Consider the following 57,671-nt stretch of genomic DNA (forward strand, 5'->3'; position numbering starts at 1 on the left):
AAGCGATTTGTCAAGATGATCAACGTTTTTTTCAGCAGTTTCAAGGCTGATAACAGGTTTATATCCTAAATTGGTTAGAAAATTAGCTAGTTCGCTTAATTTCAGATCTTTGTGATTGAATGAAATCTGTAGGGTCTTTCTTGTGAAGTTAACCTGGGAATATTTGATATAAGGATTCAGGGTATGAAGGCTTTCCAGTAACCAGATGCAAGAAGAACAATGTATTACAGGGATTTTGAAAGTGACAAGACTGGTGTTTCCTTCAGAAAAATCGGTCACTTTCTCGAAAATTTCAGGAGTGTCCAAATAATCGAACTGGGTAGAATTTTCATCGTTTGGACGAATTCCTGCCCCTTTATTAAGTTCATAGAAATTACTTAAATTATTCGTATTCAGAATTTCATAAACAGACTTACAGCCATTGCAGCAGAAAATCTTTTCATCAAACAAAATTCTCTCTTTTTCTATACCTTGACCACAATGAAAACAGTTCTCGCTCACCTCCCTAAAATATTGAACTACAAAATTATAACAATTTTTTTTGTTTATCGAGTTAAAAAGTTCTATTTTTGTGATAAATATCATATAAAATGCCGCAGGAACAACAGATAGCAATTGAAGAGAGGTTCGCCAGAGTTTTTAATGATAAATCTTTTAAGGAAAGACTTTCTAGCGCAGATTTTGAAAAATATATTAACGGTAAAAAAAGATTGAGTTTTCAGAAACACGATACTATTTTCGAAGATGGGGAAACTCCGAGAGGAGTGTTTGTCCTAGAAAAAGGAGCCGCTAAACTTTCAAAATCCGGAGCGTTCGGGAAAGATCAGATTTTAAGATTTATCAAAGAGGGGGATATCATCGGCTATCGTTCTTTGCTTTGCGGGGAAAATTTCCAGGCCAAAGCAGAAGCTATGACAGACATTGAATGTGTTTTCTTACCAGCAGATATCTTTATGTATCTTCTGGAAGTAGATCCGCAATTGTCTTTCGTAATGCTTCAGAAAATTTCTTACGAATTAGGAGAATCTTCCAATACCATTACCTTCCTTGCCCAAAAAACGGTAAGAGAAAGACTGGCGGAAATATTACTGCTTTTGGAGCAGAAATTAGGAGTAGATCCAGAAGGGTTTATCAAAATCTCATTAACAAGAGAAGAAATTGCCAACATTATTGGTACTGCCACAGAAAGTGCCATCCGTCTGATCTCAGAATTCAAACAGGATAGCCTGATAGAAGTGGATGGACGAAACATCAGGATTCTAAATCACGACAAACTCATGAAACTCGGTCACGTAGTTTTATAAAAATCATAAAAACTTAAGTCGGCTCAATGGCCGACTTTTTAACTTTTAAAAAATAGATAAATTATGTCTGTTCACTCTGAAATTAAAAAAGTTACGACTGAAACCTTGCGTAAAATGAAATTCGACAAGGAAAAAATAACAATGCTTACTGCTTATGATTTCACCACGGCAAAAATGGTGGATGCAGGTGGTGTAGACGCTATTTTGATTGGAGACTCTGCAGCCAATGTAATGGCAGGTTTTGAAACTACATTACCTATTACATTAGACCAAATGATTTACCACGCTCAAAGTGTAGTGAGAGGTACGGACAGGGCTTTGGTAGTAGCAGATTTGCCATTCGGAACTTATCAGAGTAATCCTGAGAAAGCATTGGAGTCAGCAGTAAGAATGATGAAAGAAGGAGGTGCTCATGCCGTAAAAATTGAAGGAGGGAAAGAGATCTCAAAATCTATTAAAAAAATTATCAACGCCGGAATTCCGGTAATGGGACACTTGGGGTTGACTCCACAGTCTATTTACAAATTCGGAACATATAAAGTAAGAGCAAAAGAAGAGGCTGAAGCTGAGAAACTGATTGCTGATGCCCAGCTTTTAGAGGAATTAGGATGTTTTTCTGTTGTATTGGAAAAAATTCCTGCAGAACTTGCTAAAAGAGTAACTGAAAGTATTTCTATCCCTACAATTGGAATTGGTGCTGGAGCAGACTGTGACGGTCAGGTCTTAGTATATCATGATATGGTGGGAATGAATAAAGGTTTCAGTCCGAAGTTCTTAAGAAGATATCTTGATCTTTACACAGAAATTACAGGAGCAGTATCTCAATATGTAAAAGATGTAAAAAGTGTAGATTTCCCCAACCAAAACGAAAGTTATTAAAATTAATTCATGCAAAATCAACAACAATCTATTCAGGGAATTTTATCTATTGCAGCATTGGTATGCCTGGCTATTGGCTGGTTTAACTTATTTTCTCCTGAGATCAATCATTTGCTTTCCAGAAAGGTGTTTTATGTTCTGATAGGAGCCAGTTTCTTTATTCAGGCACCTTTACTTACCAATAAAAACTTTATGTATGCCATGTATGCGGCGGCGGGAGTTTGTGTAATTGGAGCGTTTTTACCAGACAGTTCAAACCTGGCAATGCTTAAAACGATTGGTCTTTTGGCAGGAATTGTTCTTTCAATGACAAATAGAAACAGAAACAGATAGGCTGAATGAAGGAACAGATTGTATATGAAGATAACCATCTTCTGGTGATCAATAAAAAAGTCGGTCAGCTTGTACAGGGTGATAAGACTGGTGATGAGTCACTATTAGAATCTATAAAGAATTTTATCAAAGTAAGAGATACTAAGCCGGGAAATGTGTTTCTCGGCTTGGTTCATCGTATAGACCGTCCTACTTCTGGTTTGGTCATTTATGCTAAAACCTCGAAAGCACTTTCCCGTCTTACTCAGATGGTAAAGAATCGTGAGGTTAAAAAGACGTATTGGGCAGTAGTAGCCAAAGAAATGATCCCACAAAGCCAGCGGCTGGTTCATTATTTAAAAAAGAACGAAAAGAATAACAAGGCAATAGTTTTTCCAAAGGTTACGGAAGGAGCCAAGGAAGCTATTTTGACTTATCATGTTATTAAGACATTGGATAATTATCTTCTTCTTGAAATAGATCTTGAAACGGGAAGGCATCATCAGATCAGAGCACAGCTATCGAAAACAGGAGTTCCGATTAAAGGAGATCTAAAATATGGAGCCTCACGCTCCAATCCGGATGGTGGAATTAACCTTCATGCCAGAAAACTGGAGTTTATTCACCCTGTCACCAAAGAAAACATTGAAATTATAGCTTCGGTTCCGCAGAATGATGCTATTTGGAGGGCTTGTGAAGAATAAAAAACAATAATCAATGAAATTTAAATTAATATGTCTGGTAGGAATACTGGCGATTACCTCCTGTTCAAATAATAATGATGAAATCCAAACGGAAACAGAACAGAATTCTAAGCAGGCTATCACCAAAATATCTTGGGCTTTTCCTGAGTTGTTAAAATCAAACAACGAATATGATCCTAATTATTATTTTGAATACGACATATTGGGAAGAGTTACAAAAAAGATTGGAGGCAAATTATACCCGTCGTCATCAATTATATTTCCAGATCAGATTGTAAAATTTATTTATACTAAAGTATCTTATAATCAAAATACTGCCGTTGTAGGTACATATAGTTCTGACCCAATATTGACTGTACTGGCAGATGAGAGGAAATTTGAATTTGATACCAATGGTAGAATTATTAAATCAATTATTCCGGAAAGTAATGTTGTGATGGAAAAACATTTGAGATACAGCTATGATAATTCCGGAAAACTTGTAGAGATTTTGACAGAATTCCCTAACATGCCCTATAACCCTGCAGATCCAGAGGATTATATTTTTAGTTATTTAGAGACTTTTTCCTATGATGTTAATGGAAATTTACAGAAGGCTATAACTATGGAAAGGAGAAATAATATCGATTTTTCAATAAAAAAAGAAATGACATTTAGCAATTTTGATACGACTCAGAATCCTTTTAAAAAACTGAGGATATTTAATGAATATTTCTATCTTTCATTATCAAAAAATAATTATCAAAAAAGTACTACTAGAGAATTTGTTGGAACAAATGAATATTTTCATGAGTTTGAAGGGACTTACCAATATGATGCGGGAGGGAATATAAAACTTTTTTTCTAGCATTAAATTTTCTTAAAATTATTAGGACCACCTCTTAAAAGGTGGTTTTTTATTTCTTTCGTAGTTTTTGATTAATTGATGGTTAATTTGCTTTTTTTAATTGTTTATTGTAGGTATTCTGTATTGTTTTTTTAAATTTTAACAAATTATTATCAGAAAATACTATCTTAGCTAGGAAACAAAATTAACTAGCTATGATGGATTTTTACAAAATTTACAAAAAGTATTTGAAAGCTGTTTTCAGTCTTGCTCTGTTGGTAGGCTCTTCTTCCGCTTTTGCGCAGGTAAGTGCCTATAGTTTTGCACAGGAGACAGGTACTTATACCCCGATAACAGGAACCATCCTGGAGGCAGCTACAGATAATACTTCTACAACTAACCTTAACAGTAATGTATATCCTGTAACATTACCATTTAACTTTATATTTAACGGAACTTCATATAGTTCTCTGAATGTCTCAACGAATGGTTTTATTACATTTGGGACCACAGCTCCTTCTGCAACTAATACTTCACCTTTGTCTACAGCAGCAGCCTATGATGGGGTGATTTCTGTTTTTGGAAGAGACCTGAGCAGTGTGTTTGATGTTAATGGGGTTACCGGAGATATCAGCTGGACAACAACAGGATCAGCTCCCAACAGAGAAGTAGTTATCCAATGGAAGGATTTCAGGCCTAATAGTTCTATTTCTGCTACTGCAGCTTATACTTTTGGATTTCAGGCTCGTTTAAAAGAAACTTCTAATGTAGTTCAGATGGTATACAATAGCGGGTCTTACCTGGCTGGAAGTACAAATGTTACAGGAACAGCTCAGATAGGACTAAGAGGAGCTTCAATTATTGATTTTAATAACCGCCTGAACGCAACAACATTGGAGTTTGTAAATTCTACAGCGGGAACAGCAAACAACAGTTCACAGGCCTTTAATGTTAATAATTCTGTTCCGGGAATGCCGGCTGCCGGGTTAACCTATACCTGGACTCCTCCAATATGTTATATTCCATCAGGGTTAGTCGCAGGAGCCGCTACTCATAATAGTGTAGCACTATCATGGACGGCTTCTCCATCATCTCCTGCAGGATATGATATCTATTATAGTAATTCCAATACTGCTCCAACGGCTTCTACTCCTCCGACTATTTCTAATTTTTCAGGAACTTCCACTATATTGTCATCATTGTCTCCTGGTTCTGTATATTATATATGGATCAGATCAAATTGTGGCAGTGGAAATACCAGTGTATGGTCTTTTCAGCCTGTACGGGCTGCTACTTTATGTTTACCGCCAACAATTCTTACTACCGGTGCTACACTGTGCCCCAATACTACAGCTACATTATCTGCTACCACAGATTCAGGGGCTGTTATTACCTGGTATGATGCAGCTACAGGAGGAAATGTTGTAGGTACAGGAAATACTTTTACAACTCCTGTACTTAGTAATACAACGTCTTATTATGCGACCTCTTCAACAGGAGAAACAGCGGTAACGGGATTTTCTGATGCCACATCTGCCTCAGGATATACTTTAATTGCCGGTTTGTTTTTTGATGTTTATTCTACGATGACCATCAAAGGAGTATATGTGTATCCGATGGGAACAGGAAGTGGAACCGTCGAAATAGCTTTACAGGACGGAAGTGTTTCTCCTGCTGTAACATTGCAGACCATTACCGTTAACCTTACGGGGACTTCTGCACCATTTGTAAAGACCTACGTTCCGCTAAACTTTGTAGTAGGACCGGGGAGTAATTATAAGCTGATGATGCTAACCAGATCAGGGGAGGTTACAGGTTTGGTAAGAGAATCGGGTTCAACCTGGGGAACGTATCCATTTACAGTTCCTGGTATAGTTTCTATTACGGGAGGAAATCTTACGGGAAATTCAACAAGTTCATCCTATTATTATTTTTATGATTGGGAGGTAAGCAATAAATGTGAAAGTGAAAGAACTATGGTTACTGCAACGGTAAATTGCCTGGGAGCATCGGAAGTGGAGCTAAGAGATCAGATGAAGGTTTATCCGAATCCCTTTAAAGAGACCATTATCATTTCCGATATCGAGAAGGCAAAATCGCTTCAGGTGCTGGATGTGTCAGGAAGAATCATAAAAACAATGGATAACTTAACTAAAGAAATCCACTTAGGAGATCTGAAATCAGGGGTATACATTCTTAATCTGAATATGAAAGATGGAATGCAAAAGCAGACTAAAGTCATAAAACAGTAAATTATTTATTTTTCATTTCAAATATCCATGGCTGGAAACCTTAAGGTTTCCAGCCTTTTTTGTTCCTGTAAAATTTGATTTTGCCTATTCTTAAAAAATAACTAACTTCGTCCCATACTTTAGGGGTGTCTGTTTTTACAGACTGAGACTTTACCCTTTGAACCTGATCTGGATCATACCAGCGTAGGGAAAAGTAGGTGACTTTTGCTGTACATTCTATTGTACAATAATGGCCATTCCTAAAGTATATTTAAATAATTAGGAATGGAGCTTATAATCAACCACACCCGAAAAACATTTAATGTACTTCCCGAAAATCTGGAAGCATTACTGGCTATGGAATTACCCGGAAAAAAGAAAGGTATTGCCGTAGCACTCAACAACCGTATTATTCCGCTGTCTGCCTGGGCGGAAACTCTCCTTAACAATCTGGATTCAATTTTAATCATTACTGCCACTCAGGGCGGATAATTCTCATATTTAATACCAATATTTATGGCTCACTCCATTACATGTTCGCCATTTCCGAACTCAAAGAAAATGTATGTTGAAGGAAAAATTCATCCTATCAGCGTAGCAATGCGTGAAATACAGCTTAGCCCTACAAAGCTTAACAACGGAAATTTTGAAGAAAATGCTCCGGTAACCATTTATGATACTTCTGGTCCTTACACGGATGAAAATGCATCCATTGATATTCAGAAAGGACTTCCAAGAATCAGAGAACAATGGATTCTGGATAGAGAAGATGTCAATGTTCTGGAAGGAATTACGTCAGAATATGGGAAAGCCCGTCTGGCAGATCCTAAACTTGATGAATTGCGTTTTTCCTACGATCACAAACCTAAAGTAGCACAGGAAGGAAAGGAACTTACCCAGCTTTATTATGCAAAACAGGGAATCATTACTCCTGAAATGGAATATGTGGCGATCAGAGAAAATCAAAGGATAGAACAGCTTGAAACGGTCCCTAAAGAAATGGCTTGCCAGCATATTGGAAACAGCTTTGGTGCCAATACTCCCAAAAGCAAAATTACCCCGGAGTTTGTAAGAGATGAAATTGCTGCCGGAAGAGCGATTATCCCGAATAATATCAATCACCCGGAAAGTGAGCCCATGATTATAGGGCGAAACTTTTTGGTAAAAATCAATGCCAATATAGGAAACAGTGCAGTTTCATCAAGTATTGATGAAGAAGTGGAGAAAGCTGTTTGGGCTTGTCGATGGGGTGCAGATACCATTATGGATCTTTCTACGGGAAAAAATATTCATGAAACCAGAGAATGGATCATCAGAAATAGCCCGGTTCCTATTGGTACCGTTCCGATTTATCAAGCGCTTGAAAAGGTAAAAGGAGTACCGGAAGATTTAACATGGGAAGTTTTTAAAGATACCTTGATTGAGCAGGCCGAACAAGGAGTCTCTTACTTTACCATTCATGCTGGCGTTTTATTGAGATATATTCACCTTACAGCAAACAGAGTAACAGGAATTGTTTCCAGAGGAGGGTCTATTATGGCTAAATGGTGTCTTTATCATCATAAAGAAAACTTTTTATATACTCATTTTGATGAGATTTGCGAGATCATGAAGAAGTATGATGTGGCTTTCTCTTTAGGAGATGGTTTACGTCCGGGTTCTATTGCTGATGCCAATGATGCGGCTCAGTTTGCAGAACTGGAAACCTTAGGTGAACTGACTAAAATTGCTTGGAGGCACAATGTACAGGTGATGATTGAAGGACCGGGACACGTTCCGATGCATATGATCAAAGAAAATATGGAAAAGCAATTGGAAGTATGTGAAGAAGCACCTTTCTATACCTTAGGGCCCTTAACTACAGATATTGCACCGGGTTATGACCATATTACTTCAGGAATTGGGGCCGCAATGATCGGATGGTTCGGATGTGCAATGCTTTGTTATGTAACACCGAAGGAGCATTTAGGTCTTCCGAATAAAGATGATGTAAAAGTAGGAGTCATAACGTACAAACTGGCAGCCCACGCAGCAGACCTGGCAAAAGGGCATCCCGGAGCACAATACAGAGATAATGCATTAAGTAAAGCGAGATTTGAATTCAGATGGGAAGACCAGTTCAATCTTTCATTAGATCCGGATACCGCCAGAGCTTACCATGACGAAACGCTTCCTGCTGATGGAGCCAAAATTGCCCATTTCTGTTCTATGTGCGGGCCGAAATTCTGCTCTATGAAAATTACTCAGGAAATCCGTGAGTCTGCAGAGAAAGGAATGTTTGACAAATCGCAGGAGTTTATTGAAAACGGAAAGGAAATTTATATATGATTCTCGTCATCACTCCTGAAATAATAGTTCCTAACGAGTTAGAAATCATCAATCAGATGTTTCATGATGGACTGGATTTCCTTCATATCAGAAAACCATGGATCAGCCGGGAAGAAATGACTGAATTTATCAATAGTATTGATGCTTCATTCTATCCTCGGCTGGTACTCCACAGTCATTATGACCTTGGAAAAGATTATGGGATTTCCAGACTTCACTTTAGAGAAGAAGTTCGAAAGGAAGGGAAGTATAAATCTTTGATGAATGGCAATACAATTTCAACCTCTGTTCATGAGATTACCACTTATAATGCTTTAGAAAAAGAATGGGAATATGCTTTCATAAGCCCATTCTTTCCAAGTATTTCCAAAAAAGGGTATGGAGTTGATTCAACAGTAATTGAAAGTTTGATTCAAAGGAATAATCCACATGTAAAACTGATTGCTTTAGGTGGAATTGATTCCAGTCATATTCAGGAAGTTTTTGATCTTGGAGTAGATGGTGTGGCTTTGTTAGGAGCTATTTGGGAGAGTAATGAACCTTTACATGTTTTTAAAAAATGCAGAAAGAACATTCTTTTGTGATTTTATAAAGAGAATTTACAAAAAGAAACAGTCTGTAGAAATGAGAAATTAGATATAGAAATTTTTTTAAAAGTAATCCCTCTTTCTATTGGGAATACATTCCTAGTCAATATGGAAAAATTACAATACATCTCACAAGGAAATACAAAAAATGAACAAGAGCTGAATATCCGTAAAGCCTTGGATAATGGGATAAAATGGGTGCAGATCCGTTGGAAAAATGCCCCTGAAAATGAATTAATAAATCTTTGTGAAACTTCAAAACAGCTTTGCTCAGAATATCAGTCAATGTGTATTATTAATGATCATGTTCAATTGGCAAAAACAATAGATGCTGATGGAGTTCACTTAGGATTAAGTGATGGTTCTATTGAAGAAGCAAGAAGTATTTTAGGTGAAAATAAGATCATCGGTGGAACAGCCAATACGATTTCAGATGTTCTTCAAAGAATGAAGGAATCGTGTGATTATATTGGTTTGGGACCATTAAGATTCACTTTTACAAAAGAAAAACTCAGCCCTGTTCTTGGATTTGAAGGCTATCAGGAAATTATAAATCAGCTTAATGAAAAGTCGGTTGCTATTCCAAAAATATTTGCCATTGGAGGAGTTGGTCCTGAAGATATTCAGTCTTTACAGCAGATCGGAATTTACGGAGTAGCGGTTTCTGGGTGGATTACCAACCAGCCATCCATTATTAATGAGTTAAAAGCCTTGTCAAGGTTTTAAACCTTGACAAGGCTCAGACAATAACTTCGAAAAAAAATAAATAATTACCTATGCATAATCAAAAATTAATAATTGCAGGCAGAACCTTTGAATCCAGATTGTTTTTAGGAACAGGAAAGTTCGGAAGCCTTGAAGATATGGCAGCCTCTGTGGTAGCTTCAGAATCCAATATGGTAACGATGGCTTTAAAGAGAATTGATGCACAGTCGACAGGAGATGACCTATTAGATTCCTTAAAAAGCACAAATGTTCATCTTTTGCCCAATACTTCAGGAGCCAGAACAGCAAAAGAAGCGGTTTTAGCAGCACAGTTAGCCAGAGAAGCTTTAGAAACTAACTGGATAAAGCTTGAAATTCATCCTGATCCGAAATATTTATTGCCAGACCCCATTGAAACACTATATGCAACAGAAGAGCTGGCAAAATTAGGATTTGTCGTGATGCCTTACATCCATGCTGATCCGGTTTTATGCAAACGTCTTGAAGATGCAGGAACAGCAGTTGTAATGCCTTTAGGAGCACCTATTGGAACGAATAAAGGATTGAGAACATTGGATTTCTTAGAAATTATCATCAGCCAAAGCAATGTTCCTGTTGTTGTAGATGCAGGAATTGGAGCACCGTCTGATGCGGCAAAAGCAATGGAGATGGGAGCAGATGCTGTTTTGGTGAATACAGCCATTGCAGTAGCACGAAACCCTTTAAATATGGCTGTGGCCTTTAAAGAAGGAGTCATTGCCGGAAGAAGAGCCTTTGAATCAGGATTGGGAGCTATAGCGAATCATGCTGAAGCATCAAGTCCATTGACTTCATTTTTGTTTGAATAAAAATCAGAATCATGAATAGTTTTAAGGAGGTTTTCGAACTACACCAATGGGATGAGGTAAAAACCAAACTTGAAAAAGTAACCATTTCCGAGGTCCAAAATAGTCTTCAGAAAAGAAACAGGACACTGGATGATTTTTTGAATCTGCTTTCGCCGGCAGCTTCACAGGAGCTTGAACTCATGGCTAATATGACGAGAACGCTTACCCAGAAACGTTTCGGAAAGACCATTCAATTATACGCGCCATTATATCTCAGTAATGAATGCCAGAATATCTGTACTTACTGTGGATTCAGCCTGGATAATAATTTGAGGCGAAAAACACTTTCCGATACAGAATTGATAATAGAAACTTCAGTACTGAAGTCTATGGGGGTTAATCATGTTCTTTTGGTAAGCGGAGAAGCTAATAAAATAGTGGGAGTCCCTTATTTTCAGAATGCAGTTCGTTTACTGAGACCTCATTTTTCCAATATTTCCATTGAAGTACAGCCCTTAGAAGAGGAAGAGTATAAACTTCTTCATGAAGAGGGAGTTCATTCGGTGTTGGTATATCAGGAAACTTATCATCAGGAAGTCTATAAAGAATATCACCCGAAAGGTAAAAAATCCAATTTCCATTTTCGCTTAGATACTCCTGACAGAATTGGCAGGGCTGGAATTCATAAAATGGGACTGGGTGTTTTACTTGGACTGGAAGATTGGCGTGTAGACAGTTTTTTTAATGCTCTTCACATTGATTACCTGCAGAAACAATACTGGAAAAGTAAGTTTTCAGTATCATTTCCAAGGCTTAGACCAGCAGAAGGAATTATTGAACCTAACTTTATTATGGAAGATAAAGACTTGCTGCAGCTGATCTGTGCCTACAGAATATGGAATGAAGATCTTGAAATATCTGTATCTACTAGAGAAAACGAAACCTTTAGAAATCATATTGTTTCACTGGGGGCTACAACTATGAGTGCAGGTTCAAAAACAAATCCTGGGGGATATGCAGTAGATCAGGAATCTTTGGAGCAATTTGAAACCAGCGACGAAAGAAGTATGGAAGAAATTAAAAATATGATTAAAAAATCAGGGTATGATCCGGTGATGAAAGATTGGGATTCTGTTTATAGTGGTACTTAAGTTACAAGAATAAATGTTTACTATGCAAAGCGAAGATATTTTTAAAAGATACAGCCGTCAGATCTTTATTGAAGAAATAGGACTGGAAGGACAAAAGAAAATCATGGCTTCAAAAGTTCTTGTCATAGGTGCCGGAGGATTGGGAAGCCCTGTGATTCAATATCTGGCAGCAGCAGGTGTAGGAACTCTAGGCATCGCCGATTTCGATCATGTGGAACTTCACAATCTGAACCGTCAGGTTATTCATAATGAAGACAGAGTAGGGGAGTTGAAGGTGAAAAGTGCTGAAAAATTTGTAACCCATCTTAATTATCAGGTAAAAGTAGTTCCTATAGAAGAAAAGATTACGGCATCTAATGCTTTAGAAATCCTTTCCCAATACGATATTATGGTAGATGGTTCAGACAATTTCTCAACAAGATATCTGGTGAATGATACCTGTGTAACATTAGGGAAAACGTTGGTGTATGGAAGTATTTTAAGCTTTACTGGTCAGGTAGCCGTATTTAATCATCAGGGAAGTAAAAACTTACGGGATATCTTTCCTGAACCTCCTTTTGATGAAGAGATGCCGGATTGCGACAGCCTAGGTGTTTTAGGCGCTCTACCGGGAATTGTAGGCAGCATGATGGCGCTTCAGACTTTGAAACTCATTACAGATCTTCCTGTAAATCTGAATCAGTTAACATTAATTGATACACTGAACTGGAAGTTTCAGACTTTAGATTTTTAGCCTGCTAAGCGGATGGTTTTTGTTTCTCGCAGATCACACAGATTTCGCAGATCTTATGCAGCAGCTTTATTCTTTAAAAGAAAGAATCTGCGGTATCAGCTAAACCTGCGTGATATATAAATCAATAGAAATAAAAAATGAGGCAGTAATATTATTACGGCCTCATTTTCGGTTATTATATCATTTAAATCTATTGCTGTCCCTGCTGCATAACTCCACCGTTATCGTCTTTCTTGGTTTGGTTCAGGATATTTGGATCCTCTTTTGCCAGTTTATTTCTTGTTGGAATCTTATAATTAATGGAAATTCCAAAGTTTCTTGAATCATATTTCGTTCTAAGCATTACACTTTCTCCTAATGGTGGATTGGAACGTACCTGCATGATCTGGCCATTGAAAATATCATTCGCAAAAACCGACACTGTGAGACGATTGTTCATAAACTTTTTCGTCAGGGTAATATCTAAGTTATTGCTAAATGGTTTTTCCGCAGTGAAGTAAAAATACCCTGCTTTTGGCGTCAGGTAGCTGTAATTTGCTGTAAGCTTAATATCTTTTGGAAGGATCAGCTGAGTCATCAGGTTAAAAATCCAGAATCCTTTATTGTTGAGGTTATCAATCTCATGCTTCTGATATCCTGCATAAATGTACATGAAATTCATTTTGTCAGGATTGAAGTTCGACTTCATAATCTCACCTATGGACTTGGTAAAAATCTGGAACGGCACAGGAAGACCAATATTGAAATTATGAATTTTCATATTAGAGATATTAACCTGCTGATTGTAAAGATTTTTTCCTTCTTTTTTAATGATCTGTGCCACCTGGTTGCTGGCTGAGCTTACGCTATATCCAATGAACGCATAATCAAAAGCAGAAATTTTCAACTCATAGTTGTCAAAAATGGTGGGCTGAAGATTGGCATTACCTGTAATTTGAGTATTCGGGCCTCCAAATGTGGTATTATTGGGGTTTAGGGCAGAAATACTTGGTAAGCTGATCTTTTTGTTGTAATTCGCAGCCACATATACTTGGTTCATCAGGCTATACTGTATGCTGGCATTCGGAAAGAATTTAAACTTATTAAATGGAAGCAAATCATCCTGAACAAGTTTTCCGTCTTTATCAAAATATCTTGTGATTCCTGAAATGTCATAGTTTTCAAAACGTGATCCCAAAGTGAAATCAAACTTTTTCAATTTTGCCTGAAACTCCAGGTAAGTAGAGGCTGTCTGTCTTTGGTATTCTAGGTTGGTAAGCCCAAGGCTTTCTGTGTCATAATTTTGTTTTTCATATAATCCTCCGGCGCTTACTTTTCCTCCATCAAGAAGCTTGATGGGTTGAGAGTAATCAACCTTAAAGTTAGCAATTCTCATATCAGAATTATTACTTAACACATTTCCCAAGTTCGTTGTTGGAAGAGGTTCTATAGGATTTTCATAAGTCTTGTTAAAGAATATATTATCCTGTCCAAATTTAGTGTAGGCCTTTGTATAACCAAATTGGAAATCTAATTTCTGAGATTTATCAGAAAAGCGTTTCTGATAGGTTACTACAGCTTCCTGTCTTACCGTATTGGTTCTGGCTACATCTGAAGATCCGAAAGTATAGTCCCTTATATAAACCTTATTAGGTGAGTTCTCATCCCGGGTTCTGTCACCTATACCATCACTTAAAGTATAATTATCATTGTTATTGTGATAAATATCGTAGTTCAGTAATAATCTGTCCTGTCCAAGGTCAAAAGTTACTCCTGCCTTAGCAAAATAAGTACGGGCAAATCGATCCGTATTACCCTTCAATAAGTCATCCTGCTTTGTATTCATCATACTTTCACGATAATTCTGTCCCACATTAAGCTGCCATCCGAAATATTTATTTCTTGCATTTAAATTCACAGAGTTTGTGGTTCTGCTTCTGTATTTATCGTAATTGGTGAAGGTGTAATTTCCGGAATACGTGGCGCTTAAGTATTTATTGGCGTTTTTATTCGTAATAATATTCATTACAGCCCCTCCTGATGTAGCAGGAAACTCTGCTCCGGGCTGCGTAACAACTTCAATTCTCTCTACAGAATTGGCCGGCATGCTTTCAAGAAAAGAATTCAATTCATTGGACGTGATGTTGAGAGGCCTTCCGTTAAGATATACTTCCAGCATTTTTCCTTGATACATCATTCCTGCAATATCTGTAGCAACAAGACCCGGAAGCTTTTTAATTCCTTCAAGAACATTCCCGTTATTTAGCTGAGGTTGTTCAGAAAAATCAAAAACAGTACGGTCTGCTTTTTGTTCAACGGCTTTTTTAGTTTTAGTGATAACAATGCCGTCAATTTGTTTTTCTTTGTTGCTATTATTGCCTTTTTCCTGGGCAAAAGTAAGTATAGAACTTACCAGCGATATGGCGAATAGAGTTTTTTTCATAATGTTTTTTACTACTATCCGGTTAGACGCCCAAAAAAGAATTTTGTTACAATAGGTCTAATTTATAGTTGATATTTTATTTAAAAAAGAGTCTGCCCATCGACTATTAATGATTGAAAAAATATTTTGTTATTTAAAAAAATAAAAAAGAATAAAGTAAAATTAAATTGATTATCGTCTTGTACCATGTAAGAGGTTTTAGCGCTTAAACAATTGAAAATGAAAAAGTAAATTCGGATTTACTTCATCTTACATCAGAAGAAATTAACATTTAATAAGTAACAAAAATGAACAATAAAATAAAATTTATCCTGCCGAGATTACTAGGAATTACAATAGTAGTAGGTGCAGCAGTGTTAATCTTATCCATAGTTTTTAAACTATTGCTTGCGGGATTGGTATTAACAGGAATCGGAATGTTTGTAGCAAAAATGATGGGAAAAAGACATGAAAAACAAATCGCATATGGAAAAGAGACAATGGAGTTTCTTCCTTATTCAAATACCTTTCAAAAACAGCAAAAAACAGCCTATTCACATATGAGAAAAGAGGATTTAGCTATTATCCCAATTCAATAATTAATCATAACAACACCTAATCAAATAATTAAAATTATGTATACACAACACAACCATACACACAATCCATTTGGAAAACAAGGTCAATGCAATGCATTTGAAAGAAGCGGCTTTGGAAAGAAATTTAAAGAACATTTTATGGGAGGGAATGACCCTTTTAAAGAAATGTTCAATAAAAAGATCAATAACTATAAACCTGTAAATATTACTGAAAATGAAAATAATTTTACAGTACAGCTTTATGCAGCCGGTTTACATAAAGAATCTTTTAAAATAGCCATTAAGAATCAGGTTCTTACAATATCCTATACCCATGAAGAAAAAGATCCAGACTCTAAATTAATTTATCAGGAATTTTATGAAAGTTCTTTTGAGCGTCGCTTCCAATTAACAGATAAAGTTTTTGATGATCAGGTTTCGGCACTTTATGAAAATGGTATTTTAACGGTAACGTTGCCTAAAAATCCGGAAAAGAATAAACCGGAACAAAAAGTAGATATTAAATAATCTTTTTATCAAGTTAATCTCATAGGTTTTTAAAACCTATAAGATTTAGACGAGAGATATCTAAAAAAGCCATTGGGATTGTTATTGATTATGAAAGCGGACCAAAGTCTGCTCCTATTGAATTTTAAGTCTAATATTTCAAGAATAAAAGCCTCACAATCTTTGTGAGGCTTTTATTATATCCTGTATTATTTTTTGATTACTGGGCTCTTTGTTTCTCTTCAAAATTAACAGCTCTGGTATTGGATTTTACTTTCTGATTTCCAAAATTATAAGTCACACTTACATTCAGTCTTCTGGCATCCCAATAATTATTAAATGACTGGGTGTTATCAGCATAATAAGCGTCTCCTATGAATCTGCCCTGTTTAAAAATATCGGTTACAGAAAGATTAACCTGTAAAGCTTTTTCCATAAAGCTCATTTTCACTCCGGCATCCAGGCTACCCATGTTTTTTTGATAGGTATTTCCCTCTCTGGATGGTAATGTTTCCCAATAATTGACGAATAAGAAGAATGTTTTAGCCTTATTAAGCTGAAAAGTATTTTTCAAAGAATAATAAAATGATTGTCCGCTCTTTGGGATAAGGTTGAACTTTGTAATCTGCGTTTCATTATAACTGAAAGAAGTAGAAATATTACTTTCCCAGAATTTAAAAAACGTATCAGTATAGTTGAAGTTAATACCATAAGTATCCTGATTGTAATAATTATAATAGCTGCTGGTTACAGCTTCCTGATCCAGAAATAAAATCTGTCCAAAATTATTGGTTGTTCTTTGATAATATACGTTGGCAGAAAACTTATTTTTAAAAATATAATTAAGCTCAATATTGTCATTGAAAGAAGGCTGTAACTCGGGGTTTCCCGTAGAATAGCTGCGCGGATTGGAATACCATCTGAAAGGATTCAAGGAATGGAAATTCGGACGGTTAATCCTTCTGGAGTAGTTAATACTGAACTGATTGCTGCTATTGGCTTTATAAGACAGATATGCAGAAGGAAAGAACTTTCCATAATTGTTTTCAGTCTGGGATTGTGCAGTAGGAGAGATGCTGCTGGTCTGAACATATTCATAGCGGAGGCCTGCCTTAGCTGACCATTTTTCCCCAAAATCTTTACTGGCACTTATATAGGCAGCATAATTTTTTTCATCATATTCAAACTGATTGGTTTTACCCGGATCAATTTCATAATGATTATTTTTAAGATCAAAATATTGAATGTCTGAATTGTTGGAAAATTGGCTGTATTTTGCTCCGGTTTCCACCTGTGTTTTTTTGAAATTTAAGGTAAGGTCTGCCTGTGCAGATGAAATTTTATAATCTACAGCAGACAGATTTCGAACCGTTTCTTTAGACTGATCAGAAAGATCTGTGGTGATAAAGTTGACCTGAGTATCGGGCACATTTCCATAATAATTATACCCAAGGCTCAATTTATGATCGCCAAATTTATGATCGAAATAAGTATTCAACATTTGTGTGGTAAAAGCAGAACGGTGTTTGGAATCAGTTTCTGTAAATAAAGTTGGAGTATTTCCGCTGAAATAATTTTGTGTTGAATAGATATCCATATCAATATCACCTTTGGTAATATCATAGATGAATCCTATTGTAGATTGATCAGAAAGAGAATAATCAACATTGGCATTAAGCCCAAGACCTTTATACATATCTCTTCTTTCGTCTCTACTGAAAGCTGATTCTTTTCCCACAATCTGATAGTTTTCTACAGAACGTTTTGCAGTATCAAATCCCTGAAGCTTTAGAATGGCTTTTACTTTTTTATTCTGATAATTGATTCCCGTTGCCCCTCCAAAGCTGCCATAGGTTCTTTGGGTATAATAAGTATTTAAGTAACCGCTCCAGCCAAGATCTACATTCTTTTTTAATACAATGTTGATGATTCCGCTATTTCCCTGAGCATCGTATTTTGCCGGTGGAGTAGTGATTACCTCAATCTTCAGGATATTTTCAGAACGGAGATTCTTCAGATAATTAGTAAGTTCTGTTCCTGAAAGATTAAGCATTCTGTCATTTACCATCACTGAAACACCATTTTTTCCGGCAATTGAAATAATTCCTTTGTCTTCATCTATTTTAAGCAAGGGGGTGCTTGCCAATATTTCAGTTCCGCTGCTTCCGTTTGATAGCATAGAGTTTTGAACATTATAAACAAGACGGTCTACTTTACGTTCTACCAAAGTTTTTTTACCGTTTACGGTTACCGTTTCAATCGTTTTTACCTGGTTGGTAGAATCTTTCGTTTGTCCTGCTGCAAAAGAACTTAATAGTGCGGCGATAAGAAGAATATGCTGTTTCATTTGAGGATCAGGTTTTGTTTTTGTTATTTTTCTGAAGCAAAGGTATTAGCAATGTATTTTCTCCGAAACAGGCTTTAGATAAAGGGGAAATATTAACCTGTGAACTTATTTTCATCGATAAAATGACCCGGTTTATCGAAAATTGAACTTTTGATTGGGTGGATCAATTATTTTTGTGCTATGAAAAAAAAACAATTGCTTTTTCTGCATGTCTTTTATTGGGCTATGTTTTTAGTAGGAACAATCATTGTTCCTGCTTTTGTGTATAAGAAAGGATATATTGCATTTAAACTAACTTATCTTCTGACCAGTTTTGTGTGTTTCTATTTCAATTACTTTTTTATTGTTCCTAGGTTTTTTGATATCAAGAAATTGTATAAGGCTATTGTTGGTTTTTCTATTAGTGTAACCTGCTTTGTTGTGATTCGCTATTTTACAGAAGAGGTCTTTCTTCCCCTCTTTTTCGGGATCCGGAACTATCCTGAAGGAACAGAGTTTGGCTATTATTTTTTCGATAATATTTATAATAGTGTGACCTCTATTTTCATCAGTACGGTTTTCTGTTTATTTAAAATATACTCTTCTCTCGATGCAGAAAGGCTTCAGCTGGTAGAAGAAAAGAAAAATGCAGAACTGAAAGCCTTAAAAACCCAGATTAATCCTCATTTTATCTTCAATACATTAAATAATATTTATTCATTGGTATATCAGAAATCAGAAAAGGCATTGCCTGCTATAGAAGAGCTCGGACAGCTATTGAGATACAGTACAAAAGACCTTGAAGAAGATTTCATTTCTCTGGATAAGGAAATTGGATATATAGACAGTTTGATTGAACTGGAAAAGCTGAGACTCAGGAATCCGGAGCTTATTCTTGTAGAAAAAGATCTTCAGTATTCTCATTTGAATATTTCACCCATGTTGCTGGTACCATTCGTTGAAAATGCCTTTAAACATGGTGATCTTCGTGGTAAAGGATTTGAACTGAATATCTCCGATCAGAATAAAGTACTGCATTTTCGTCTTCTAAATTTTAAAAGAGAAAAGATGAAAGACTCCGGTTCAGGAATTGGGATTCAGAATGTGAAAAAAAGACTGGAAATATTATATCCAAAACATGAGCTAAGCATCAAAGATTCGGAAACAGAATTTATTGTAGATTTAAAAATTGATTTACGGGATGAATAAAATAAAATGTATCATCGTTGATGACGAGCCTCTGGCTATTTCACTTCTTGAACAGTATGTACAGAAAATTCCTTTTCTTGAGTTGGTCTTCTCTACAGAAAACCCTATTGAAGCGCTAGAATATATTCAGAATAATGATTCAGATCTTATCTTTCTGGACATTCAGATGCCGGAGCTTACAGGAATCAATTTCATGAAAATTGTAGGTGCCAAACAAAAATATATCTTAACAACGGCCTATTCAGAATATGCACTGGAAGGATATGAGCATAATATTGTTGATTATCTTCTGAAACCTGTCTCCTTTGAACGATTTCTGAAAAGTGCAATGAAGGCTCAGGAACGGTTTTCTTTCCAGGAAGAAGATGCTCATTTCTTCGTTAAATCATCAGGGCAGCAGCATCGCATCAACTTTAATGAAATCCTTTATATTGAAAGCATCAAAGACTATGTGAATATTCGAACCGCCGGAGAAGAATATATTGTGCTGGATACACTTAAATCTATGGAAAATCAGCTTTCTGAAAGCTTTGTAAGAATTCATAAATCCTTTATCGTTAATCTGGACAAGGTCAAAAGTATTGGAGCTAAAAAAGTAATCCTGCCTGAAATGGAGATTCCAATCGGGGACAGCTATAGGGCTAATTTGTTGGATAGGCTGAAATAAATCTGGAGAATTCAAACCTTATAGGGTTTTGAAGCCTATAAGGTTTAATATCTTGGAATAAGTCTATAGTTTCTACTTTTCTTTTGATATTTCTTTTCTGGTCGAAATTTTGTCAACAATGTACCATCTGCCTTCTGTATACATGAGATTAAAGTAATCTATGAAAATATATTTTGCTGTTTTTATCTCACATTTTGCAGCGGCTATATTTCCGGTGACATCAAGGTTCAATATTTTAGACTCTATGTTTTCGACAGTGGCTTTAGGCCTAAATCCACTTAAGTAGGTTTTTCTGTCAAAGACAACTACTTTATCTTCTTTTACATTTTTAAGTTTGCATGTACTGTGCATTGCTTTTCCCACCTTCAGGGTGTCTCCTTTCTTCCAGCCGTCAAAGTACATTTCTATCGTTTCTTTTATTAGGGCTTTAGAATCGTTTTGTGAATAAACATTCATAAAACAAAAAAGAGTTAATACGAAAATCAGGTTTTGTTTTTTCATTTTTATAGTTTGTTTAAATTCTATTCAAATATTGTCACATATATCATTTTCAGCTTCTTTTAATGATATTGAAATTCTGAATTGGGTATGAAATTATACTTTCTTCCCAAAGAAATATCCAGATATTAGGCTTTAGAGAAGAGTTTAAGTGATTGATGAAAATTTAAATTTTGGACAGGCTTACTACCCTCATAAGCTTAAATTTTATGAAGCCAAAAGTATAAGAGAATTATAGAAAAAAGGTTCTGAAATTGAAATTAAGAAGTACAGAATTATAAAATAAAACTTATTGGAAACCGGAATATAGCATTATGATCGTTTACAACGAATCTCCTCATTGTCCTGAAAAGCCTCACGGTAAAGGAGAGGGGTTGTATTTTTTATTTTTTTGAAAGTAGTGAAAAAAGTAGATTTGGAATTGAACCCAACTTCATACCCTATCTCTTCTATTTTAAGATGAGTACCATTTAATATTCTTTCACAAGCTTCATTGATCCTATACTCGTTAATATATATAGAAAAGTTCTTCCCCAGGTTATCGTTTAGCAGCTGTGAAAGTTGGTGGGATGAGATATTCATTTTAACCGCCAGATCACTCAGTTTTAGATCAGGATTCTTATAAAGCTCTTCGGTTTTCATTAAATTCTCCAGTTTTGAAACAGAACTGTCTGCCTGAGCTTCTGGAATTTTTTTATTAGCATATTTATTTACTTTTCCATTTTTCGATATAACTTCATTCTTCCTGTTGAAAAAGAATAAAAAATTGAGATACAATAAAAATGAAAAAGTGATACTTCCTGCAATATATGCACCTTTTACCCAGCCTATTAAAAAAAATAGATAGGCAAGAAAAATAATTACATTACTGAAATATATAGAAGAGACATGTGTTTGAGATGCCCATTGTTTATTTTTAATATATTTTACATACTCATATCCTGCCCATATAATGAATAATGCCCACTCAATATAGATGAGCTGTACTATATAATGGTTCCACAAATAAGGAAATTCAGCATATGAAATAAAATATCCACCTATAAGGATTATTCCTGTAAGGATTCCGAACACATATTTCCAACTCTGTAGATCAGATTTGTCTCGACTTTCCAATGAGCGGATATAATAATATAAGGCCGGACCTATCAGAAGACATGCTGACAAACCTATTTGCAGGTAAATTTTCGGAAGATCACGATCGAAATATATAAAAACAGATTTTCCGATTCTAATACTCAACATAAGCAAAAGTAGCCCTAAAAACAAATGAGACAGATCTTTCTGTTTTTTTACAAACAATAGATAAACCCCCAACAAAAGACCATTGAAAGCTCCTATTGCACTAAAGAAGAATAATAATTGTTGCCCGAAAGTCATTTGTTGTAAATTTATTACTTGGTGTAAAAATACTAATTTCTGGTTTTCATTTTTAGATGTTGATTTTTTTATTAAATCTTTTTTCAATACTTCATTAAATTATCAAAGTTTCAGTATTGTGGATCAGTATTAAAGACTTTATGAATATAACCGTATCAGAGAATATATTGTTCTTAAAATAGTATAGTGCAGAGTATTCAAACCTATAAGGTTTAGATTTGCCTTTCCATCATCAATCTGCGTAATCTGAAAAATCTGCGAGAAATCTTAACAAATTATTCTTATGCAGATTTCGGAGATTAAGCAGCTTTTTAAGTTTTGGCTAAAGCCATTGGAATTGTTATTGGTTTTAAGAGTTGACTAAAAGTCCGCTCCTATTGAATATAATAGTAATAAAAACAAAAAATACGGCTTCTACTGAAGCCGTATTTTTATCATTAATCGATCTAACAATTAATCTTATTTCTCTTGTTGTTTAATCAAGTTAAGGGCAGAACCTGCTTTGAACCAATCAATCTGTTGATCATTGTAAGTGTGGTTTGCGATAACAATGTCTTTAGTTCCGTCTTTGTGAACGAATTCTAAAGTCAATTGTTTTCCTGGAGCAAACTGGTCAAGATCTAAGAAGTTAACTGTATCATCTTCCAGGATTTTATCATAATCAGCCTCATTAGCAAAAGTGATTCCCAACATCCCTTGTTTTTTAAGGTTGGTTTCATGGATTCTCGCGAATGATTTTACCAATACTGCTTTCACACCAAGATGCCTAGGCTCCATAGCAGCATGCTCTCTTGAAGATCCTTCACCGTAGTTTTGGTCTCCTACAACAATGGTAGGAACACCTGCAGCTTTGTAAGCTCTTTGTACAGCAGGAACTTCACCGTATTCACCCGTTAATTCGCTTTTAACATGGTTAGTTTCCATATTGTAAGCATTTACGGCTCCAATCAACATGTTATTGGAAATATTGTCAAGGTGACCTCTGTATTTTAACCATGGTCCAGCCATAGAGATGTGGTCGGTAGTACATTTTCCGAAAGCTTTGATCAATACTTTAGCTCCGGTAATATTTTTACCATCCCAAGCCGGGAATTCTTCTAACAACTGAAGTCTGTCTGAAGTAGGGCTTACATTAACGACAACACTCGATCCGTCTGCAGATGGTGCTTGGTAACCATTGTCATCCACCGCAAAACCTTTTGCAGGAAGTTCAAATCCTTTAGGTTCGTTAAGTTTTACCTGTTCACCTGCTTGGTTCGTTAAAGTATCAGTAATCGGGTTGAAATCTAATCTTCCTGAGATTGCTACAGCAGCTACCATTTCAGGAGAAGCTACAAATGCATGGGTATTTGGGTTACCATCCGCTCTTTTTGCAAAGTTTCTGTTGAAAGAGTGGATAATAGAGTTTTTCTCTCCTTTTTCAGCACCTTCTCTGTCCCACTGTCCAATACATGGTCCACAAGCATTAGTGAAGATTCTTGCATTCTCAAATTTTCTGAAAGAATCTAAGAAACCGTCTCTTTCTGCTGTGAATTTCACTTGTTCAGAACCTGGGTTAATTCCTAGGATTGCTTTAGGTTTTACCCCTTTAGATACTGCATCTTCTACAATAGAAGCGGCTCTTGATAAATCTTCATAAGAAGAGTTAGTACAAGAACCAATAAGTGCCCATTCTACTTCTAATGGCCATCCGTTAGCCTCAGCTTTAGCTCTGAATTCAGCAACAGGAGTCGCTAAGTCCGGAGTGAATGGTCCGTTTAAGTGTGGAGTCAGTTCAGAAAGGTTAATTTCAATTAACTGGTCGAAATATTGTTCAGGGTTGGCATATACTTCAGTATCACCCGTTAAATGTTCAGCAATTGTATCAGCAGCATCCACTACATCCTGTCTTCCGGTAGCTGCAAGATATCTTCTCATGGAATCATCATATCCGAAAGTAGAAGTGGTCGCTCCGATTTCAGCACCCATGTTACAGATTGTTCCTTTACCTGTCGCGGAAAGAGATTCTGCCCCTTCACCGAAATATTCTACGATACATCCTGTACCTCCTTTTACAGTAAGAATTCCTGCTACTTTTAAGATAACATCTTTAGCAGAAGTCCATCCGTTCATTTTACCGGTTAATTTAACCCCGATAAGTTTTGGCATTTTAAGCTCCCAAGCCATTCCTGCCATTACATCTACGGCATCAGCACCCCCTACACCAATAGCAACCATTCCTAGTCCACCGGCGTTTACAGTGTGAGAGTCAGTACCAATCATCATTCCTCCAGGGAATGCATAATTTTCTAATACTACCTGGTGAATGATACCAGCTCCTGGTTTCCAGAATCCGATTCCATATTTATCACATACAGAACTTAAGAAGTTGAACACTTCGGAGTTTTTGTTAATACCTTCCTGTAAATCCTTATCAGCACCTACTTTCGCCTGGATCAGGTGATCTGCATGAGCTGTTGAAGGAACAGCTACTTTGGTTTTTCCAGCTTGCATGAACTGTAAAAGTGCCATTTGTGCTGTGGCATCCTGCATAGCGACTCTGTCCGGTGCAAAATCTACATAAGAGTTTCCTCTTTCATGTGCCTTTGTAGCGTTTCCTTCCCAAAGGTGGGTGTAAAGAATTTTTTCTGAAAGGGTAAGAGGTTTTCCCACGATTTGTCTTGCCGCAGCAATTCTTTCAGGGTAACGCTCATACACTTTTTTGATCATATCAATATCAAAAGTCATATCGTATTTAGTTTTGTTCTTTTTCCATTAATGTTTCCTTTTCTTCTGTCTGAAAAAGAAAAATCATTTTTTTATACATCAAAAAACGTTCCTATAATCTATGAATAGGCTGATTCTGAATGTAAAACCAAGAGATTTTATCACTTTCAATTTAAGAAAAAATAGATTCTATTTTCTCGGTTTTCTCGGAAAAAAAACGTATTTCACTTAAAATAGAATGATTCTAAACAAAAAAATGAAAGATTTTAGATCCCATAAAGGGCTAAAATCTTTCATTTATATAATTTGACTAGTCTTGCGACTAAAGATCAATGCTATTAATGAGCGCTTGTACTTGTTAATTCTTTGATAGAAGGTACAAAAGTTGTAAGGTCAATACCTTCAACTGCCGCTTTATATTCCTCAATGCTTGGAATTCTTCCGATGATCGCAGAAAGAACAACAACCGGAGTTGAAGCTAATAAAGATTCTCCTTTTTTACGTTCAGAATCTTCTACTACTCTTCCTTGGAAAAGACGAGTTGAAGTCGCTAAAACAGTATCTCCTTTAGCTGCTTTTTCCTGGTTACCCATACAAAGGTTACATCCAGGACGCTCAAGGTACATTACATTTTCATATTCTGTACGAGCTTCTCCTTTAGGTGCGTTGTCATTAAATTCGAATCCTGAGTATTTCTCTAATAATTCCCAGTCACCTTCAGCTTTTAACTCATCAATGATGTTGTAAGTAGGTGCAGCTACCACTAGAGGAGCGCTAAATTCTACTTTACCATTTTTCTTTTCAAGGTTTTTCAACATCTGAGAAACGATCTTAAGGTCTCCTTTGTGAACCATACAAGATCCTACGAAACCAAGATCTACTTTTTTCTCACCACCATAGTAAGAAAGATCTCTGATCGTATCGTGAGTATATCTCTTAGAAACATCGTCATTGTTTACATCTGGGTCAGCAATCATAGGTTCTACGATGACATCAAGATCTACAACAACTTCAGCATAATATTTAGCGTTAGCATCAGGAGTAAGAGCTGGTTTTTCACCAGATCTGATCTCTTCAATTCTCTTATTTGCTTTGTCAATTAATCCCTGAAGAACTTTGTTGTGGTTATCCATTCCTTTGTCGATCATGATCTGGATTCTGCCTTTAGCAATTTCCAATGATTCGATTAGGGTGTTGTCTTCAGAAATGTTGATAGACGCTTTAGCTTTCATTTCAGCTGTCCAGTCTGTAAATGTGAATGCCTGGTCAGCAGGAAGAGTTCCGATGTGAACCTCAATGATTCTACCTTGGAATACATTCTCTCCTCCGAATTGCTTCAACATCTGAGCCTGAGTTGCATGAACCACATCACGGAAATCCATGTGAGGTTTCATTTCACCTTTGAATGTTACTTTTACAGATTCAGGAATTGGCATAGAAGCCTCACCCGTAGCTAATGCAAGAGCAACTGTTCCTGAGTCAGCTCCGAAAGCAACACCTTTAGACATTCTTGTGTGAGAGTCACCACCAATGATGATCGCCCACTCGTCTACAGTGATATCGTTAAGAACTTTGTGAATAACGTCAGTCATAGAGTGGTATTCACCTTTCGGGTCACGAGCTGTGATCAATCCGAAATCGTTCATAAATTTCATTAGCTTAGGAATGTTAGCCTGAGCTTTTTTATCCCAAACTGAAGCAGTGTGACAACCTGATTGATAAGCACCGTCAACAACCGGAGAAATTACAGTTGCAGCCATTGATTCAAGCTCCTGAGAAGTCATCAGACCTGTCGTATCCTGTGAACCAACGATATTTACCTGTACACGTACATCAGAACCTGCATGTAATACTTTGCCTGGTGTAGTTCCTACAGCATTTCTGTTGAAGATTTTTTCAACAGCCGTAAGACCTTGCCCTTCGTGAGAGATTTCTTTTGATGGAGCAAAAACAACAGGAGCCTCAACACCTAAAACCTGAGCAGCAAATGTCTGTAGCTTCTTACCAAATACGATCGCATAAGATCCACCAGCCTTGATGAATTCCATCTTTTGTGGTGTGAAAGATTTGGTAAGGTCAATCAGTTCCTGATCTCCGTTATATAATTTCTTTTCTTTTGTATTAATAGTTAACACAGTTCCTGTAGCTACTGAATAAGCTTCTTCAAGAACGATATCACCATTTTCGTTACGAACAGGGTTTCCGTTTTCGTCTACTTTCTTCACCCAGTTCTTAAGGTCAACACCAATACCTCCGGTAACGTCTACTGTAGTAAGGAAGATTGGAGAAATACCGTTTGTCCCTCCAACAATCGGTGCAATATTTACGAATGGTACATAAGGGCTAGCCTGCTTACCTGTCCATAAAGCTACGTTGTTTACGCCTGACATTCTGGATGAACCTACACCCATTGTTCCTTTTTCAGCAATAAGCATAACGCTTGCATCAGGATGTTGTGCCTGTAAAGCTTTGATTTCTTCCTGAGCTGCAGGAGTGATCATACATTTACCGTGAAGTTCACGGTCTGATCTTGAGTGTGCCTGGTTACCCGGAGAAAGTAAATCGGTAGAGATATCTCCTTCACCAGCAATATAAGTAATCACTTTAATTTCTTCAGCCACTTCAGGAAGTTTAGTGAAGAATTCAGCCTGTGCGTAGCTTTCTAAAATTTCTTTAGCGATAGCATTTCCGCTGTTGTAAGCTTCCTTTAAACGCGTTGTATCCGCTTCATAAAGGAAAACCTGAGTTTTAAGAACGTCTGCAGCTTGTTGAGCAATGGCAGTATCGTTACCTAAAGCTAAGTCTAATAATACTTCGATGGATTTACCTCCTTTCATGTGAGATAATAATTCGAAAGCAAAAGCCTGAGAGATTTCTTCTACTATGGATTCACCCAGAATAATCTCCTTTAAAAATTTAGCTTTTACACCTGCTGCACTTGTTGTTCCCGGCAGGGTGTTATAGATGAAAAATTTAAGAGAATCCGTTCGATCTGCATTACCCAAATCCTTGATTTGTGCGATGATTTCGCTTAGTAATTCAGCACCATCAATTGGCTTTGGATGAAGCCCCTGGTCTTTTCTTTCTTCAATCTCTTTGATGTAATCCTTATAAATATTCATAATAGAAGGTCTTTCAATATTAAAGGTAGAGTATTTCGCTGCTTCTTTACTGGTCTGTATAAAATACAATTAATGACATTTTGAGATCTCGCATGTGATGCAACATTAACCAAAGAAGGTCAGCATAATCTACATTTTTTTAAAAGTTTTTTAAATTATTAAACAATTCAAAATGTTCCCCAAAATTACGAAATTTTACGATTTTATAAGAATGAAATTATTTAGATTCTTTATAAATATGAATTTGATAATTTCTATTTTTGGCCGTAATTTTGCAGACAAAAGGTGAATATGAAAAATATCCTGAATATTTTGTGCGTTTTTATTTCGATTTCTGTTTTTTCACAGACTAAATTTGTGAAGAAACCAACAGTGAAAAACGTTACGAAAACTACCATAAAAAAAGAGAAAAATGCTGTAGTCAAGCACAATCCTGACCTGGTAGTTGTTAACAAAGACCTTCCATTGTTGATCCCTAAAAAGAAGGGAGACAGCTTCGGGTACGTTAATCAAAATGGAAAATATATCATTCAGCCGGAATATCATATTGCCGTATTTTTTTATGAAGACTGTAATCTTTTGAATTCTCCTAATGAGAAAGTCAGAAAATTTGGAACCGGAGAGTATGCAACTGTAGAAAAGGATATGATTTCTTACCGTGTAAATCATTCAGGAAAAAGAGTTTATCAGTTTAAGGATTCTGATCTTGGAAAATGCAAGTTTGGAGAGTACAAGCAGCAGCTTTTTCAGGCGTATGTTCTTAATGGGTTCTATGGAATTATTGAAAAATCAAAATTCGTTAATGCAGCCGACTACCGTCAGTATCAGATTTATCCGCAATATCAGTACCTCTACATCATGGAAGGAGATGATGTGGCTGATCCGATGATTGTTGCTTCAAATAATGATAAATTTGGGGTTATTGATGTTAATAATAAAATCATTATTCCTTTCGAATATTCAAATATTAAAAGAAACTTCAGCTGGAAGCTGGGAAAAATGTTTGAAGTGACAAAAGATGGAAAGAACTATTATTACATTGATACCAATAACAAAACGTATTAGAAAATGAGTGATGAATGATGGTCATTCATTACCGATGAAGATTTTTTATAACTCTAATTTCTTCATACAACAAATCTTTTTATAATCACCTTTCCTGTAATCCTGTACCACGCAATCCCGAATCCCATTCATCTCATATATTTTTCGTAATTTTGCGGCTGAAATAAAGGGGTGCTTTAACAGGCTGAGATTATACCCACCGAACCTGGAACAGGTAATGCTGTTTAGGGACATCAACTCTACTGAGGGTTGAACCTGTATAATATCTTATCGATCCCCTTTTATTCATTAAATGTTAAAGATTTATAGAATGAAAGGATTATTTTTTTTAGGGCTTACCATAGGCTCTGTGGCCTTTATTCAGGCTCAAAACAAAGATTCTCTGAAAATCAGGGAAATAGAAGCGGTTAACTTTACCAAAAGACTTCCTGTTGCTAAGGAGATTATTAATGTTCAGAAAGATTTAGACGGAAAAAATATGGGGCAGGATCTTCCTATCCTGTTGAAAAATCAAACTTCGGTTATTTCCACTTCGGACGCCGGAAATGGGGTGGGCTACACTGGAATCAGAATTCGTGGAGTTGCGGGAAGAGGAATTAATGTAATGATGAACGGAGTTCCTTTTAATGACTCAGAAAGTCAGGGTGCTTTTTTTGTGAATGTCCCGGATTTAACGAGCTCAGCCTCCCAGATTGTTATTCAGAGAGGGGTTGGAACTTCAAATAACGGTGCTTCATCATTTGGAGCCAGCATTAATGTCATTTCAAAAGATCCTGAAGAGAAGTTTTACTTCAAAACAGATGACAGTTACGGGTCATTCAATACCTATAAATATTCAGCAGAAGTAGGCACTGGTAAGTTCTGGAAAAACAGGCTTTCTGTGATGGGAAGGTATTCCCATATTCATTCTGACGGTTATATTGACAGAGCATCATCCAATCTGGATTCTTATAACTTTACAGCTTTATTTGAAGAAGGGAAAACGAGATTACGTCTAATGGCATTCGGAGGAAAAGAAAGAACGTATCAGGCATGGAACGGAATCAGCAGAAAAACCTGGGAAACCGATCCGAAGTATAATCCTTCCGGAGAATATATAGATCTTTTTACCGGTGAAAAGAAGTTTTATGATGGTGAAACAGACAACTATCGCCAGAATCATTATCAATTTCTATGGGAACAAAAGTTCAATGATACCTGGAATTTGGAAACCACTCTGCATTATACAAGAGGGAAAGGATATTATGAGAATTATACCAGAGTGGATGAGAATGATAAGGAGGCAGTGCATTATTCTAATTATAATTTAGTTGTTCCAGTCGTAAATGGACTTCCTGTAGAAACTACAGACTTCATTAGAAAAAAATGGCTGGATAATCATTTTTATGGATTGGTTTCTACCCTTTATGGGAAATTTGAAAATGTAGATCTTAATTTCGGAATAGTAGCCAACCAGTATTATGGGAAGCATTACGGTACAGTAACCGGAGTGTACTTTCCACAAATTGATAACTATGAATATTATAGAGGACGCTCTGTGAAGAATGAAGTGGCAGGGTTTGCAAAAGCACTTGTAAGGGTAAATGATTTTGAATTTTTTGGAGATCTTCAGCTGAGAAATATCAATTATGATACTAAAATACTGCTGGATGGTGATGGCGAAGGAGGAAATATCAAAGAAAAATGGCTGTTTTTCAATCCTAAGGCAGGGGTGAATTATAGAATTGGAAACGGGAAAGTGTATTTGTCTTATGCTCATGCTCACCGTGAACCCAACAGAGATGATCTGATTGCTGATAATAGTGTTAAAGCTGAAAAACTTCATGATTTTGAAGCGGGACTGGAAAAGCAGTTTGGATTTTTATCCGTGACAGCAAATCTGTACTATATGTACTATGTGAATCAATTGGTATTAAACGGAGAACTGAATAATGTAGGAGCTTTTATCAGAACCAATTCAGGGAAAAGCTACAGAAGAGGAATCGAAATTGGTTTGTTGGCAAAACTTTCAAAGCAATGGGAGGTTTCCGGAAATATAAGTTTGAGCCAGAACAGAAATCTGGATTTCAATATGAAAAACAAAAAAGTGGTTAAGAATCTGGGCAATACCCAAATTTCATTCTCTCCGGATGTAGTTGCTAATTTAGGATTGACATTTAAGCCATCTAAAAGTTTCCAGTTTGCTTTAATGAATCAGTATGTAGGGAAACAATACCTTGATAATACAGAGGATAAGAATGTACAGCTAAAAGATTATATCCTGACTGATTTTAATGCACAGTATCAGTTTAAAATTGCTAACAACGATGTCGCTTTGAAATTATTGGTCAATAACCTGTTCAATAAAAAATATGTCAATAATGGAGCTGTATATAGTGGTGCTCCTTATTACTTCTCGCAGGCAGGAACAAATTTTATGTTTGGTATCAGTTGGAAAATTCAATAGATTGAAAGAAAGGAATGACTGTAAATAAGGGGATTGCAAATTTATTCCGAAAGGGATTCGAGATCATGAATAGTCAACCTGTTTTCATATGAAATACTCAAAAGTCTGCTTTGACAGTCTTTTTTTTATATGCGTTAAATATCTTCAAAAAGTCATGAAAAAGTTATAAATTTGCTGCCAAATGAATATTTCAGCATACATTTTAGAATATTTAAAACAATACGGAACTGTCACGGTTCCAGGCTTTGGTGTGTTTTCTCTGAAAAATTCTAAGGCAATTATCAATTCCGAAAACGGAAGTATCCTGCCTCCTGCAAGTCAGATTGAATTTACAATTGACTATGAAGTACAGGCAGGGGACCTTACCATTTTTATTGCCAAGGAAAAACAGATGTCTGTAGAAGCATCGAGAAGTGATCTGAAGATACAGACTGATTTTTGGAAGAAAAAACTTCAGGCAGAACAGGTTCTTGAAATTCAAAACCTGGGAACCATCTTTATTGAAGAAGGACATACACATTTCAAAGGAAAAAGAGTGGAAGCGGGACGTCCTGATTTTTTCGGATTAGAAGAAATCAGATTTTCTGACATCAATAATGGTGAAAATGTAAACACCTCAGTAAACCGTGAAAAGGATTATAAATTCAAGAAGACTATTCTTTGGTTCTTCCTGTTGATTATTCCGGTTCTTGGTATTGCATACTTTGCATTTACCCAAAAGGAACTTCTCTTTGGGAAGAAATCCTTTAATAAAGTATCTGTACAGACTTCTACCCACAGAATTGTAAAAGATACGGTGAAGGTAGTGGTACATGGTCCGGAAACTCCTGTTTCAGACTCCCTTAAGAAAGATTCATTGGTAAAACCTGCCGGGAAAGCTCCAAAAACAGTTCCGGCTGCTCCCAAAAACACTAAGAATAAATGGCAAAAATAAAAACCGCGTCAGAATCCCTGACGATTATGACCAATATCGTTCTTCCGAACGAAACAAACTCTCTAAGAAACCTTTTTGGTGGCGAACTTTTAGCAAAAATGGACAGATGTGCTTCTATTTCTGCAGCAAGACATTGTGAAAGAAGAGTCGTAACAGCATCTGTAAATCACGTTTCATTCAATCATCCGATTCCTGAAGGCGGAGTTGTGGTCTTGGAATCTAAAGTTTCCAGAGCATTCTCTACTTCTATGGAGGTTTATGTGGATGTGTGGTCAGACGACCCTATTAATCAGAAAAAAATTCATACCAATTCAGGGATCTATACCTTCGTTGCAGTAGATGAATTCAACCGCCCAATTCCAATTCCGGATATGGTTCCGGAAACAGAAGATGAAAAAGAAAGATATGCTGCAGCCTTCCGTAGAAAAGAACTTTCATTGATCCTTTCCGGAAGAATGAAGCCTTTGGAATCTGTAGAACTTAAGAAATTATTTCAGGAGCCGGAGGAGCCGCAAACTCCTAAGAAGGATAAAAAATAAAACTTGAAATGCTTTTAATACTGGGTCTCCAAATTAAAAGCATTTTATTTTTATACCCATATAATAAAATTACAAACACCTTTCTCTGAAAATAATGATGGTGTTATTTGTGAAACTCATTAGTATCATTTGTGTTTAAATTATGAAAATTCTCCTTTTAGATAAAAATCATCCGCTCATCACCGAACAGCTTTTAGCTAAAAACTTTATGTTGGAAGAAGACTTTACTTCCACTTATGATGAGGTTTGCCATAAGATCAAAAACTATGACGGTATTATCATTAGAAGCCGTATTCCTTTAGATAAAAACTTTCTTGAACAGGCTCAGAATCTGAAGTTTATTGCAAGAGTAGGGGCGGGGATGGAAAACATTGATATTCCTGTTGCCGAAAAACTGGGAATTCAATTGATCAACTCTCCGGAAGGGAATAGAGACTCTGTTGCAGAACATGTTGTAGGAATGTTGTTAGTCATTATGAACAGGCTTTTTATTGCTTCTCAGGAAGTGAAGAATGGGATCTGGAAACGTGAAGAAAACAGAGGAGATGAATTACTGGGAAAAACGGTAGGATTAATAGGATACGGAAATATGGGTAAAGCTACAGCTAAAAGACTCTCAGGCTTTGGATGTAAAGTGATCTTCCATGATCTTCTTCCGGGTCTTTCCGATGAATTTGCCACTCAGGTTACCTTAGATGAATTAAAGCAATCTGCAGAAGTATTGAGTCTGCATATTCCTCTGACTTCAGAAACTCTCTATCTTATCGATGAAACGTTTATTTCTGAGATGAAAAATGACTTCTATTTTGTGAATACTGCAAGAGGAAAAAATGTAAAAACTAAAAGTTTAGTAGAAGCATTGAAAGCAGGTAAGGCAAAAGGAGCTTGTTTAGATGTTTTAGAATATGAAAAGTCCTCTTTTGAGAATCTTGAAACAGAAAATGAAGACTTACAATATCTTCTGGAATCCGAAAAAGTAATGGTAACTCCGCATATTGCCGGATGGACACATCAGAGCAAAGAGAAATTGGCCCAGTTTATTGTAGATAAGATTATAGCCTCTTATTCCTGATTCGTTATGAATAAAGAATACTGATAAGGCTGAGGAAGCTGGTATAATGAAAGGATTTTCCTTCCTATATCTGCTTCCTCAGCCTTCTTTGATTTTATCCTTTTTTCTGATTTTATGTTAAATTATTCATAATGTTCCTTTCATATTTACAATTTAATTTTGACTTTTATTAAATTGCCGCTCATTTTTGAATCTTATGAAGATGCGTAATTTAGTACTTGCTACAGCTGTTGTTTTATCCCTTTTTTCCTGCAAAAATAAATCTGAATCCAAAGAGGCTTCAGCTGAAAATATGACCAACCTTCCGAACTATGGGAATGTGGATCTGGGAAATGTTTTTACAAAAGCTGATGGGCAGCTTTCTAATAAAGAGTCATTGACAGGCTATATAGATCAATACTATAAAAAAATATGGGAAGGAGGTGACCTTAGTGGCGGTATTTTAGTGGCCAAAGGAGATGAGATTTTATACGAAAACTATAGAGGCTTCGGTAGAGAAGGCAATCAGATGCCGATCGATAAGAATACACCATTACACGTAGCTTCAGTGTCAAAAACATTGACGGCTATGGCCATGATGAAGCTGATAGAAGCCGGTAAAATAAAGCTTACTGATCATCTTACCCAATTCTTTCCGGGATTTCCGTATCCGAATGTAACCGTTCAGACCTTGCTGGATCAAAGAAGCGGATTACCCAAATACGAATACTTTATCACTCAGATAAAGCCTGCCCCGGCAGAACTTTCCAAGCCGTTTATTACCAATCAGGATGTACTGAATATGATTATCAAATATAAACCGGATCTGGCAAGAGATACAGATACCGGATTTATGTACTGTAATACAAATTTTGCCTTATTGGCTCTGCTGATTGAAAAAGTAACCAAGACACCTTTTCCGCAGGCGATGAAAGAAATGGTTTTTATACCATTGAAGATGGATCATACTTATATTTTCCAGGAAAAAGATGTTCCAACAGCTTCTCAGTCTTTCTATTATGGTGCCAATAGATTATATCCTTTAGATCGTCTTGATCTTATCTATGGAGATAAAAATGTGTACACTACACCCAGAGATTTATACAATTTTTCCAAAGCAATGTTCTCTAAGGATTTCTTAAAGCCGGAGCTGATGCAGCTGGTATTTACTCCTTACAGCAATGAAAAGGCAGGAATGAACAATTATGGATTAGGTTTTAGAATGAAAATATTTGATAATGGTGAAAAGCTAACCTACCACAACGGATGGTGGCATGGATCCAATTCCGTATTTGCTCACCTTTTAAAATCTAAAGTAACCATCGTGGCAATCGGAAATAAATATTCAGGTAAAGTTTATACAGCACTTGCATTATCAGGATTATTTGAAAATTTCCCTTTGCAGCAGGAGAAACTTCAGACTGTAATGAATGACAGTAAAGATAGTTTGAATAGTGGACACGAAGTTTTTGGAGAATAATGTTTATTTTTGCTTAAACATTTTCATGAAAAGGTTTCTTTTATTATTCGTTATCTGTTTTCTTGTACACTCTTGTGCAAGAGTAGGATCTCCTGTGGGAGGACCTAAAGATACATTGGCACCCAAATTTTTAAGTTCAAATATTGATACCACAAGGATTAATGTAAAAAGAGATATCCACGAACTTCGACTGGATTTTGATGAATATGTGACCCTAAAGGATATTAATAAAAACCTTATCATTTCTCCGCCAATTAAAAATATCAAGCGAATTCTTCCATCGAATATTGCCAATAAATTTGTTCTTATCCAGTGGGCTGATACCCTTCAGGCCAATACCACTTATAATTTCAACTTTGGAAATTCAATTGCAGATAATAATGAGTCTAATATTCTTCGGTATTTTAATTTTGCTTTTTCTACAGGAGAAAAGTTGGATGATCTGTATATAAGTGGTGACATAAAAGATGCCATGCAGATTAAGAAGAAAACCGGAACCAATGAAAATAAAATGGTAGTAGGACTGTATCAGGTAAAAGATACTATGAACTATAAGCAAAAGCCCTATTACATTACCAAGGTAGATGATGACGGATACTATGAACTGAATTACCTTTCTCCCGGTAAATATAGAATTATAGCTTTCGAAGATGAAAACGGAAATTCCGTTTATGATCCCGGAAAAGAAAAAATAGGATTTAAAAAAGAAACCGTTGATGTTGAGAAATCCATTTCAGGACTGAATTTAAGTGTTTATCCATCGAAGAAAGCATTGAAGTATTCAGAGATGAAGGAAGCTCCCGGAGGAGTTCTTATGACTTTTGAGGGCCATCCGGATGTTGTAAAAGTAGAATCTCTCAATGATAAGCTTAAAGATATAAAAATAACTCACACCCCAAAATCTGATTCAGTTAGAATCTGGTTTGATGCCGTGAAGAATAATATTGGGCAGGAGACAACTGAGAAATTGATGTTCAGCCACAATATCGGACCCAAAAAAGATACTGTGTATTCAGTTTCATTGTTCTATAAGTACAATAAAAAAAATACAATGGACATCTTCAGCGACAACGGAGGAAGTTCACTGGATCCAAAATCTGATTTTAAAATCTCATCCAATTATTTTATTGATAAAATTGATCCATCAAAATGGAGACTGGCTACCAAGGGAGATTCTTTGTCTACTTTACCATTTACAGCTAAGATTTCAGGGGTAAATCCTTATCAGATTCTGGTACAGTCTGATTTTGTTAATGGAAAAGAGTATCAACTGACGATTCCTAAGGAAACCGTTTCCTCTTTCTATGCAAAAAATACTCAATCCAAACGTTTTGATTTCACTGTTGATAAAGTAGAGCAGTTTGGAAGTCTGGAGTTCACGCTCTCCAATGCACCTGCATCTAATTACTGGATCCAGTTATTAGATTCTTCTGATAAAGTAGTGTATCAAAAGTATACTAAAGGCGATCGTGTAAAATTTGATATTCTGAAACCTAATGAATACATTGTCCGGATATTGGTAGATAATAATAATGATAAATATTGGGATGAAGCAGACTTCGCGACTGAAACCTTTGCGGAAGATGCTTATGTCTTCTACAAAAAAGCTTTGGTAAAAGCATTATGGGAAACAAGAGAAGAATGGGATCTTACAGATACCAGAACACTTGATAATCCAAAAGGGATCAATACATCTGCAACGGCTGCGACTCCTCCTGCTTTGGAAGAAAAAGAAAAAACAGTAGTACAGGAAATCAAAAAAGAAGTAAAATCTGCTGATGCAGTCATAACTCCGGTTAAATAAAATTTATGAAGACGGCAAAGAAAATAATCTTCTGGACATTGGTAGCGTTTGCTCTTATACAGTTTTTCCCGATTGATACAGTAAATAAACCGGTTGATTCTAAACTGAATTTTATTCAGATGAAAAATGCTCCGGAAAAGGTAAGTACACTTCTTAAAAATGCTTGCTATGACTGTCATTCGAACGAAACAGTGTATCCAAAGTATGCTTACATAGCACCTATTTCATGGTCGGTAAAAAGCCATGTGAATGACGGGCGTCAGCATCTTAATTTTTCTGTTTGGGGAACCTATAATAAGGAATTAAAAGAGAATATGCTTGATAGGTCTATGGAGGCTCTTAAGCACAAGACAATGCCATTACCTGGTTATGTTGTTTATCACAAGGAAGCTAACCTGTCTGAGGCAGAAAGAACCTTGCTTATTCAGTATTTTGATGAAATGCTGAAATCAAAAACATACTAATTTAAAATACAATTCCCACAGATTTCACAAGTCATCCCAGAACTTATATTAAATGTATCTGTGTAAATTGTGAAATCTGTGGGAAAAGTTGTTTTTATTAATAAAAAAACTCCCGCAGATTTTACAAAATAAGCAGCTGGTAAAACCCAAATATATGCTGTATCTGCAAAATCTGCGGGAGAGTATAATACAAAAATTATTTCTTTAAATAACCTTCAAAAAATTTCTTCTGAGAATCAAAAGCGATCTCATTAAGGTCAAGTTCCTGTACAGGAATCCACACCGCTTCTGAAATTTCTGAAATCTCAAGGCTGACCTCAAACTTCTCCGAAACAGTATACTCATAAAACAGGTCGATCGTATTGTAATCAATCTCTTTATACTGATAAATGTTGGGAAGACTTGTCAGGTATTTCAGGCTGGAAATATCAATGTCAAGCTGAAGTTCTTCAAAAAGTTCTCTTTTACAGGTTTCCTCTGCACTTTCTTTGGGATCAACAAACCCTCCGGCAAGATCCAGTTTTCCTTTTTTAGGATCTCTGTTTCTTCTTGTAAGATAAATTTCATCACCACATCTGATAACAACCGCTACAGCGCCTGCTACATTGTTGTACAGGGTAAAACCACAGTCAGGGCAGCTCCATTTCTTTTCGCCATCCCAATGTAAAGACTCTTTGCCACAACTTGGACAATATTTCAATACTTTCATTCCTCAATAATTATTTTCTAAGGTGGATCTTCAGGTTCACTGAGCAATATTAATATTTCTCGGGTGATAAGTTAAGATAACATCCCTCAGCTCTTCTGTCTTCAGGTGAGTGTAAATTTCCGTTGTAGTAATGCTGGAGTGCCCCAGCATTTCCTGAATATAACGAAGATCTGCACCGTTCTGCAGCAAATGCGTTGCAAAAGAATGTCTGAAGGTATGTGGAGAAATTTTCTTATTAACTCCTGCCTTATCTGTAAGTTCCTTAATAATAAGAAATACGATTACTCTTGACATGGAAGTGCCACGGCTGTTCAAAAACAGAGTGTCTTCATATTTCTTATTGATTTTCCCTTTAGAGCGTACCTCTTTGATATAGCTTTCCAGCAGTTCAGCTGTGTAATCAGCCAAAGGCACAAAACGAGTTTTGTTCCCTTTTCCGTGTACTTTAATATATTGCTCCCTGAAGTTGATATTCGAAATCTTCAGATCGATCAGCTCAGATACACGGAGTCCGCAACCATAGAGTACCTCAATGATACACTGGTTTCTTTTTCCGAGATCTGTATTGACCTCAATGGCGGCAATAATTTTATTAATATCCGGCAGGCTTAAAGTATCCGGCAGATACAGTCCCAGTTTAGGGCCTTCAAGTAACGCTGCTGGGTTGTCTTCACGATATTCATCTTCCAGCAGAAATTTGAAGAAGGCTTTGATGGATGATATCCACCTTGCCTGTGATCGCTCACTGAATTTCTGTTTAGAAAGATTGAAAATGTATTCCTGCAGGTTTTCGTAACCGATAGAATCTGGACCGACGTTTGCCAGATCTTCTTCTGCGTAATCTTTTAGTTTCTTAATGTCCCGAACGTAAGCGTCGAGCGTGTTGTCTGAAAAATTTCTTTCGAAACGAAGAAATATTTCAAAATCTTTGATCTTTTCATCCCAAGTCATTTGTGCTTATTTTTTTAGTTCACAGTCCGATATTTGTTCTATTTCAATGTTATGGCCTCTCAGGAACGATATCCCATCGTCATCTGAATACTCATTAATATACACCAGTCTTGTAATACCTGCCTGAAGGATCAGCTTACTGCATTCCTTACAAGGGGACAATGTTAAATATAACGTTGCACCTTTTGCAGATTGTGTAGATGCTGCCAGCTTCAAAATAGCGTTGGCTTCCGCATGCAGTACATACCAGTGCGTTTTTCCCTCTCCATCTTCACAGCAGTTCTCGAATCCCATAGGAGTTCCGTTGTAGCCATCTGAAATAATCATCCTATCTTTTACGATAAGAGCCCCTACCTGTTTTCTCTTACAGTAGGAGAGTTGTGCCCATTCTTGGGCCATTTTTAGATAAGCTTTATCAAACTTATTCATACCGCAGCATTAGTTTTTTCGAAATAATTTGGATTAAAATCTTTTTGAAAGATTAGAAGTTTGGCTTTCTTTTCTCCAGGAAAGCTGTTACTCCTTCTTTCTTATCTTCCATTTCAAAAAGTTCTCCGAAATACTTGATTTCAGTCTCGAAACCTTTATCCGTGTCCGATAAATTCACGGCGTTAATCGCCTTCGATATTGCCATTGGTGAATTATAGGCAATAGCGTTCGCTAATTCTTTCGTTTTGGTTAATAATTCTTCAATAGGGTATACTTCATTTACCAATCCAATTTCTTTTGCTTTTTGAGCAGGAATCATTTTGGCAGAGAAGATCATTTCGTTGGCAATACCTTTTCCGACAAGTTTGGGAAGCCTTTGAGTTCCTCCGTAACCAGGAATAAGTCCTAAGGTTACTTCAGGAAGCCCCAGTCTGGCGTTCTCCGATGCATATCTGATGTGGCATGCCATAGCAAGCTCTAAACCTCCCCCTAATGCAAAACCATTTACGGCAGCAATGACAGGTTTAGATAGATTTTCAATTTTGTTGAACAATGTATTTTGTCCGTTTCTTGCAAGTTCCTCAGCTTTTTCCTGTCCGAAGTCACTGAATTCCTTGATGTCAGCTCCAGCTACAAATGATTTTTCTCCACTGCCTGTAAGGATAATTACCCTGCAGGAAGTGTCAGAATTAAGCTCATCCAATGCTGTACTGATCTCCTGAATAGTCTTTGCATTCAATGCATTTAAACTTTCAGGTCTGTTTATTGTAATGATAGATAATTTATCTTCCTTATTTAATAATATATTTTCGTAACTCATTTTTCCACTTTAAAATATCATCCCCTGCAAATTATGAATTTTTTACAAAAAAAAGGAAAAAATATTATTTTTTTTTCCTTTTTTTTAATTTATTGTTCAATATGATTATTTTGAATGATTCATCATATTTGCATCGATATTGATGTTTAGTTGTGAAGCTACTTTCATGCCAAGCTCAATATTGGCGCGGAAAAAGTGACATAATTGTCTGTTGATGATCTCCTCTCTTTTAGGTCCGTTAATTCCCTTCATGCTTTCTACAATGTTTTGGATCAGATTGTTCCTGTCTTCTGCGTTCATCGCTTTTGAATAAAGAAGTCCCGGCTGAGTATAATGATCGCTGTCGTTATCATTTCTGTTATAATTGGCAACATGAGCGCTATCTAATTCATACTCATAGTTTTTGTAAGAAACATCAGGTGTGATATCATCAAAACTATTAGGATGGTAATTCGGTTTATCCTGATATTGGCTGGAATCTGCCATATAGCCATCTCTCTGATAATTATTGACTGCAAAAGGACATCTGTTCACTTCCAGCTGATGAGCGTTTACGCCCACTCTGTATCGGTGTGCATCCGGATAAGAAAATAGTCTCCCCTGAAGCATTTTATCCGGAGAGAAACTGATTCCGTTAATTAAGCTGCTTGGTGAGAATGTAGATTGTTCAACATGTGCAAAATAATTGATAGGAACTTCATTCAGTTCCATTTCTCCTACCTCGATCAACGGATAGTCATCATGAAACCATACTTTTGTAACGTCAAAAGGATTCCATCTGAAATCTTTTGCCTGTTCCTCTGTCATTACCTGAATGTACATGGTCCATTTTGGGAAATCTCCATTTTCAATGGCATTACAAAGGTCTTCCTGAGCAAAGTCCGGATTTTTTCCAGCCATTTTTCCAGCTTCTTCATCTGTGAAGTTTTTTACTCCCTGCTTTGTTTTAAAGTGAAATTTCACCCATACTCTTTCATTTTTATCATTAATCATGGAGAAAGTATGAGATCCAAAGCCGTGCATATGTCGATAGCCATAAGGGGTTCCCCTGTCTGACATTAGTATAAGGACCTGATGAAGTGATTCAGGGTTTAAGCTCCAGAAATCCCACATCATAGTGGCACTTTTTAGATTCGTTCTTGGAAGTCGCTTTTGGGTATGAATAAAATCCGGGAATTTTTTAGCATCCTTAATAAAGAATACCGGTGTATTGTTTCCTACCAAATCCCAGTTTCCGTCTTCTGTATAAAATTTTAAGGCAAATCCTCTCGGATCTCTTGCCGTATCTGCGCTTCCTTTTTCACCGCCAACTGTAGAAAAACGGGCAAACATTCTGCATGAATTTCCTACTCTCGAAAATAATTTTGCCTTAGTGTATTGGCTGATATCATGCGTTACAGTGAAGGTTCCATAGGCTCCGCTTCCCTTAGCATGTACAATTCTTTCAGGAATTCTTTCCCTAACGAAGTGCGCAAGATTTTCCTGAAGAATAAAGTCTTGCAGCAATACCGGGCCTCTTGGTCCTACCGTCTGGGAATCCTGATGCTCAAAATAAGGTGCGCCGTTGCTTAACGTTAATTTTTTAGAATCCATATATTGATGATTTGAATAATTGTTCTCGTATTTTCTAAATCGAACTGTAAAGGTACTAATTATCAAATTTACTTGAATTTTTAATTGCTAATAACAAAAACGTTATATCTTTGTAATAGATAATATTAATCAAATGAACATTCAGCAACTGGAGTATCTTATCGCTGTTGATAAGTATAAACATTTTGGAAAAGCGGCTCAGGCGTGCTTCATTACCCAACCTACCTTAAGTGCCATGATACAGAAATTTGAGGATGAATTGGATGTGAAGGTTTTCGACAGAACTACCCATCCAATCCGTACTACAGATGTAGGTCTTCAGATCATCGATCAGGCCAAGGTGATTATAGAATCTGTCAATGAGCTGAAAAACAAAGCCAACCTGCTGAATAACATTTTAGGGGGAACCATCAACCTTGGAATTATCCCTACTGTTTCTTCATTTATTTTGCCTACTGAAATCTTTAAATTCTTAGAAACAAACCCTAAGATCCAGATGAATGTAAAGGAAATGACAACGGATAATATTATTAAAGCTTTGAAAGCTGGAGAGCTGGATGCGGGGATTATCTCTACTCCTTACGATACGGCAGATGAGTTCTATCAGGATTTCCTTTTCAATGAAGAGCTGATGATCTACAGTTCCAATACTGAAGCCAATAAAAAGAATGCTTACATCATTCCTGAAGAGCTGAATGTAGAAAAAGTATGGTTGCTTGAAGAAGGAAACTGTCTGAGAAATCAGTTTGAAAATATCTGTCACCTTAAAGAAAATACCCTGAAGCCTAAAAATTTAGATTTCTTAGCTTCCAATATCCAGACTTTGGTACACATGGTAGACAAAGTTGGGGGGATCAGTATCCTTCCGGAGCTTGCCTTAAGCCAGCTTTCTGAAGAGCAGAAAAAGAATGTTTTCAGATTCAAGAAGCCTTTCCCTTACAGAGAGATCAGTATTATTTACTATAAGCCAACCTTTAAGCAGAAGATTATTGATGAATTGGCACACTCTATCAAAAATTCTTTAGAACTGAAGCTGAATTACCACGTAAGTCCGAAAGAATTTGTAAGCATAAAGCCTCAGTAACCAACAGGCTTTACAATGATATAAATCATTAATTTAAAGAAAATTATAATTAATAAACAAAAATTTTGAGTATTACAAAAATAGTGCTTAAATTTGCTGACGTTTATTAACGAGGAAAAATTTGACCTGATTGCAACCTCTATAAAAAAATGCTAAAACAGTATTCTTTTTGGGCAATTTTATTCTTATTTTTCTTCAACACTATTTTTTAATCTAAAAAACAAAGAATAATATGTCTTATTTATTTACATCTGAATCAGTTTCAGAAGGACATCCGGATAAAATTGCCGACCAAATCTCCGATGCATTAATCGACCATTTTTTAGCATACGATAAAACATCAAAAGTAGCATGTGAAACTCTTGTAACTACCGGACAGGTGGTATTGGCAGGAGAAGTGAAATCTGATGCTTACCTTGATGTTCAGACGATTGCCAGAGAAGTAATCAATGGAATTGGGTATACAAAAGGCGAGTATATGTTCAATGGAGATTCATGTGGAGTAATCTCTGCAATTCATGAACAGTCTCCTGATATCAACCAAGGGGTTGACAGAGCGGTAAATGATGAGTCTTTTGAAGCTAAAGCAAACGCTCAGGGAGCTGGTGACCAGGGAATGATGTTTGGATATGCTACGAACGAGACGGCTAATTATATGCCTCTTGCTTTGGACTTAGCACACACGATCCTTAAAGAACTTTCTGCGATCAGAAGAGAAAATAAAGAGATTGCTTACTTACGTCCTGATGCGAAAAGCCAGGTTACGATTGAATACTCTGATGACCATAAGCCAATCAGAATTGATTCTATCGTAGTTTCTACTCAGCATGATGACTTCGGAGCAGAAGAAGAGATGCTGAATAAGATCCGTGAAGATATCAAGAATATCCTTGTTCCTAGAGTCGTTGCTCAGCAGACTGAAGAAATCAAAGCTCTTTTCAACGATCAGATCAAATATCACATCAACCCTACAGGTAAATTTGTAATCGGTGGTCCTCACGGAGATACTGGTCTTACAGGTAGAAAGATCATCGTAGATACTTATGGTGGTAAAGGGGCTCACGGTGGTGGTGCTTTCTCTGGAAAAGATCCTTCAAAAGTAGATAGAAGTGCTGCATATGCAACAAGACACATTGCTAAAAACCTTGTAGCAGCTGGTATTGCTGACGAGGTTCTAGTACAGGTTTCTTATGCGATTGGAGTGGCTGAACCATGTGGTTTATATATCAATACTTACGGAACTGCCAAAGTTGATCTTCACGATGGAGATATTGCTAAAAAAGTATCTACCATTTTCGATTTAAGACCTTATGCTATTGAGCAGAACTTAAAACTAAGAAATCCTATCTATCAGGAAACGGCTTCTTACGGACACATGGGGAAAGAACATTATGTGGCTGATAAAACCTTTAACAAAGGGCATAAGAATGAGCTTACATTGGAAGGTCTTGAGTTCTTTACTTGGGAAAAACTAGACAAAGTTGACGAAATTAAAGCCGCTTTCGGAATTTAATTTTTTCTATAAACTAAATATTATGAACTGCTTTATCTTCTGATAAGGCAGTTTTTTTTAATTTTACACCTTAATTAATTGAGAGATGATGAATTTTCGAACTGCAATTGCCATTCTATCCCTGTTTTTACTGAGTAATTTGGTAAAAGCACAATATACCATGCATAAAATGATCAGCGTAGGATATACCTACCAGAATCAAAGCTTTGGAGAAGTGGGAGGAAAGTTGCTTTTTCTTAAAAATGATGATGTAATTTACAGATTGGGTGGTTCTGCCCTGATGGGAGTGGCAGATTCAAAATTTGCTATCATGCCGAAGCTTCAGGCGGATGTTCTGCTTAATTTTGAGAAGAATGTAGATTTTTACCATTCTTATTACTTTTTAATGGGAGCGGAAGGAACCAATAAATATATTGCACCTAAAATTGGAGTTACCTTATTTGGGATGTTAGACCTTACCGGGGGCTATGCTTTCCCTATTGGAGATGCCCGATTAAACGGAAAAGAAATGAAAGGTCTGAATATTAATTTTACATTAAATATCCCTACTGTATTCATTCATGACATGTTTAAATGATTTTTTTTAAATTTTTATAGCGAAAATTTAATAATTGCTTAACAGTTATTAAAAAATTATTATATTTACGCCATAATATAATTGTACCGCCTATCGAAGAGACTCTACTCTGAAGAACTGTTTTGTATATACAGCAAAAACCAGATAATGTATCTGGGCGATAGCTGGGCTGCAAATATTATATTGAGAAGAGTTATGAAATCAAAATCGGATAGTTTACTAATTTCGCTTTACCAGAAAGGTGATGAAGAGGCGTTGTCAACCCTTATTCATCGTCACCAGAGAGAACTTTTTACATTCATTTTTTACAAAATTAATGATGAAGATTTAGCTAATGATGTTTTTCAGGATACTTTCATGAAAATTATTGTGATGCTAAAAGAAGGACGTTACAACGAAGAGGGTAAATTTATCCTTTGGGCGAAAAGAATCTCACACAACCTTATTATTGATCATTTCCGATCAAAATCCAAAAATATCAAAGTTTCAGAGACTACATTTGAAACGGATGAATATTCTATTTTTGACCTGATCAGAGAACCATCTGAAAATATTGAAGATCAGCTGGTAACTAATCAGATTCAGGAAGATCTGCTCAGAATGCTGCAATTTCTTCCCCTCAATCAGCAGGAAGTAATCAAATTGAGATTTTTTGACGGATTGAGTTTTAAGGAAATTGCCGATCATACTGATATGAGTATTAATACTACATTAGGTAGAGTAAGATATGCGCTTATAAACCTGAGAAAAATCATGGATGAAAATAACATAATATTAACCAGATAGATAATATTTTGTAAAATTTCACGTTTTAAGGAAAACATACTTCGCTTATGAAAAAAAATGACTCCTTAAAAGTGAAAACTTTGAAACCTAAAAAACAAACCATCGATTTTCTGCTCAATTTTTCTAAAAGCCTTGAAATTGTGAAAAGCAAGAGCAAGAATTATCCTATTACAAAAAATTAAAATTACTAACTTTGTGCTGTATGAAAATGCAGCATGTTTTTTTTGACCTGGACAATACGCTCTGGGATCATCGCAGAAATGCCTATCTGGCCATCAAAGAACTTTTCGAAAAGCAGGAAATTACTTCGAAGTATACTATCGACTTTGAAGAGTTTCACGCTGTTTACCATGATATCAATGAAGATTTATGGGAAAAGATCAGAGATGGAATTATAGGCAAAGAGTATTTGAGAGAACACCGTTTTTATGACTCCTTCATGCACTTTGGAGTAGACAATAAGGAACTTTCCCTTTATTTTGAAGAGAACTTTCTGGATAATATTGTAAGTCATAATGAATTGGTAGAAGGGGCAGAAGATGTCCTTGAATATCTGAAGTCGAAGAATTATACACTTCATATTATTTCTAACGGCTTTCAGGATGTAACGGAGAGAAAATGTACCTTGTCGGGAATTGCCCCTTATTTTGAAACCATTACCAGTGCAGATGCTGTAGGGGTAAGGAAACCTAATCCGAAGATTTTTGAATATTCCCTTGGGCTTTCTAATGCAAAGAAAGAAGAAAGCATTATGATTGGTGATGATTGGATCGCTGATGCACTGGGGGGAAGAGATTTCGGGATGGATGCAATTTTCTTTGATGTGTATAAGGAAGATAAAAAAGAAGCCGGATTAAAGGCCATTACTCATCTTCAGCAGATTAAAGAGTACTTATAAAATTTAGACAGTTAAGTCACATATGAAAGCCGTTAAGTTTATCTTAATGGCTTTTCTGTTTTAAAAAGATCATATCAACAAAAATGTAAACATCATTTTAAATCTGCTTATTTCTTTGCTCAAATAATTATTCCCAATTCTTTCCCAAATTGATTTGGACCTTTGCTCCATAATAATGACAGAAAAATTTAATATTATGAAAAATGTAAAGAAAATCACAGGAGTATTTGTTTTGATCTTCTTATTGATCGGTGGTCTGATCTCAGCACAGGACAGAGCTATTAGCTCCAATCAATTGCCTAGGGCTGCTAAAACCTTTCTTGCAGGGCATTTTAAAGGAGTTCCGGTATCATCTGCTATTGAGGACAGAGAAATCTATGGGGTAGATGAATATAAGGTATATCTGAACAATGGAATGAAAATGGAATTTGATAGTAATGGAAATTGGAAAGAAGTAGATGGGAACCACCAGAAGATTCCTTACGGTTTTATTCCTGCTTCTATTAAAAATTACAGCAGCAGAAATTTCCCCAATACCTATATCGTTAAGATAGAAAAGAAAAGATGGTCTTATAAAGCAGAGCTTTCCAATGGATTGGAACTGGAGTTTGACCGAAATGGAAATTTCAAAAAAATTGATGACTAACGCATTGAAGAATAACAATAAAATTTTAGTATTATGGTAAACTGGAGCTTAATAAACAGTGATGGAAGAAAATCATCTTCCAGTAAGATTAGAAAGAATATTGTGTCTTTTATGACCAAACATCATCCGTGCAGTGTTGTTCAGTCTATTGAAAAAAAATATGATGTCTACAAGATTCATCTGATGAATGGTCTATGTCTGATCTTTGATGCAGATGGACGCTACATAAAAACGAACTGATTTTTGAGATAAGGGAGCTGGGAGTTGGAAGAAGGAAGTTGTATAGGACGCCATTGAAATGGTCTGTTTCTTAAAAAGTAAACAGTTGTAGATGATAGAATAGCAACTTCCAGCCTCCTTCTTCCAGCTTCCCGCCTTATAATTTCTTATATTTGATATAACCTATCCAAACAGCAGAGCCTATGAAGATTTTAATAGTAGAAGATGAACCGGACCTAAAGGATACTGTCCAGAAATTTCTGGAAGCAGAGCATTTTATTGTAGAATATGCAGAAAACTACAGTTCCGGACTCGAAAAGATTATTTCCTATGAATACGACTGCATCCTGCTGGATATAATGCTTCCTGACGGTAATGGAATAGATCTCTTACGGGAAATCAAAAAAATGCATAAAAAAGATCCGGTTATTATTCTGTCTGCCAAAGATTCAGTGGATGATAAGGTAACCGGGTTGGAAATAGGAGCTGACGATTATCTGGCTAAACCTTTTCACCTGGCGGAGCTAATGGCTAGAATCCGGTCTGTAATAAGAAGAAAAAACCAGGATGGTGAGAATATCATCAGGTATAAAAATATTAGCATTGACCCGGAAAACAGATCTGTTAAAGTAGGAAATGAAGAGCTGGTTCTTAACCGAAAGGAATATGATCTTTTGTATTACTTTGTTATTCACCCTGAAAAAACATTGCAGAAAACGACTCTTGCAGAGGCCATCTGGGGAGATTATATCGATCAGGCAGACAGTCTTGATTTTATTTATTCACAAATTAAAAATCTTCGTAAAAAACTGAAAACACTTAATGCAGAAGCAGATTTTCAGGCAGTATACGGAATAGGATATAAATTTGTCTGATGAAGGTTTCCTTAAAATATTATACAATAAAGTACCTTATTATGATCCTGCTGGTGATTATTGCAGTCTGGGCCGGGCTGTTTTATGCCTATATTCTGGATGAGGTACACGATAACGTAGATGACGGACTGAAAGATAGAAAAATACAGATCATCAAGGCGGTATATCTGAATCCGGAACTCCTGAAGAATAACGATTTTGGATTTAACGAATTTAAGATCATGCCGATTACTGCCGGAGAATACAAAAACAGGAGCAGACTCTATAATAAGATGTATTATATGGAGTATGATGATAAAGACCAGCCTTACAGGGTTCTTGAAGCAGATTTTATCGACCAGTATAAAAATCGGCAAAGGCTTGTCATCAGAACTTCAACAGTAGAGGAGGATGAGCTTATCTATGACCTTACAACGGCATTGATTGTTCTTTATATTCTTTTGGTAATAAGCATCGTTGCAGTGAACGGCTATTTGCTGAATAAAGCAATGCGTCCGTTCTATCTGATTCTGGATAAATTGAAAAAATATCAGTTCGGCATTCCTTTTTCCCAGGAAGACCAAAACTATTCCATCAAGGAATTTGAAGAGCTGAACGTGGAAATTAACGAGATGATCGACCGTAATGAACTTGTTTTCTATCAGCAGAAACAGTTTATTGAAAATGCATCTCATGAGCTTCAGACGCCACTTGCAATTGTTATTAATAAAATAGATCTTCTTATTCAGAATGAGAATCCTGATAAAAAGAGTCTGACCTTTCTCACGGAAGTTAAAAATGATCTGAGAAGGATGGTAGGACTGAATAAATCTCTGTTGATGCTTTCCAAGATTGAAAACAGTCAGTTTAATACAACCTCACATGTTGACTTCAATAAGATGATTGATATACTGGTTCAGAATTATGAAGATTTTATAGCATTTAAAAAAGTAGAGGTCAATATTATTGAGAAAGGGCATTTTCAGGCAGATTTTAATCAGGATCTTGCCGATATATTACTGTCTAATCTTCTTAAAAATGCAGTTAAATATAATAATCAGGAAGGGACTTTAAATATTATCATTGAAAATGATAGGATCACTTTTCAAAACAGTGGAACACCTGCTTCATTGGATGAATCCAGAATTTTTAACCGTTTCTATAAACAAGGTTCGGATCATGGCTCCACAGGTTTAGGATTATCTATTATCAGGACCATTATCAAACAATATCCTGGCTGGGATATCCTTTACAAATTTGAAGACAGTATGCACTACTTTATTCTTATAAAAAATATGAGATAGACTCAAATAGAAAAAGCCCTTCAACTGAAGGGCTTTCGTATGTATAAAACTTAGAATTAAAATCCTAAGCTTGTTCTTACTCTTTTTAGAGTTTCCATTGCGATAGGTTTTGTCTTTTCTGCTCCCTGCTGAAGTTTTGCTTCCAATTCATCAAGGTTGTTCATATAATAATTGAACGTTTCTCTTTCTTTTTCAAAACGAACAAGAATCAGATCCAAAAGCTCTTTTTTAGCATGCCCGTATCCGAAGTTACCAGCAAGGTATTTCGTTCTTAATTCCTCGGTCTGTTCAGGAGTAGCAATCAATTCATAAATCTGGAATGTTTTATCTGTGGCAGGATCTTTAGGCTCTTCCAAAGACTTAGAGTCAGATTCAATGCTCATCACTTGTTTCTTCAGTTCTTTTTCAGGTAAGAAGATATTGATGATATTCCCCATAGATTTAGACATTTTACGTCCATCCGTTCCAGGAACATATTTTGTGTCTTCCTGAAGCTCAGATTGTGGCAATACAAAAACTTCGCCCATCTGATTGTTGAATCTTGAAGCAACATCTCTTGCAATTTCCAAATGCTGAAGCTGGTCTTTTCCTACTGGAACAATCTCCGCATCGTATAATAAAATATCTGCAGCCATCAGAATAGGATAGGTAAACAAACCGGCATTGATGTCCTGAAGACGATCAGCCTTATCCTTAAATGAATGTGCTAATGTTAATCTTTGATAAGGAAAAAAACATGATAAATGCCAAGATAATTCACAGGTTTCAGCGATATCACTCTGTCTGTAGAAAAATGTTTTTTCGGTATCTAATCCACAAGCAAGCCAAGCCGCAGCAATCTCGTAGGTATTCTGTCTTAAAGTCTGCGCATCTTTAATCTGGGTAAGCGTATGAAGATTCGCAATAAATAAAAATGATTCGTTTCCTTCCTGCTTAGAAAGTTCGATCGCAGGAATAATAGCCCCTAATAAATTTCCAAGATGGGGGGTTCCGGTGGCTTGAATGCCGGTAAGAATTCTTGACATTTGTTTAAAATTTATATTTAAAAATTAATGAATTACAAATTTACGCAAAATTACTTTCTAATTGCGTTATAGTAATGAATTCCGATTTTTTTCATTAATCCTGCCGGAATCATTTTCGATTGTTTTTTATCATGATCAGTAATCACAATGCCTGTCACATAGATAAAATAAGTATATTTTCCATCATTGACCAGGATAGAATGAAAAGTGGGGCCTCCTATGCTGTAAAGGTTTTGGATAGCTTTGATTTGGGATTCAGATATTCTGTAATGATGGTCTTTATAATAATCCAGACGATCCTGAATGGTATGAGTGGAAATGGAGGATAATATATTTATTGAATCTTTCCTGTGGGTATAAAGGGGTTTGTCATTTTCGGAAACGCTTTTAATGCTGAAAGGTTCCTTGTATACCCCATTTCGGTTATAGGTTTGAAATATTTTAATGGCATCCTGAAAAGAAAGAAAATTTAAATTGTAATGTTTTCTGTCCGGATGATCAATTTTGAACTTTGACAAAAAGTCCACCGCATTTTCCTTTATTTTACTGCTATCTGAAGGGACCACTGCAGATGCATAAGTATTAAGATAATCTTCAGGGATTTCTGCTTCAGGATTTGTATTCAAAATACTTCCCAACTTGATTAATTTTTTCATCCCTATCATATTGATCTCATCCCTGTCAAGCTTAACGTTTTTAAATGTGCTGTAGAATTTTACAACTTTTGCGGTTTTGTTATCAACCACTATTATTTTTTCTTTTATCCACTCATCAAAAAGAGATCTGTTTTTTGGAATGGAATGATCTTTTGAAGCCAGCTCAAAGACTTTTGTTCTTATGGTATCCAGATTTGTTTTGTAAGAAACAGAATCCAGGGTAGTGTAAATTTTTAAATTCCCTTTCTTGGGGTCAATATCCAGTTTTTTTAATTCTGTATCAACAAAGCGAATGACTGTACTGTCTTTAATTTCTTTATTGTTGGTGTAATAATAAATATTTTCCTTCTTGCAGGAAACAAGAATACAGATCAGTAAAAAAAGCTGAATCGTTTTCATAAGACCTAAATTAAGGAATTATTATCTTCTCTCCACCAAATTTAGGTTCTATTCCAAAGATTAAATCCCAATATACCTTAGCTTTGGCCAGATACTCCCGCAGATTGGTCTTTAAACCGGCGTACTTATTCACATCTTCTGCATTGTAGCCAAAGGCTTGTATTCCATTTTTCTGCGCAAGGAAGACTGCTCTTTCGTTGTGGAACTTTTGAGAAATGATGATCAGTTTCGTTTGTCCGAAGATATCTTTGGCTCTTACTACAGAATCCAAGGTCCTGAATCCTGCGTGGTCCAGAATGATTTTATTCTGAGGAATACCCTGTTGTACCAATGCCAACTGCATATCTTCCGGCTCATTGTAGTCTTTGCTGCTGTTGTCACCACTTACAATGATGTACTGTATTTTTCCGCTTTTATAAAGATCCGTGGCGGCTTTGATTCTATTGTAGAAATAAGCATTGGGCATACCATTGTTTAAGGTTTTCCCGGTTCCCAGCAATAAAGCGGTTTTTGCTGTCGGTACTTCAGCAATATTATAAGATAGAGAATCTGCGCTTTCTTTTTTGATGCTGTAATTTGCCCAGGCAATAAAAATAATTCCTGCGACCAGAAGAAGCAGGAAAAATTTAAAAATATTTTTGATTGTTTTTCTCATCTGAGATACATCTTTTAGAATTCAAGTCCGTTTGGAAATGCTTTTTTTCTGAAAATTAACAGGAAAGCAGCTCCTACGGTAATCGCTGAATCGGCAACATTGAAAATATATTTAAAGAATTCAATATGTTTTCCGCCAATGATAGGCCAACTGTCCGGAACATACCAGTCTACTAACGGGAAATGAAGCATATCTACTACACATCCTTTCATGAAGGTAGAATATCCCTGACCAAATGGGGTAAACTTGGAAATCCCACCGTAGCCAATCCATCGGTCGATGCGTGAATCATAAACAGTTCCGCTATCGAAGAGCATTCCGTAGAACATTCCGTCAATAAGATTTCCAATTGCTCCGGCAAAGATGATAGCCATTGGGATTAGCAGATAGTTAGAAGCTCCTTCCTTCAGCCATTTCTTAAACATATAGACCATTCCTCCAATCAGGAAAATTCTTAATATCACAAGTAAATACTTTCCGATAATTCCTCCGAAGTGAAACCCGTATGCCATTCCCGGATTTTCTACAAAAGTCAGTTTAAAACCTGGTAAAATGGTAATGCTGTCATCCAGATTAAAATGGGTTTTAATATAAATTTTTGAAGCCTGGTCTATCAATAATACCAAAAAGGTGATAGCTAAGATCTTTTTCATTACTCTCCTTTAGGTTTTGAAGGTTTTGAAGCAGGTCTTACATTTTTATTATCACTTGCTTTCTTAACCACTTTCTGTCCGTTATATGAACTTTTCACATGAGCTTTCTCAAACTTAATGTTCATTTCTTTTAAAACACCTTTTAGAGCGTTCAATTCCATAGAGTTTTTAGGATGTACTATGATAGATTCCATTTCTTAATATTTATTTTTTACATTTTGGACAATTCATCAAGCCTTTTTCTATCTTTTTCAGATAGATCGTTGATTCCGTTTTTGCCCATCTTACTCAACAGTCTGTCTATTTCTTTCTCCCTGTCACGTTTATCAGAATTAAACTGGTCATCAATGGTGTAGTAGGTATGCTTTTTTGGAGAGAATCTGTTTCTTATCCATTCTCTGTTGAAAAAAGCCAGCACTGCTGCCACAATGATTACCAAAATCAATACTTCGCTCATGGGTATACATTAAAAATTAGGTTTATAAAGTATCCGGAAATACTATATAAACCCAATATTATTTTACAAACCTTACGGCTATTTCTGCATGTTTTTCGCTTCAATGCTTAATGTAGCATGAGGAACGGCTAAAAGTCTTTCCTTAGGAATTAATTTTCCTGTTACTCTACAAACACCGTAAGTCTTGTTTTCGATTCTGATTAAAGCATTCTTAAGATCACGCACGAATTTTTCCTGTCTTCCTGCAAGAATAGAGTTCTGCTCTTTGCTCAAAGTCTCTGCACCTTCCTCAAATGCTTTGAAGGTAGGTGAAGTATCATCCGTCCCATTATTCTGGTCATTGATGAAACTTTCTCTGATAAGCTGAAGATCTTTCTCTGCCTTTTCTATTTTTTCTTTTATGATCGCTCTAAATTCCTGTAAATCAGCATCGCTGTATCTAACTCTTTCGTCTGACATATTCTTTCTCTTTTTTAATAAAATTATGAAATGGAATTTGAAATACTATAACTACATGTTAATTTTTTTCGACATTTATCTTAAAATTAACTTCATCTATTTCGATTTCGTTAAAATTTGAAAGTGAAGATACAATTTCTATTTTATTTGACAAGACCTCAGAAGAAATATATTCCTCATTTTTCTTAATATCTTCAAGGAATGGTGAGTTCTCTTCAATGGAGATATTAATTCTGTCTGTAAGTTCGAAATCTTTCTCTTTTCGCAGGTTTTGAATTCTGTTAATGAATTCTCTTGCAATACCTTCAGATTTTAATTCATCGGTTAACGTCAAATCTAATGCCACAGTTGTTTTACCATCGGAAGTTACGGTCCATCCCGGGATATCTTTAGTAGAGATTTCCACGTCGTCAAGCGTGATCTCATAGCCCTGAACATCCAGTTTTCCTTCTTTTTCAAGAGCCGCAATCTGTTCTGTGGTAAGATTTGTAATCTCTGCACCTACTACCTTCATGTCTTTTCCTAATTTAGGACCTAGCGCTTTGAAGTTTGGTTTTATTTGTTTTACAATTAAGTGAGAGGCTTCTTCAGCATTAATTAACTGTAATTCTTTCACGTTGACTTCCTGCTTGATCAGATCTGCCACAGCAAGAATCTGCTCTTCTGTCTTAGAATCCAATACAGGAACCAATACTTTTTGTAACGGCTGACGAACTTTCACGTTTTCTTTCTTTCTTAAAGAGAAAACCATACTCGTAATGTTCTGTGCCAGGTGAGTCTTTTCAACCAGATCCTGATCGATTAAGCTTTCATCAGCAACCGGGAAATCTGTTAAGTGTACAGATTCACAGTTTTCTTTACCTGTTACTTTATTTAAGTCCTGGTACAACTGATCCATAAAGAACGGAGCAATAGGAGCAGATAATTTTGCTACTACTTCAAGACAAGTATACAAAGTCTGGTAAGCAGAGATCTTATCATCAGAATAATCTCCTTTCCAGAAACGTCTTCTGCACAATCTTACGTACCAGTTGCTCAGGTTATCATTCACAAATGTACTGATCGCTCTCGCTACTCTTGTCGGTTCGTAATCTTCATAGAATGCTTTTACATCCTTGATTAATAAGTTCAGTTCAGAAAGAATCCATCTGTCGATTTCAGGACGGTTTTCAACTTCTTTTTCTGAATAATTGAATCCATCAACATTCGCATATAAAGAGAAGAATGAATAGGTATTGTAAAGAGTTCCGAAGAATTTTCTTCTTACCTCATCAATTCCTTCAATATCAAACTTCAGGTTTTCCCAAGGATTGGCATTGGAGATCATGTACCAACGTGTAGCATCCGGTCCGTATACAGAAAGTGTTTCGAACGGATCTACAGCATTTCCTAAACGTTTTGACATCTTCTGTCCGTTTTTATCCAAAACAAGACCGTTACTCATTACATTTTTATAAGCTACAGAGTCAAAAACAGCAGTTCCGATCGCATGAAGTGTATAGAACCATCCACGAGTCTGGTCAACACCTTCTGCGATGAAATCAGCAGGGAATGCTTTGTTACTGTCAATCATTTCCTTATTCTCAAAAGGATAATGTAATTGTGCATATGGCATAGAACCTGAATCGAACCAAACGTCGATCAAATCACTTTCACGCTTCATTGCTTTTCCGGAATCAGAAACCAATACCACTTTGTCTACCACATTTTTATGAAGATCAACCAGTTCATAGTTAGATTCAGACATATTTCCAATCACAAAATCTTTGAATGGGTTTTCTGTCATCACTCCTGCAGCAATTGATTTTTCAATCTCATTGTAAAGCTCTTCTACAGAACCGATGATCTTTTCTTCTTTCGTATCCTCTGTTCTCCAGATTGGCAATGGGATGCCCCAGTATCTTGAACGGGATAAGTTCCAGTCGTTTACATTTTCCAACCAGTTGGCAAAACGTCCTTCTCCGGTAGCTTTAGGTTTCCAGTTGATTTCTTTGTTCAGATTAACCAATCTGTCTTTTACAGCAGTCATCTTTACAAACCATGAATCCAAAGGATAATATAATACCGGCTTGTCAGTTCTCCAGCAGTGTGGATAAGAGTGGACATATTTCTCTACTTTGAAGGCTTTGTTCTCTGTTTTCAACAAGATTGCAAGCTCTACATCCCAAGATTTCTCAGGCGCAGTTCCTTCATCATAATATTCGTTTTTAATATACTTTCCTGAGAATACTTCCGGAACATTTTCTCCCTGGATGAATTTACCCTGTAAATCTACCAATGGAACAAGGTTATCGTTGTCATCCTTTACCAACATTGGCGGGATCTCAGGTTGAGCCATTTTAGACACTCTCGCATCATCGGCACCAAAAGTAGGCGCTGTATGTACGATACCTGTACCATCCTCAGTGGTTACGAAATCACCTAAGATCACTCTGAATGCATTTTCAGGATTATCGTTTGGCGTAAACCAAGGAACTAATTGCTCATATCTTGTATCAACAAGTTTTTCTCCAGTAAATTCTTTTAAAATTCTGAATGGAATTACTTTGGTTTCCGGAGTATAGTTGGCAAAATCCTCATCTGTACCTTCAGTATATTTCTTACCGAATACTTTAGGTAAAAGAGCGCTGGATAATACAACGGTTACCAGTTCAAATGTATATTGGTTGAATGTTTTAACTACAATATATTCAATATCTCTACCTACTGTCAGTGCAGTGTTGGAAGGCAACGTCCAGGGAGTTGTCGTCCATGCAAGGATATGTACATCTCCATCAACATCATTGAACAAAGCAGATGAATCTTTTTTCACTTTAAACTGAGCTACAACCGTAGTATCTGAAACATCACGATACGTTCCAGGCTGGTTCAACTCGTGAGAAGAAAGTCCTGTTCCTGCTTTTGGAGAGTAAGGCTGGATCGTATATCCCTTATACAACAAGCTTTTGTCATATAATTGCTTCAACAGCCACCAAACAGTTTCCATATATTTTGACTTGTACGTAATGTACGGATCATCAAGGTCTACCCAATATCCGATTTTCTCAGTAAGGTTATTCCATACATCGGTATAACGCATTACCGCTTCACGACAAGCTTTATTATAATCTTCAATAGAGATTTTTTTGCCAATATCTTCCTTCGTAATTCCTAATTCTTTTTCTACACCCAGCTCCACAGGAAGACCATGCGTATCCCAGCCTGCTTTACGGAAAACCTG

The 57,671-nt window shown here is 36.2% G+C and carries 54 protein-coding genes and 1 riboswitch (2 of these 55 running past the window's edge); of the genes, 34 read left to right on the plus strand and 20 right to left on the minus strand.

Annotation, left to right across the window (positions count from 1 at the left end):
* A protein-coding gene (locus tag M2372_RS15195) for a heavy metal translocating P-type ATPase metal-binding domain-containing protein (RefSeq protein WP_123321069.1) crosses the window boundary here: on the minus strand, positions 1-501 show its 5' end (the start). Its footprint begins 1,878 nt before the window's first position; 501 of the gene's 2,379 nt are visible here — the first part of the coding sequence; the start codon lies at positions 499-501; the stop codon falls past the left edge of the window.
* Positions 502-590: 89 nt separating this feature from the next.
* Between M2372_RS15195 and M2372_RS15200 the strand changes: the two genes are divergently transcribed.
* The 13 genes from M2372_RS15200 to M2372_RS15260 all read left to right on the plus strand — a co-directional run bounded on the left by M2372_RS15200 (position 591) and on the right by M2372_RS15260 (position 12,587).
* Complete coding sequence (locus M2372_RS15200; protein WP_115969841.1) at positions 591-1,304, plus strand: Crp/Fnr family transcriptional regulator; 714 nt, start codon at positions 591-593, stop codon at positions 1,302-1,304.
* Positions 1,305-1,367: 63 nt separating this feature from the next.
* A complete protein-coding gene (gene panB / locus M2372_RS15205; RefSeq protein ID WP_115969843.1) occupies positions 1,368-2,183 on the plus strand; it encodes a 3-methyl-2-oxobutanoate hydroxymethyltransferase in 816 nt (271 codons plus the stop codon).
* Between the two features lie 9 nt (positions 2,184-2,192).
* Positions 2,193-2,516, plus strand: coding sequence for a hypothetical protein (locus M2372_RS15210; protein ID WP_115969845.1), 324 nt, complete (start codon positions 2,193-2,195; stop codon positions 2,514-2,516).
* 5 nt (positions 2,517-2,521) lie between these two features.
* Positions 2,522-3,199, plus strand: coding sequence for an RluA family pseudouridine synthase (locus M2372_RS15215; protein WP_123321070.1), 678 nt, complete (start codon positions 2,522-2,524; stop codon positions 3,197-3,199).
* Positions 3,200-3,212: 13 nt separating this feature from the next.
* Complete coding sequence (locus M2372_RS15220) at positions 3,213-4,046, plus strand: hypothetical protein (RefSeq protein ID WP_123321071.1); 834 nt, start codon at positions 3,213-3,215, stop codon at positions 4,044-4,046.
* 194 nt (positions 4,047-4,240) lie between these two features.
* Positions 4,241-6,277, plus strand: a complete 2,037-nt coding sequence (locus tag M2372_RS15225) for a T9SS type A sorting domain-containing protein (RefSeq protein ID WP_123321072.1) — start codon at positions 4,241-4,243, stop codon at positions 6,275-6,277.
* Positions 6,278-6,388: 111 nt separating this feature from the next.
* Positions 6,389-6,484: riboswitch (TPP riboswitch) on the plus strand.
* A gap of 57 nt (positions 6,485-6,541) precedes the next feature.
* Positions 6,542-6,748: a sulfur carrier protein ThiS gene (gene thiS / locus M2372_RS15230; protein WP_115969853.1), complete on the plus strand. Its 207-nt coding sequence runs from the start codon at positions 6,542-6,544 to the stop codon at positions 6,746-6,748.
* Positions 6,749-6,772: 24 nt separating this feature from the next.
* On the plus strand, positions 6,773-8,584 hold the full coding sequence (gene thiC / locus M2372_RS15235) for a phosphomethylpyrimidine synthase ThiC (protein WP_123321073.1): 1,812 nt from the start codon (positions 6,773-6,775) through the stop codon (positions 8,582-8,584).
* Entirely contained in the window at positions 8,581-9,168 is a 588-nt protein-coding gene (locus tag M2372_RS15240; protein ID WP_123321074.1) for a thiamine phosphate synthase, read from the plus strand. Before thiC ends, M2372_RS15240 begins: the two co-directional genes overlap by 4 nt.
* A gap of 111 nt (positions 9,169-9,279) precedes the next feature.
* Positions 9,280-9,897, plus strand: a complete 618-nt coding sequence (locus M2372_RS15245) for a thiamine phosphate synthase (RefSeq protein WP_123321075.1) — start codon at positions 9,280-9,282, stop codon at positions 9,895-9,897.
* Positions 9,898-9,947: 50 nt separating this feature from the next.
* Positions 9,948-10,724, plus strand: coding sequence for a thiazole synthase (locus M2372_RS15250; protein WP_123321076.1), 777 nt, complete (start codon positions 9,948-9,950; stop codon positions 10,722-10,724).
* An 11-nt stretch (positions 10,725-10,735) separates the two neighbouring features.
* A complete protein-coding gene (thiH, locus tag M2372_RS15255; protein ID WP_123321077.1) occupies positions 10,736-11,854 on the plus strand; it encodes a 2-iminoacetate synthase ThiH in 1,119 nt (372 codons plus the stop codon).
* Positions 11,855-11,876: 22 nt separating this feature from the next.
* Positions 11,877-12,587, plus strand: a complete 711-nt coding sequence (locus M2372_RS15260) for a HesA/MoeB/ThiF family protein (protein WP_123321078.1) — start codon at positions 11,877-11,879, stop codon at positions 12,585-12,587.
* A gap of 190 nt (positions 12,588-12,777) precedes the next feature.
* Here M2372_RS15260 and M2372_RS15265 read toward each other — a convergent pair whose 3' ends face one another.
* The gene (locus M2372_RS15265; RefSeq protein WP_123321079.1) at positions 12,778-15,009 is read right to left on the minus strand and encodes an outer membrane beta-barrel protein; all 2,232 of its coding nucleotides are present in this window, start codon (positions 15,007-15,009) and stop codon (positions 12,778-12,780) included.
* 287 nt (positions 15,010-15,296) lie between these two features.
* Here M2372_RS15265 and M2372_RS15270 point away from each other — a divergent pair, with 287 nt between their 5' ends.
* Positions 15,297-15,587 carry a hypothetical protein gene (locus M2372_RS15270; protein ID WP_123321080.1) on the plus strand — a complete coding sequence of 97 codons (291 nt, stop codon included), beginning with the start codon at positions 15,297-15,299 and terminating at the stop codon, positions 15,585-15,587.
* A gap of 36 nt (positions 15,588-15,623) precedes the next feature.
* A complete protein-coding gene (locus M2372_RS15275) occupies positions 15,624-16,094 on the plus strand; it encodes an Hsp20/alpha crystallin family protein (RefSeq protein WP_123321081.1) in 471 nt (156 codons plus the stop codon).
* Positions 16,095-16,293: 199 nt separating this feature from the next.
* Here M2372_RS15275 and M2372_RS15280 read toward each other — a convergent pair whose 3' ends face one another.
* A complete protein-coding gene (locus M2372_RS15280; protein WP_123321082.1) occupies positions 16,294-18,420 on the minus strand; it encodes an outer membrane beta-barrel family protein in 2,127 nt (708 codons plus the stop codon).
* A gap of 180 nt (positions 18,421-18,600) precedes the next feature.
* Between M2372_RS15280 and M2372_RS15285 the strand changes: the two genes are divergently transcribed.
* The gene (locus M2372_RS15285) at positions 18,601-19,608 is read left to right on the plus strand and encodes a sensor histidine kinase (protein WP_123321083.1); all 1,008 of its coding nucleotides are present in this window, start codon (positions 18,601-18,603) and stop codon (positions 19,606-19,608) included.
* Complete coding sequence (locus M2372_RS15290) at positions 19,601-20,275, plus strand: LytTR family DNA-binding domain-containing protein (RefSeq protein WP_123321084.1); 675 nt, start codon at positions 19,601-19,603, stop codon at positions 20,273-20,275. Before M2372_RS15285 ends, M2372_RS15290 begins: the two co-directional genes overlap by 8 nt.
* A 72-nt stretch (positions 20,276-20,347) precedes the next feature.
* Here the strand turns inward: M2372_RS15290 and M2372_RS15295 are convergent, their stop codons facing one another.
* The 4 genes from M2372_RS15295 to M2372_RS15310 all read right to left on the minus strand — a co-directional run bounded on the left by M2372_RS15295 (position 20,348) and on the right by M2372_RS15310 (position 27,981).
* Positions 20,348-20,776, minus strand: coding sequence for a nuclear transport factor 2 family protein (locus tag M2372_RS15295; protein ID WP_123321085.1), 429 nt, complete (start codon positions 20,774-20,776; stop codon positions 20,348-20,350).
* Positions 20,777-21,085: 309 nt separating this feature from the next.
* Positions 21,086-22,153: an AraC family transcriptional regulator gene (locus M2372_RS15300; RefSeq protein ID WP_123321086.1), complete on the minus strand. Its 1,068-nt coding sequence runs from the start codon at positions 22,151-22,153 to the stop codon at positions 21,086-21,088.
* A 459-nt stretch (positions 22,154-22,612) separates the two neighbouring features.
* Positions 22,613-24,880 carry an aconitate hydratase gene (locus M2372_RS15305; RefSeq protein WP_123321087.1) on the minus strand — a complete coding sequence of 756 codons (2,268 nt, stop codon included), beginning with the start codon at positions 24,878-24,880 and terminating at the stop codon, positions 22,613-22,615.
* A 317-nt stretch (positions 24,881-25,197) separates the two neighbouring features.
* Positions 25,198-27,981 (minus strand): bifunctional aconitate hydratase 2/2-methylisocitrate dehydratase, encoded by a 2,784-nt coding sequence (locus tag M2372_RS15310; protein WP_123321162.1) that lies wholly within the window; start codon positions 27,979-27,981, stop codon positions 25,198-25,200.
* Between the two features lie 357 nt (positions 27,982-28,338).
* On the opposite strand from M2372_RS15310, the gene M2372_RS15315 reads away from it, so the two are divergent.
* From M2372_RS15315 to M2372_RS15350, 8 genes are all read left to right on the plus strand, one after another.
* On the plus strand, positions 28,339-29,046 hold the full coding sequence (locus M2372_RS15315; RefSeq protein WP_259080930.1) for a WG repeat-containing protein: 708 nt from the start codon (positions 28,339-28,341) through the stop codon (positions 29,044-29,046).
* Between the two features lie 310 nt (positions 29,047-29,356).
* Positions 29,357-31,492 (plus strand): TonB-dependent receptor, encoded by a 2,136-nt coding sequence (locus M2372_RS15320; RefSeq protein ID WP_123321089.1) that lies wholly within the window; start codon positions 29,357-29,359, stop codon positions 31,490-31,492.
* Positions 31,493-31,673: 181 nt separating this feature from the next.
* Entirely contained in the window at positions 31,674-32,426 is a 753-nt protein-coding gene (locus M2372_RS15325; protein ID WP_123321090.1) for a hypothetical protein, read from the plus strand.
* The gene (locus tag M2372_RS15330; RefSeq protein WP_123321091.1) at positions 32,414-32,965 is read left to right on the plus strand and encodes an acyl-CoA thioesterase; all 552 of its coding nucleotides are present in this window, start codon (positions 32,414-32,416) and stop codon (positions 32,963-32,965) included. The genes M2372_RS15325 and M2372_RS15330 overlap by 13 nt, the downstream gene beginning before the upstream one ends.
* A 142-nt stretch (positions 32,966-33,107) precedes the next feature.
* A complete protein-coding gene (locus M2372_RS15335; RefSeq protein WP_123321092.1) occupies positions 33,108-34,037 on the plus strand; it encodes a 2-hydroxyacid dehydrogenase in 930 nt (309 codons plus the stop codon).
* A 196-nt stretch (positions 34,038-34,233) separates the two neighbouring features.
* Entirely contained in the window at positions 34,234-35,496 is a 1,263-nt protein-coding gene (locus M2372_RS15340) for a serine hydrolase (RefSeq protein ID WP_123321093.1), read from the plus strand.
* A gap of 25 nt (positions 35,497-35,521) precedes the next feature.
* Positions 35,522-37,300: an Ig-like domain-containing domain gene (locus M2372_RS15345; RefSeq protein WP_123321094.1), complete on the plus strand. Its 1,779-nt coding sequence runs from the start codon at positions 35,522-35,524 to the stop codon at positions 37,298-37,300.
* A gap of 5 nt (positions 37,301-37,305) precedes the next feature.
* Positions 37,306-37,764 (plus strand): heme-binding domain-containing protein, encoded by a 459-nt coding sequence (locus tag M2372_RS15350; protein ID WP_123321095.1) that lies wholly within the window; start codon positions 37,306-37,308, stop codon positions 37,762-37,764.
* 196 nt (positions 37,765-37,960) lie between these two features.
* Here M2372_RS15350 and M2372_RS15355 read toward each other — a convergent pair whose 3' ends face one another.
* The 5 genes from M2372_RS15355 to M2372_RS15375 all read right to left on the minus strand — a co-directional run bounded on the left by M2372_RS15355 (position 37,961) and on the right by M2372_RS15375 (position 42,266).
* A complete protein-coding gene (locus tag M2372_RS15355; protein WP_115969899.1) occupies positions 37,961-38,473 on the minus strand; it encodes an NUDIX domain-containing protein in 513 nt (170 codons plus the stop codon).
* 36 nt (positions 38,474-38,509) lie between these two features.
* On the minus strand, positions 38,510-39,424 hold the full coding sequence (gene xerD / locus M2372_RS15360) for a site-specific tyrosine recombinase XerD (protein ID WP_115969901.1): 915 nt from the start codon (positions 39,422-39,424) through the stop codon (positions 38,510-38,512).
* Positions 39,425-39,430: 6 nt separating this feature from the next.
* Positions 39,431-39,853, minus strand: a complete 423-nt coding sequence (locus M2372_RS15365) for a dCMP deaminase family protein (protein WP_115969903.1) — start codon at positions 39,851-39,853, stop codon at positions 39,431-39,433.
* A gap of 52 nt (positions 39,854-39,905) precedes the next feature.
* Positions 39,906-40,673: an enoyl-CoA hydratase/isomerase family protein gene (locus tag M2372_RS15370; RefSeq protein WP_115969905.1), complete on the minus strand. Its 768-nt coding sequence runs from the start codon at positions 40,671-40,673 to the stop codon at positions 39,906-39,908.
* A gap of 105 nt (positions 40,674-40,778) precedes the next feature.
* Positions 40,779-42,266 (minus strand): catalase, encoded by a 1,488-nt coding sequence (locus tag M2372_RS15375; RefSeq protein ID WP_123321096.1) that lies wholly within the window; start codon positions 42,264-42,266, stop codon positions 40,779-40,781.
* 133 nt (positions 42,267-42,399) lie between these two features.
* Here M2372_RS15375 and M2372_RS15380 point away from each other — a divergent pair, with 133 nt between their 5' ends.
* The 9 genes from M2372_RS15380 (at position 42,400) to M2372_RS15420 (ending at position 50,147) form a co-directional block, all read left to right on the plus strand.
* Positions 42,400-43,350 carry a LysR substrate-binding domain-containing protein gene (locus tag M2372_RS15380; RefSeq protein ID WP_115969909.1) on the plus strand — a complete coding sequence of 317 codons (951 nt, stop codon included), beginning with the start codon at positions 42,400-42,402 and terminating at the stop codon, positions 43,348-43,350.
* A gap of 232 nt (positions 43,351-43,582) precedes the next feature.
* The gene (gene metK / locus M2372_RS15385) at positions 43,583-44,863 is read left to right on the plus strand and encodes a methionine adenosyltransferase (RefSeq protein WP_115969911.1); all 1,281 of its coding nucleotides are present in this window, start codon (positions 43,583-43,585) and stop codon (positions 44,861-44,863) included.
* 85 nt (positions 44,864-44,948) lie between these two features.
* Positions 44,949-45,440, plus strand: a complete 492-nt coding sequence (locus M2372_RS15390; protein WP_115969913.1) for a hypothetical protein — start codon at positions 44,949-44,951, stop codon at positions 45,438-45,440.
* A 195-nt stretch (positions 45,441-45,635) separates the two neighbouring features.
* The gene (locus tag M2372_RS15395; protein ID WP_115970026.1) at positions 45,636-46,226 is read left to right on the plus strand and encodes an RNA polymerase sigma factor; all 591 of its coding nucleotides are present in this window, start codon (positions 45,636-45,638) and stop codon (positions 46,224-46,226) included.
* A 202-nt stretch (positions 46,227-46,428) separates the two neighbouring features.
* A complete protein-coding gene (locus M2372_RS15400; RefSeq protein ID WP_123321097.1) occupies positions 46,429-47,124 on the plus strand; it encodes a YjjG family noncanonical pyrimidine nucleotidase in 696 nt (231 codons plus the stop codon).
* 196 nt (positions 47,125-47,320) lie between these two features.
* Positions 47,321-47,770, plus strand: a complete 450-nt coding sequence (locus tag M2372_RS15405) for a PepSY-like domain-containing protein (RefSeq protein ID WP_123321163.1) — start codon at positions 47,321-47,323, stop codon at positions 47,768-47,770.
* A 33-nt stretch (positions 47,771-47,803) separates the two neighbouring features.
* On the plus strand, positions 47,804-48,010 hold the full coding sequence (locus tag M2372_RS15410; protein ID WP_123321098.1) for a hypothetical protein: 207 nt from the start codon (positions 47,804-47,806) through the stop codon (positions 48,008-48,010).
* Positions 48,011-48,192: 182 nt separating this feature from the next.
* Positions 48,193-48,864: a response regulator transcription factor gene (locus M2372_RS15415; protein WP_115969918.1), complete on the plus strand. Its 672-nt coding sequence runs from the start codon at positions 48,193-48,195 to the stop codon at positions 48,862-48,864.
* The gene (locus M2372_RS15420; RefSeq protein ID WP_123321099.1) at positions 48,864-50,147 is read left to right on the plus strand and encodes a HAMP domain-containing sensor histidine kinase; all 1,284 of its coding nucleotides are present in this window, start codon (positions 48,864-48,866) and stop codon (positions 50,145-50,147) included. Before M2372_RS15415 ends, M2372_RS15420 begins: the two co-directional genes overlap by 1 nt.
* Positions 50,148-50,203: 56 nt before the next feature.
* On the opposite strand, the gene trpS is transcribed toward M2372_RS15420, so the two are convergent.
* From trpS to ileS, 8 genes are all read right to left on the minus strand, one after another.
* Positions 50,204-51,172 (minus strand): tryptophan--tRNA ligase, encoded by a 969-nt coding sequence (trpS, locus tag M2372_RS15425; RefSeq protein ID WP_115969922.1) that lies wholly within the window; start codon positions 51,170-51,172, stop codon positions 50,204-50,206.
* A gap of 50 nt (positions 51,173-51,222) precedes the next feature.
* The gene (locus M2372_RS15430; RefSeq protein ID WP_123321100.1) at positions 51,223-52,227 is read right to left on the minus strand and encodes a hypothetical protein; all 1,005 of its coding nucleotides are present in this window, start codon (positions 52,225-52,227) and stop codon (positions 51,223-51,225) included.
* A gap of 10 nt (positions 52,228-52,237) precedes the next feature.
* Positions 52,238-52,882, minus strand: coding sequence for a vancomycin high temperature exclusion protein (locus M2372_RS15435; protein ID WP_123321101.1), 645 nt, complete (start codon positions 52,880-52,882; stop codon positions 52,238-52,240).
* Between the two features lie 14 nt (positions 52,883-52,896).
* On the minus strand, positions 52,897-53,535 hold the full coding sequence (locus M2372_RS15440) for a lipoprotein signal peptidase (protein WP_115969930.1): 639 nt from the start codon (positions 53,533-53,535) through the stop codon (positions 52,897-52,899).
* Positions 53,535-53,729, minus strand: a complete 195-nt coding sequence (locus tag M2372_RS15445; RefSeq protein ID WP_115969932.1) for a DUF2683 family protein — start codon at positions 53,727-53,729, stop codon at positions 53,535-53,537. Before M2372_RS15445 ends, M2372_RS15440 begins: the two co-directional genes overlap by 1 nt.
* Positions 53,730-53,746: 17 nt before the next feature.
* The gene (locus M2372_RS15450) at positions 53,747-53,992 is read right to left on the minus strand and encodes a DUF6576 domain-containing protein (protein ID WP_123321102.1); all 246 of its coding nucleotides are present in this window, start codon (positions 53,990-53,992) and stop codon (positions 53,747-53,749) included.
* Between the two features lie 78 nt (positions 53,993-54,070).
* Positions 54,071-54,451 (minus strand): TraR/DksA C4-type zinc finger protein, encoded by a 381-nt coding sequence (locus M2372_RS15455; RefSeq protein ID WP_045501318.1) that lies wholly within the window; start codon positions 54,449-54,451, stop codon positions 54,071-54,073.
* A gap of 58 nt (positions 54,452-54,509) precedes the next feature.
* Positions 54,510-57,671: the 3' portion of an isoleucine--tRNA ligase gene (gene ileS / locus M2372_RS15460; RefSeq protein WP_123321103.1), read on the minus strand. 234 nt of this gene lie beyond the right edge of the window; only the last 3,162 of its 3,396 coding nucleotides appear in the window; its start codon lies beyond the right edge, outside the window; it ends in the stop codon at positions 54,510-54,512.

Source organism: Chryseobacterium sp. BIGb0232, assembly GCF_024810195.1.
In the GTDB taxonomy this organism is placed as follows: Bacteria; Bacteroidota; Bacteroidia; order Flavobacteriales; family Weeksellaceae; genus Chryseobacterium; species Chryseobacterium pennae.

Excerpts from the sequence above, each read along its gene's own strand:
- M2372_RS15200 (WP_115969841.1), top strand. The coding sequence starts at position 591 with ATGCCGCAGGAACAACAGATAGCAATTGAAGAGAGGTTCGCCAGAGTT.
- panB (WP_115969843.1), top strand. The coding sequence starts at position 1,368 with ATGTCTGTTCACTCTGAAATTAAAAAAGTTACGACTGAAACCTTGCGT.
- M2372_RS15210 (WP_115969845.1), top strand. The coding sequence starts at position 2,193 with ATGCAAAATCAACAACAATCTATTCAGGGAATTTTATCTATTGCAGCA.
- M2372_RS15215 (WP_123321070.1), top strand. The coding sequence starts at position 2,522 with ATGAAGGAACAGATTGTATATGAAGATAACCATCTTCTGGTGATCAAT.
- M2372_RS15220 (WP_123321071.1), top strand. The coding sequence starts at position 3,213 with ATGAAATTTAAATTAATATGTCTGGTAGGAATACTGGCGATTACCTCC.
- M2372_RS15225 (WP_123321072.1), top strand. The coding sequence starts at position 4,241 with ATGATGGATTTTTACAAAATTTACAAAAAGTATTTGAAAGCTGTTTTC.
- thiS (WP_115969853.1), top strand. The coding sequence starts at position 6,542 with ATGGAGCTTATAATCAACCACACCCGAAAAACATTTAATGTACTTCCC.
- thiC (WP_123321073.1), top strand. The coding sequence starts at position 6,773 with ATGGCTCACTCCATTACATGTTCGCCATTTCCGAACTCAAAGAAAATG.
- M2372_RS15240 (WP_123321074.1), top strand. The coding sequence starts at position 8,581 with ATGATTCTCGTCATCACTCCTGAAATAATAGTTCCTAACGAGTTAGAA.
- M2372_RS15245 (WP_123321075.1), top strand. The coding sequence starts at position 9,280 with ATGGAAAAATTACAATACATCTCACAAGGAAATACAAAAAATGAACAA.
- M2372_RS15250 (WP_123321076.1), top strand. The coding sequence starts at position 9,948 with ATGCATAATCAAAAATTAATAATTGCAGGCAGAACCTTTGAATCCAGA.
- thiH (WP_123321077.1), top strand. The coding sequence starts at position 10,736 with ATGAATAGTTTTAAGGAGGTTTTCGAACTACACCAATGGGATGAGGTA.
- M2372_RS15260 (WP_123321078.1), top strand. The coding sequence starts at position 11,877 with ATGCAAAGCGAAGATATTTTTAAAAGATACAGCCGTCAGATCTTTATT.
- M2372_RS15265 (WP_123321079.1), bottom strand. The coding sequence starts at position 15,009 with ATGAAAAAAACTCTATTCGCCATATCGCTGGTAAGTTCTATACTTACT.
- M2372_RS15270 (WP_123321080.1), top strand. The coding sequence starts at position 15,297 with ATGAACAATAAAATAAAATTTATCCTGCCGAGATTACTAGGAATTACA.
- M2372_RS15275 (WP_123321081.1), top strand. The coding sequence starts at position 15,624 with ATGTATACACAACACAACCATACACACAATCCATTTGGAAAACAAGGT.
- M2372_RS15280 (WP_123321082.1), bottom strand. The coding sequence starts at position 18,420 with ATGAAACAGCATATTCTTCTTATCGCCGCACTATTAAGTTCTTTTGCA.
- M2372_RS15285 (WP_123321083.1), top strand. The coding sequence starts at position 18,601 with ATGAAAAAAAAACAATTGCTTTTTCTGCATGTCTTTTATTGGGCTATG.
- M2372_RS15290 (WP_123321084.1), top strand. The coding sequence starts at position 19,601 with ATGAATAAAATAAAATGTATCATCGTTGATGACGAGCCTCTGGCTATT.
- M2372_RS15295 (WP_123321085.1), bottom strand. The coding sequence starts at position 20,776 with ATGAAAAAACAAAACCTGATTTTCGTATTAACTCTTTTTTGTTTTATG.
- M2372_RS15300 (WP_123321086.1), bottom strand. The coding sequence starts at position 22,153 with ATGACTTTCGGGCAACAATTATTATTCTTCTTTAGTGCAATAGGAGCT.
- M2372_RS15305 (WP_123321087.1), bottom strand. The coding sequence starts at position 24,880 with ATGACTTTTGATATTGATATGATCAAAAAAGTGTATGAGCGTTACCCT.
- M2372_RS15310 (WP_123321162.1), bottom strand. The coding sequence starts at position 27,981 with ATGAATATTTATAAGGATTACATCAAAGAGATTGAAGAAAGAAAAGAC.
- M2372_RS15320 (WP_123321089.1), top strand. The coding sequence starts at position 29,357 with ATGAAAGGATTATTTTTTTTAGGGCTTACCATAGGCTCTGTGGCCTTT.
- M2372_RS15325 (WP_123321090.1), top strand. The coding sequence starts at position 31,674 with ATGAATATTTCAGCATACATTTTAGAATATTTAAAACAATACGGAACT.
- M2372_RS15330 (WP_123321091.1), top strand. The coding sequence starts at position 32,414 with ATGGCAAAAATAAAAACCGCGTCAGAATCCCTGACGATTATGACCAAT.
- M2372_RS15335 (WP_123321092.1), top strand. The coding sequence starts at position 33,108 with ATGAAAATTCTCCTTTTAGATAAAAATCATCCGCTCATCACCGAACAG.
- M2372_RS15340 (WP_123321093.1), top strand. The coding sequence starts at position 34,234 with ATGAAGATGCGTAATTTAGTACTTGCTACAGCTGTTGTTTTATCCCTT.
- M2372_RS15345 (WP_123321094.1), top strand. The coding sequence starts at position 35,522 with ATGAAAAGGTTTCTTTTATTATTCGTTATCTGTTTTCTTGTACACTCT.
- M2372_RS15350 (WP_123321095.1), top strand. The coding sequence starts at position 37,306 with ATGAAGACGGCAAAGAAAATAATCTTCTGGACATTGGTAGCGTTTGCT.
- M2372_RS15355 (WP_115969899.1), bottom strand. The coding sequence starts at position 38,473 with ATGAAAGTATTGAAATATTGTCCAAGTTGTGGCAAAGAGTCTTTACAT.
- xerD (WP_115969901.1), bottom strand. The coding sequence starts at position 39,424 with ATGACTTGGGATGAAAAGATCAAAGATTTTGAAATATTTCTTCGTTTC.
- M2372_RS15365 (WP_115969903.1), bottom strand. The coding sequence starts at position 39,853 with ATGAATAAGTTTGATAAAGCTTATCTAAAAATGGCCCAAGAATGGGCA.
- M2372_RS15370 (WP_115969905.1), bottom strand. The coding sequence starts at position 40,673 with ATGAGTTACGAAAATATATTATTAAATAAGGAAGATAAATTATCTATC.
- M2372_RS15375 (WP_123321096.1), bottom strand. The coding sequence starts at position 42,266 with ATGGATTCTAAAAAATTAACGTTAAGCAACGGCGCACCTTATTTTGAG.
- M2372_RS15380 (WP_115969909.1), top strand. The coding sequence starts at position 42,400 with ATGAACATTCAGCAACTGGAGTATCTTATCGCTGTTGATAAGTATAAA.
- metK (WP_115969911.1), top strand. The coding sequence starts at position 43,583 with ATGTCTTATTTATTTACATCTGAATCAGTTTCAGAAGGACATCCGGAT.
- M2372_RS15390 (WP_115969913.1), top strand. The coding sequence starts at position 44,949 with ATGATGAATTTTCGAACTGCAATTGCCATTCTATCCCTGTTTTTACTG.
- M2372_RS15395 (WP_115970026.1), top strand. The coding sequence starts at position 45,636 with ATGAAATCAAAATCGGATAGTTTACTAATTTCGCTTTACCAGAAAGGT.
- M2372_RS15400 (WP_123321097.1), top strand. The coding sequence starts at position 46,429 with ATGAAAATGCAGCATGTTTTTTTTGACCTGGACAATACGCTCTGGGAT.
- M2372_RS15405 (WP_123321163.1), top strand. The coding sequence starts at position 47,321 with ATGAAAAATGTAAAGAAAATCACAGGAGTATTTGTTTTGATCTTCTTA.
- M2372_RS15410 (WP_123321098.1), top strand. The coding sequence starts at position 47,804 with ATGGTAAACTGGAGCTTAATAAACAGTGATGGAAGAAAATCATCTTCC.
- M2372_RS15415 (WP_115969918.1), top strand. The coding sequence starts at position 48,193 with ATGAAGATTTTAATAGTAGAAGATGAACCGGACCTAAAGGATACTGTC.
- M2372_RS15420 (WP_123321099.1), top strand. The coding sequence starts at position 48,864 with ATGAAGGTTTCCTTAAAATATTATACAATAAAGTACCTTATTATGATC.
- trpS (WP_115969922.1), bottom strand. The coding sequence starts at position 51,172 with ATGTCAAGAATTCTTACCGGCATTCAAGCCACCGGAACCCCCCATCTT.
- M2372_RS15430 (WP_123321100.1), bottom strand. The coding sequence starts at position 52,227 with ATGAAAACGATTCAGCTTTTTTTACTGATCTGTATTCTTGTTTCCTGC.
- M2372_RS15435 (WP_123321101.1), bottom strand. The coding sequence starts at position 52,882 with ATGAGAAAAACAATCAAAAATATTTTTAAATTTTTCCTGCTTCTTCTG.
- M2372_RS15440 (WP_115969930.1), bottom strand. The coding sequence starts at position 53,535 with ATGAAAAAGATCTTAGCTATCACCTTTTTGGTATTATTGATAGACCAG.
- M2372_RS15445 (WP_115969932.1), bottom strand. The coding sequence starts at position 53,729 with ATGGAATCTATCATAGTACATCCTAAAAACTCTATGGAATTGAACGCT.
- M2372_RS15450 (WP_123321102.1), bottom strand. The coding sequence starts at position 53,992 with ATGAGCGAAGTATTGATTTTGGTAATCATTGTGGCAGCAGTGCTGGCT.
- M2372_RS15455 (WP_045501318.1), bottom strand. The coding sequence starts at position 54,451 with ATGTCAGACGAAAGAGTTAGATACAGCGATGCTGATTTACAGGAATTT.